At 42.7% G+C, this 57,671-nt stretch carries 50 protein-coding genes and 1 pseudogene; 6 read left to right on the top strand and 45 right to left on the bottom strand.

Features of this window, described 5'->3' with window-relative positions; translation table 11 throughout:
• The first annotated feature begins 162 nt into the window (after positions 1 to 162).
• From FAY33_RS12470 to FAY33_RS12460, 3 genes are read left to right on the top strand one after another with little or no spacing between them, the layout of a single operon-like run.
• Positions 163 to 963, top strand: coding sequence for an ATP-binding cassette domain-containing protein (locus tag FAY33_RS12470; protein ID WP_143321552.1), 801 nt, complete (start codon positions 163 to 165; stop codon positions 961 to 963).
• A 12-nt stretch (positions 964 to 975) separates the two neighbouring features.
• Positions 976 to 1,779, top strand: a complete 804-nt coding sequence (locus tag FAY33_RS12465; RefSeq protein WP_143321551.1) for an ABC transporter permease — start codon at positions 976 to 978, stop codon at positions 1,777 to 1,779.
• Between the two features lie 13 nt (positions 1,780 to 1,792).
• Positions 1,793 to 2,578: an ABC-2 family transporter protein gene (locus FAY33_RS12460; protein ID WP_143321550.1), complete on the top strand. Its 786-nt coding sequence runs from the start codon at positions 1,793 to 1,795 to the stop codon at positions 2,576 to 2,578.
• 37 nt (positions 2,579 to 2,615) lie between these two features.
• On the opposite strand, the gene FAY33_RS12455 is transcribed toward FAY33_RS12460, so the two are convergent.
• The 5 genes from FAY33_RS12455 to dapF all read right to left on the bottom strand — a co-directional run bounded on the left by FAY33_RS12455 (position 2,616) and on the right by dapF (position 8,101).
• Positions 2,616 to 3,560, bottom strand: coding sequence for a GH25 family lysozyme (locus FAY33_RS12455; protein WP_143321549.1), 945 nt, complete (start codon positions 3,558 to 3,560; stop codon positions 2,616 to 2,618).
• A 38-nt stretch (positions 3,561 to 3,598) separates the two neighbouring features.
• Positions 3,599 to 4,726, bottom strand: coding sequence for a sporulation integral membrane protein YtvI (ytvI, locus tag FAY33_RS12450; protein ID WP_143321548.1), 1,128 nt, complete (start codon positions 4,724 to 4,726; stop codon positions 3,599 to 3,601).
• 51 nt (positions 4,727 to 4,777) lie between these two features.
• Positions 4,778 to 5,836, bottom strand: coding sequence for a histidinol-phosphate transaminase (gene hisC, locus FAY33_RS12445; RefSeq protein WP_143321547.1), 1,059 nt, complete (start codon positions 5,834 to 5,836; stop codon positions 4,778 to 4,780).
• Positions 5,833 to 7,041: a pyridoxal phosphate-dependent aminotransferase gene (locus FAY33_RS12440; protein ID WP_143321636.1), complete on the bottom strand. Its 1,209-nt coding sequence runs from the start codon at positions 7,039 to 7,041 to the stop codon at positions 5,833 to 5,835. Before FAY33_RS12440 ends, hisC begins: the two co-directional genes overlap by 4 nt.
• 199 nt (positions 7,042 to 7,240) lie before the next feature.
• Positions 7,241 to 8,101 (bottom strand): diaminopimelate epimerase, encoded by an 861-nt coding sequence (gene dapF / locus FAY33_RS12435; RefSeq protein WP_143321635.1) that lies wholly within the window; start codon positions 8,099 to 8,101, stop codon positions 7,241 to 7,243.
• Between the two features lie 165 nt (positions 8,102 to 8,266).
• Between dapF and FAY33_RS12430 the strand changes: the two genes are divergently transcribed.
• Positions 8,267 to 9,112, top strand: a complete 846-nt coding sequence (locus FAY33_RS12430; RefSeq protein WP_143321546.1) for an AraC family transcriptional regulator — start codon at positions 8,267 to 8,269, stop codon at positions 9,110 to 9,112.
• On the opposite strand, the gene FAY33_RS12425 is transcribed toward FAY33_RS12430, so the two are convergent.
• The 27 genes from FAY33_RS12425 to FAY33_RS12295 all read right to left on the bottom strand — a co-directional run bounded on the left by FAY33_RS12425 (position 9,113) and on the right by FAY33_RS12295 (position 39,555).
• On the bottom strand, positions 9,113 to 10,405 hold the full coding sequence (locus FAY33_RS12425) for an O-antigen polymerase (protein ID WP_143321545.1): 1,293 nt from the start codon (positions 10,403 to 10,405) through the stop codon (positions 9,113 to 9,115).
• Positions 10,406 to 10,502: 97 nt separating this feature from the next.
• Positions 10,503 to 12,218 carry a phosphoenolpyruvate--protein phosphotransferase gene (gene ptsP / locus FAY33_RS12420; RefSeq protein WP_143321544.1) on the bottom strand — a complete coding sequence of 572 codons (1,716 nt, stop codon included), beginning with the start codon at positions 12,216 to 12,218 and terminating at the stop codon, positions 10,503 to 10,505.
• Between the two features lie 30 nt (positions 12,219 to 12,248).
• Positions 12,249 to 12,512 (bottom strand): HPr family phosphocarrier protein, encoded by a 264-nt coding sequence (locus tag FAY33_RS12415; RefSeq protein WP_143321543.1) that lies wholly within the window; start codon positions 12,510 to 12,512, stop codon positions 12,249 to 12,251.
• A 40-nt stretch (positions 12,513 to 12,552) separates the two neighbouring features.
• The gene (locus FAY33_RS12410; protein ID WP_143321542.1) at positions 12,553 to 13,857 is read right to left on the bottom strand and encodes a CdaR family protein; all 1,305 of its coding nucleotides are present in this window, start codon (positions 13,855 to 13,857) and stop codon (positions 12,553 to 12,555) included.
• The gene (gene cdaA / locus FAY33_RS12405; RefSeq protein ID WP_143321541.1) at positions 13,835 to 14,707 is read right to left on the bottom strand and encodes a diadenylate cyclase CdaA; all 873 of its coding nucleotides are present in this window, start codon (positions 14,705 to 14,707) and stop codon (positions 13,835 to 13,837) included. The genes FAY33_RS12410 and cdaA overlap by 23 nt, the downstream gene beginning before the upstream one ends.
• A gap of 27 nt (positions 14,708 to 14,734) precedes the next feature.
• Positions 14,735 to 15,682, bottom strand: coding sequence for an ABC transporter permease (locus FAY33_RS12400; RefSeq protein WP_143321540.1), 948 nt, complete (start codon positions 15,680 to 15,682; stop codon positions 14,735 to 14,737).
• Positions 15,679 to 16,107 (bottom strand): hypothetical protein, encoded by a 429-nt coding sequence (locus FAY33_RS12395; protein WP_143321539.1) that lies wholly within the window; start codon positions 16,105 to 16,107, stop codon positions 15,679 to 15,681. Before FAY33_RS12395 ends, FAY33_RS12400 begins: the two co-directional genes overlap by 4 nt.
• Positions 16,108 to 16,266: 159 nt before the next feature.
• Positions 16,267 to 17,676, bottom strand: a complete 1,410-nt coding sequence (locus FAY33_RS12390) for an alpha-glucosidase/alpha-galactosidase (RefSeq protein WP_143321538.1) — start codon at positions 17,674 to 17,676, stop codon at positions 16,267 to 16,269.
• On the bottom strand, positions 17,673 to 19,721 hold the full coding sequence (locus FAY33_RS12385) for a hypothetical protein (protein ID WP_143321537.1): 2,049 nt from the start codon (positions 19,719 to 19,721) through the stop codon (positions 17,673 to 17,675). Before FAY33_RS12385 ends, FAY33_RS12390 begins: the two co-directional genes overlap by 4 nt.
• A gap of 14 nt (positions 19,722 to 19,735) precedes the next feature.
• Complete coding sequence (locus tag FAY33_RS12380) at positions 19,736 to 20,584, bottom strand: carbohydrate ABC transporter permease (RefSeq protein WP_185967610.1); 849 nt, start codon at positions 20,582 to 20,584, stop codon at positions 19,736 to 19,738.
• A 1-nt stretch (position 20,585) separates the two neighbouring features.
• Complete coding sequence (locus FAY33_RS12375) at positions 20,586 to 21,536, bottom strand: sugar ABC transporter permease (protein ID WP_143321536.1); 951 nt, start codon at positions 21,534 to 21,536, stop codon at positions 20,586 to 20,588.
• A gap of 43 nt (positions 21,537 to 21,579) precedes the next feature.
• A complete protein-coding gene (locus FAY33_RS12370; protein WP_185967609.1) occupies positions 21,580 to 22,920 on the bottom strand; it encodes an extracellular solute-binding protein in 1,341 nt (446 codons plus the stop codon).
• A gap of 121 nt (positions 22,921 to 23,041) precedes the next feature.
• A complete protein-coding gene (locus tag FAY33_RS12365; RefSeq protein WP_143321534.1) occupies positions 23,042 to 23,782 on the bottom strand; it encodes a response regulator in 741 nt (246 codons plus the stop codon).
• On the bottom strand, positions 23,769 to 25,622 hold the full coding sequence (locus FAY33_RS12360; protein ID WP_143321533.1) for a sensor histidine kinase: 1,854 nt from the start codon (positions 25,620 to 25,622) through the stop codon (positions 23,769 to 23,771). Before FAY33_RS12360 ends, FAY33_RS12365 begins: the two co-directional genes overlap by 14 nt.
• A 131-nt stretch (positions 25,623 to 25,753) precedes the next feature.
• A complete protein-coding gene (locus FAY33_RS12355; protein WP_143321532.1) occupies positions 25,754 to 26,965 on the bottom strand; it encodes an ABC transporter permease in 1,212 nt (403 codons plus the stop codon).
• A gap of 11 nt (positions 26,966 to 26,976) precedes the next feature.
• Complete coding sequence (locus FAY33_RS12350; RefSeq protein ID WP_143321531.1) at positions 26,977 to 28,185, bottom strand: ABC transporter permease; 1,209 nt, start codon at positions 28,183 to 28,185, stop codon at positions 26,977 to 26,979.
• Positions 28,175 to 28,969: an ABC transporter ATP-binding protein gene (locus FAY33_RS12345; protein WP_143321530.1), complete on the bottom strand. Its 795-nt coding sequence runs from the start codon at positions 28,967 to 28,969 to the stop codon at positions 28,175 to 28,177. The genes FAY33_RS12350 and FAY33_RS12345 overlap by 11 nt, the downstream gene beginning before the upstream one ends.
• A gap of 13 nt (positions 28,970 to 28,982) precedes the next feature.
• Positions 28,983 to 30,371 carry an efflux RND transporter periplasmic adaptor subunit gene (locus tag FAY33_RS12340; protein WP_143321529.1) on the bottom strand — a complete coding sequence of 463 codons (1,389 nt, stop codon included), beginning with the start codon at positions 30,369 to 30,371 and terminating at the stop codon, positions 28,983 to 28,985.
• A 136-nt stretch (positions 30,372 to 30,507) separates the two neighbouring features.
• Positions 30,508 to 31,041 carry a CDP-alcohol phosphatidyltransferase family protein gene (locus FAY33_RS12335; protein ID WP_143321528.1) on the bottom strand — a complete coding sequence of 178 codons (534 nt, stop codon included), beginning with the start codon at positions 31,039 to 31,041 and terminating at the stop codon, positions 30,508 to 30,510.
• A 92-nt stretch (positions 31,042 to 31,133) separates the two neighbouring features.
• Complete coding sequence (locus FAY33_RS12330; protein ID WP_143321527.1) at positions 31,134 to 32,825, bottom strand: GTP-binding protein; 1,692 nt, start codon at positions 32,823 to 32,825, stop codon at positions 31,134 to 31,136.
• Complete coding sequence (gene cysD, locus FAY33_RS12325) at positions 32,825 to 33,727, bottom strand: sulfate adenylyltransferase subunit CysD (RefSeq protein ID WP_143321526.1); 903 nt, start codon at positions 33,725 to 33,727, stop codon at positions 32,825 to 32,827. Before cysD ends, FAY33_RS12330 begins: the two co-directional genes overlap by 1 nt.
• An 11-nt stretch (positions 33,728 to 33,738) precedes the next feature.
• Positions 33,739 to 34,050, bottom strand: coding sequence for a ferredoxin family protein (locus FAY33_RS12320; protein ID WP_143321525.1), 312 nt, complete (start codon positions 34,048 to 34,050; stop codon positions 33,739 to 33,741).
• The gene (locus tag FAY33_RS12315) at positions 34,034 to 35,719 is read right to left on the bottom strand and encodes an adenylyl-sulfate reductase subunit alpha (protein ID WP_143321524.1); all 1,686 of its coding nucleotides are present in this window, start codon (positions 35,717 to 35,719) and stop codon (positions 34,034 to 34,036) included. Before FAY33_RS12315 ends, FAY33_RS12320 begins: the two co-directional genes overlap by 17 nt.
• A gap of 31 nt (positions 35,720 to 35,750) precedes the next feature.
• A complete protein-coding gene (locus FAY33_RS12310) occupies positions 35,751 to 36,815 on the bottom strand; it encodes an ATP-binding cassette domain-containing protein (protein WP_143321523.1) in 1,065 nt (354 codons plus the stop codon).
• Between the two features lie 2 nt (positions 36,816 to 36,817).
• A complete protein-coding gene (locus tag FAY33_RS12305; protein ID WP_143321522.1) occupies positions 36,818 to 37,696 on the bottom strand; it encodes a sulfate ABC transporter permease subunit in 879 nt (292 codons plus the stop codon).
• Between the two features lie 10 nt (positions 37,697 to 37,706).
• Positions 37,707 to 38,543 (bottom strand): sulfate ABC transporter permease subunit CysT, encoded by an 837-nt coding sequence (cysT, locus tag FAY33_RS12300; protein WP_143321521.1) that lies wholly within the window; start codon positions 38,541 to 38,543, stop codon positions 37,707 to 37,709.
• Complete coding sequence (locus tag FAY33_RS12295; protein ID WP_143321633.1) at positions 38,524 to 39,555, bottom strand: sulfate ABC transporter substrate-binding protein; 1,032 nt, start codon at positions 39,553 to 39,555, stop codon at positions 38,524 to 38,526. Before FAY33_RS12295 ends, cysT begins: the two co-directional genes overlap by 20 nt.
• A gap of 228 nt (positions 39,556 to 39,783) precedes the next feature.
• Here FAY33_RS12295 and FAY33_RS12290 point away from each other — a divergent pair, with 228 nt between their 5' ends.
• Complete coding sequence (locus tag FAY33_RS12290; RefSeq protein WP_143321520.1) at positions 39,784 to 40,416, top strand: superoxide dismutase; 633 nt, start codon at positions 39,784 to 39,786, stop codon at positions 40,414 to 40,416.
• A gap of 121 nt (positions 40,417 to 40,537) precedes the next feature.
• Here the strand turns inward: FAY33_RS12290 and FAY33_RS19500 are convergent, their stop codons facing one another.
• Genes FAY33_RS19500 through FAY33_RS12225 form a run of 13 tightly spaced genes read right to left on the bottom strand, consistent with a single transcriptional unit; the run spans position 40,538 to position 56,230 of the window.
• The gene (locus tag FAY33_RS19500) at positions 40,538 to 41,068 is read right to left on the bottom strand and encodes an ankyrin repeat domain-containing protein (protein WP_243126723.1); all 531 of its coding nucleotides are present in this window, start codon (positions 41,066 to 41,068) and stop codon (positions 40,538 to 40,540) included.
• 28 nt (positions 41,069 to 41,096) lie between these two features.
• Entirely contained in the window at positions 41,097 to 42,353 is a 1,257-nt protein-coding gene (locus tag FAY33_RS12280; RefSeq protein ID WP_143321518.1) for a 4Fe-4S binding protein, read from the bottom strand.
• Positions 42,354 to 42,357: 4 nt separating this feature from the next.
• Positions 42,358 to 43,137 (bottom strand): sugar phosphate isomerase/epimerase, encoded by a 780-nt coding sequence (locus FAY33_RS12275; RefSeq protein WP_185967607.1) that lies wholly within the window; start codon positions 43,135 to 43,137, stop codon positions 42,358 to 42,360.
• A 10-nt stretch (positions 43,138 to 43,147) separates the two neighbouring features.
• The gene (gene yiaK / locus FAY33_RS12270) at positions 43,148 to 44,146 is read right to left on the bottom strand and encodes a 3-dehydro-L-gulonate 2-dehydrogenase (RefSeq protein WP_143321516.1); all 999 of its coding nucleotides are present in this window, start codon (positions 44,144 to 44,146) and stop codon (positions 43,148 to 43,150) included.
• Positions 44,147 to 44,165: 19 nt separating this feature from the next.
• Positions 44,166 to 45,062 carry a carbohydrate ABC transporter permease gene (locus tag FAY33_RS12265; protein ID WP_143321515.1) on the bottom strand — a complete coding sequence of 299 codons (897 nt, stop codon included), beginning with the start codon at positions 45,060 to 45,062 and terminating at the stop codon, positions 44,166 to 44,168.
• A 10-nt stretch (positions 45,063 to 45,072) separates the two neighbouring features.
• Complete coding sequence (locus tag FAY33_RS12260) at positions 45,073 to 46,002, bottom strand: ABC transporter permease subunit (RefSeq protein WP_143321514.1); 930 nt, start codon at positions 46,000 to 46,002, stop codon at positions 45,073 to 45,075.
• Positions 46,003 to 46,018: 16 nt separating this feature from the next.
• Complete coding sequence (locus FAY33_RS12255; RefSeq protein ID WP_143321513.1) at positions 46,019 to 47,035, bottom strand: Gfo/Idh/MocA family oxidoreductase; 1,017 nt, start codon at positions 47,033 to 47,035, stop codon at positions 46,019 to 46,021.
• On the bottom strand, positions 47,032 to 49,383 hold the full coding sequence (locus FAY33_RS12250; RefSeq protein WP_143321512.1) for a helix-turn-helix transcriptional regulator: 2,352 nt from the start codon (positions 49,381 to 49,383) through the stop codon (positions 47,032 to 47,034). The genes FAY33_RS12255 and FAY33_RS12250 overlap by 4 nt, the downstream gene beginning before the upstream one ends.
• A 36-nt stretch (positions 49,384 to 49,419) precedes the next feature.
• Entirely contained in the window at positions 49,420 to 50,541 is a 1,122-nt protein-coding gene (locus FAY33_RS12245; RefSeq protein WP_143321511.1) for a Gfo/Idh/MocA family oxidoreductase, read from the bottom strand.
• A complete protein-coding gene (locus FAY33_RS12240) occupies positions 50,529 to 51,308 on the bottom strand; it encodes a sugar phosphate isomerase/epimerase family protein (RefSeq protein WP_143321510.1) in 780 nt (259 codons plus the stop codon). Before FAY33_RS12240 ends, FAY33_RS12245 begins: the two co-directional genes overlap by 13 nt.
• Positions 51,309 to 51,322: 14 nt before the next feature.
• Complete coding sequence (locus tag FAY33_RS12235; protein ID WP_143321509.1) at positions 51,323 to 53,341, bottom strand: alginate lyase family protein; 2,019 nt, start codon at positions 53,339 to 53,341, stop codon at positions 51,323 to 51,325.
• 21 nt (positions 53,342 to 53,362) lie between these two features.
• Positions 53,363 to 55,015, bottom strand: a complete 1,653-nt coding sequence (locus FAY33_RS12230) for an extracellular solute-binding protein (protein WP_143321508.1) — start codon at positions 55,013 to 55,015, stop codon at positions 53,363 to 53,365.
• A gap of 36 nt (positions 55,016 to 55,051) precedes the next feature.
• On the bottom strand, positions 55,052 to 56,230 hold the full coding sequence (locus tag FAY33_RS12225; RefSeq protein WP_143321507.1) for a Gfo/Idh/MocA family oxidoreductase: 1,179 nt from the start codon (positions 56,228 to 56,230) through the stop codon (positions 55,052 to 55,054).
• Positions 56,231 to 56,827: 597 nt separating this feature from the next.
• On the opposite strand from FAY33_RS12225, the pseudogene FAY33_RS20090 reads away from it, so the two are divergent.
• Positions 56,828 to 57,671, top strand: a pseudogene (locus FAY33_RS20090) (hypothetical protein); the annotation flags it as partial.

Below are 57,671 nucleotides of genomic sequence, written 5' to 3'. Positions count from 1 at the left end.
CCCGGAATCCCTATGACTTCCGGAGAGCGGCATAGGAAATATAATTTCATCTATGCTGACCGCTTGGCAAGATATTAGAACGCTCCAACCAGTTATGACAGGTTTTACTGTCCGCTGCCGGAAGGACAACGTTCACAAATATTACTACCAGGAGGATTTAACATGATTCAAGTGGAACACATGAACAAGACTTTTAAAGTCACAAGAAGAAGTGCCGGTTTTTCAGAAGCTGTCAAAGCACTTTTTCACAAAGAGGTGGAACTAATCCACGCTCTTTCAGATATCTCCTTTTCGATTGGAGATGGAGAGATGGTAGGCTACATTGGTCCCAACGGAGCAGGGAAAAGCTCTACCATTAAAATTCTAAGCGGTATTCTTACCCCGGATGACGGTACCTGCACCATAAATGGCCGCATTCCATGGAAAGAACGGAAAGAACATGTAAAAGAGATCGGTGTTGTATTCGGACAGCGGACCCAGCTTTGGTGGGACGTGCCGATTATAGACTCTTATGAACTTCTCCGTGACATCTACGACATTCCCCATACAACTTACAAGAACACACTAAACGAACTGACTGAACTGCTCTCCCTGACAGACCTGCTGCGAACTCCCGCCAGACAATTATCTCTCGGACAGCGGATGCGCTGTGAAATCGCTGCTTCTCTCCTTCACAATCCAAAGATTCTGTTTCTTGACGAACCCACCATCGGATTAGATGCAGTTTCCAAACTGGCAGTCCGGGATTTTATCCGCAGACAGAACAAACGGCATAACACAACTGTACTATTAACAACCCATGATATGCAGGATATGGAAGCCCTGGCAGACCGGGTTCTTTTAATCGGAAAAGGGCGGCTTCTCCTTGACGGAACCCTGGATGATCTAAAAAAGCACTGTCCAAAAGCAGATGCCACTTTAGATGAGATCATTGCAGCTCTTTACCATGATTTCCAGATATAGGGGGCTAAGAATATGAAAAAATACTGGTCTTTTTTTCGAATCCGTTTTATTCATGGACTTCAATACCGGGCAGCCGCTCTTTCCGGTATGGTTACCCAGTTTTTTTGGGGAATCATGCAGATCCTTTTATTCCATGCCTTTTATGAAGCTTCCCCAGACAGTTTTCCCATGGACTTTCAGGCTTTTAGCACCTACATATGGCTGCAGCAGGCATTTCTGGCTCTTTTTATGACATGGTTCTGGGAATCCCAGTTATTTGAATTCATCACCAGCGGAAATGTCGCTTATGAGCTTTGCCGGCCTGTCCGCCTTTATCATATGTGGTTTGTAAGAGGACTTGCCGTCCGCTTGTCCAAAGCAGTCCTCCGGTGTATGCCCATTCTGATATTTGCCTGGTTTCTGCCCGAACCATACGGACTTTCCATGCCCGGCGATATGAAAATCTGGTTTCTCACTCTGATTTCCATGATTTTGGGACTGCTCTTTGTAGTCGCTTTTGGTATGATTGTTTATATGTCTGTCTTTTATACCATTTCTTCACAAGGGACGAAGATCATGATCACCTCTTTGTCAGAATTTTTAAGCGGCTCGGTAATCCCGCTGCCCTTTCTTCCTGGAGGAATTCGTGAGTTTGTAAGCCTGCTGCCTTTTGCATCTGCCCAGAATGTCCCTTTTCGGATCTTCGGAGGAGATTTGACAGGATCGGATTTATATATAAGTCTGGCTCTGCAGATCTTCTGGCTTATTACAGCCCTGCTTTTGGGACTTATGTTAGAAAAACGTGCCCTGAAACGAATCGTAATCCAGGGAGGCTGAAAGGAGATACAAGATGAATTCAATTCAATTATATCAGCGCTATTTTCTGATCCATTTAAAAAGCATGATGCAGCATAAGGTTTCCTTTTTGCTTACCACACTGGGGCAGTTTTTAATTTCCTTTAACATGTTTTTGGGAATATACTTCATGATGGACCGGTTTCATCAGGTCAAAGGCTTTTCTTATAAGGAGATCCTATTGTGTTTCTCCATTACCCTAATGGCATATACCATAGCAGAAACCGTCTTTCGCAGTCTGGACACTTTTGAGACCATTATTGGAAACGGGGAATTTGACCGGATGCTTCTGCGCCCCAGGAATTGTCTGTTCACCGTTATATGCAGCAAAATTGAGCTGACCAGGATCGGACGCCTTATTCAGGCTGTCGTTATGTTTATCTATGCAGTATCCGCATCTTCCATTAAATGGAATCTCTCCCGTGCAGGAACTGTGCTTTTTATGATTACAGGAGGGGTAGCTGTGTTTACTGCCATTTATCTGATCTTTGCCTCCATCTGTTTCTTCACTCTGGAGGGATTGGAATTTATGAATATAGTTACCGACGGCGCCAGAGAATACGGTAAATATCCCATAGGAATATATGGTAAGGCGGTGCTTACTATCTGTACTTACCTGATTCCCTTTGCCCTTTTTCAGTACTACCCTTTTCTTTATATAACCGGCAAAACGGACAATCCCTGGTACGGACTTTTTCCTATTGCCAGTTGTCTCTTTCTACTGCCCGCCGCCCTGTTCTGGCGATTTGGTCTTTCCAGATACCAGTCCACCGGTTCCTGACAGGACACAGAAAAAGCCGCTTTATAGGCGGCTTTTCTTATTGGAGCAATCCTCCATCTGTTCCAAAGTTATAGACAGTTCCATCTATAACTCTGGAAGTATCCTGTATCATAGCTCCATCCTGATCCAGATAATACCACTGGTCTCCTATCTGGAGCCAACCAGTCTGCTTTTCATAATTCTTTGTATAGTAACGTTTGCCTCCAATGGTCTTCCAGCCTTCTGAGGGGATAATGCTGCTGTAATCCTTAAAAGAAAATTCAATGGTTACATCTCCGTCAATTCCATCGACTCTTCCCTGATCCGTACATTGCCATATGGTCCTGTTTTTACAATCGTTGACACTTCCGTATCTGGCATACCAGATATCATAAGGAATCTGGCTCAGATCAATATGATAGGTCAGCCATTTATTATTGGCATATACAATTGGCTGATATCCGGCATCCGATATAACTTTACAAAAAGCATTAATATTATCCGTGATCTGCCGTTTAGAAAGACGATTATCCAGCAGATACCGGGACTCAACATCATAGGCAATCGGATAAGAGATCGGGTAATCTTTTACTGCCTGGAGCACATATTCCGCTTCTTTTACAGCAGTCTCTGTATCCAATGCCTGTGTATAGAAAAATACGCCGGTTTTTATTCCGCTCTTTGCGGCATTTTTCATATTCATGGAATAATACGGGTCCATGTCGTTCAAATAACCAACACGCACCATAGCAAAAGAGACACCTGACTCTTTCACTTTGTCCCAATCAATTCCACCCCCTGTTTCATTCTGACGGTTCTGATATTTTGAGACAGTGATTCCTTTTTCCAGTGCACCGGCTATCGGCTGACCAGAGGCATCTACATACTGCCCGTTTTCCAGGTGCCATGCTTCTCCGGAAAAACCACTCATAGGGGTTGAAACCATTGCGGAGGTCATAAGACCCGCTATGATACCTGCGGCGATTTTCAATCTTATGTTCATGTTATGATATCCTCCAAATCAAACTTTTGCAATATAACTTAATCCGGCTTCTTCCGAAAGACATTGATATCATGGACCAAAGTCCTTATACTGCCAAAAAACAGGTCAAAAGCGCCAAATTCATATAAATTAAGAATCAGCATGCCAACAGGCACTGCTAAAATCATTCCTGCAATTCCACTAATTTTAAATCCAAGGTATAAAAACAGCAACGTCATTAAAGGGTCAAGCCCCATGGTATCTCCTACAATCTTTGGCTGTATAATCTGCCTGAGGACCATAGTCAGTACATAAATTGCAATCAGTCCTAAACCAAAGGCATATTCACCAGAAAGCATCCGTATCACCGCCCAGGGAATTAAAAATGTTCCTGTTCCCAAAATTGGCAAAAAATCAAGAATAGCGATCAATACTGCCAGTAACAGGGCATAATCCACCCCCAGAATCAGAAATCCAACTGCAAGTACTGCTCCTATGACAAACATAATCTTGAACTGAGCAAGGAAATAACCACCCACCAGATGCTTAACATCCTTTCTCAAGTAACTGTAATATCTGGTTCCGCCTTCCGGAATATAGCGGTGAACCACCGACATAATCTTATCCCTGTCCACAATGAATAAATAGGAGGAAAAGATGGTGACAATGGTGTACACAAGTGCTGCCGGAATACTTTTTACCACACTGCCTGCAGCCATAACCGTGGGAGATGCAATCTTCTGCACTGCCACATTTAAATATTGCTCCATGTGTGTAAAAAACTGATTAATGGAATTCTGCACTCCCAAAGGTAAAAACTGTATAATTCCCTGCACCCTCAAAAGCATTTTCTGAATCTCCACCCATGCACTTTCATAATACTGAGGAACATCTCCTGCAAAACCGATCATCTCTGTTATCAGTTTGGAAATAAGAAAATAAAATGCTGCTATAATTAAAAAGAGAACCGTAACTACAATCAACACCGAACTGTGTTTTCTTACAATTTTTAAACGTTTCTCCAGAAAACGGACCAAAGGATTGGCAATCATCGCAATCATCCAGCCTATTACAAAAGGCAGAAAGAACCTTACCAGTCTTGGTCCCCATACACAAATGAGGTACAAGAACAGAATGGGAATTATAATATTAAGTATCAATCTTAAATATTTCTTCACATCTTCCATTTCCATCACCTGTATTCATTATACTATCCCTGATGCTCTCTGGCAAATGAATTAATTCGAAAGAAAAACCTCTAAAAAGTCAAATAACTGCTCCATCTCTTCGTCAGTGCCAATGGAAATCCGTAGATAATTGTCAAGTCCTGGCTGATTAAAATAACGGACAAAAATACGGTTTTCTTTTAACGCCTTATAGATATCTACTGCTCTTTTTTCCCTGTGTGCCGCAAATATAAAATTAGTCATGGAGTCCGGGAAAGTAAAGCCAAGTTCTGTAAGTCGTTTTTTGGCATTCTCTCTGGTTCTTATAATCTTTCTGATGCATTCCTTAAAATATCCGTCATCATTGACTGCTTCCACCCCCAGCTTCTGGGAAGGAAGATTTATGGTATAGGAATTATAGGAGTATTTTACATCATGAAGGGCATGAATTAAGTCAGGATGACCAATGGCATATCCAATTCTCATTCCTGCAAGAGAACGTGATTTGCTGAATGTTTGCACAACCAGAAGATTCTCATATTTCCGTGTAAGAGAGACAGCACTTTCCCCGCCAAAATCAATGTAGGCTTCATCAACAATAACTACAGAATTCTGATTATGGGAAATAATATCCTCCACTTCCGAAAGCGGCAGAAGCAATCCAGTGGGTGCATTAGGATTCGGGAATATAATACCCCCATTTGCCTTATAATAATCTTGCTTATGAATGCAAAAATTATCATCCAATGCAGGTGTTTCATAAGAAACCCTGAATAAATCAGCCCAGACCTTATAAAACGAATAGCTGATAGAAGGAAAAAGCACTGGCAGATCAGAATTAAAAAATGTAAGAAATGCCATGGCAATTACATCATCTGATCCTACACCAACAAATACTTCCTCTTCTGTCACATTATGATACCTGGAAATTGCATGAACAAGATCCGAAGACGCTGGATCGGGATATTTGCGAAACTCATCAAACCCCAGCTCCTCCAGTGCCTTTTTCACACCTGGCGCCGGTGGATATGGATTCTCATTGGTATTTAATTTAATCAGATTTTTCTCTTTTGGCTGTTCTCCCGGTACATAAGGAGCGACTTTCCGTATATTTCTTTCCCAGGATCTCAATTGCGTTCCTCCTTTTTTTCCCTTAACCCATAAGATTGTGCTATCTCCAAAAATGCAGGAAGGGAACGGACAATCTGATCATAAGATACACAATATGCAATTCTCACATAACCAGGACAGGCAAAAGAGCTTCCCGGAACCAGTAAAACCCGGTGTTCCTTACAAACTCTGCAGAACTCTTTGTCATCCACCGGAGACTTGACAAATAAGTAAAATGCACCTTGTGGCTTAATGCATTCAAACCCATACTCACTTAACCGGTTATACAGCAATTCCCTGTTTTTATCGTAAGCCTCCACATTCACTTTTTCATCCACACAACGCAGGATCACCCGCTGCATAAGAGACGGGGCATTCACACAGCCAAGTACACGGTTGGCAATAACTGCTGCTGCAATAGCCCGTTCAGAATCATCTAACTCATCAGGAATGACCAGATATCCAATTCTTTCTCCAGGAAGTGACAGGGACTTACTATAGGAATAGCAAATGACAGTATTATGATAAAAAGGCGTTACATAAGGAACTTCTGCTCCATCATAAGCAAGTTCCCGGTATGGCTCGTCCGAAATCAGAACTATGGATTTGCCGAATTCTTTTTCTTTCTTTTTTAATATATCTGCAATCTCCTGCAATGTCTCAGAAGAATAAATCACACCAGTCGGATTATTCGGAGTATTAATGATCACTGCCTTTGTTTTTTTTGTAATCCTCTCTTCAAATGCCTTAAGATCCGGATAAAAGGTCTCTGTATCAGGGGGGACAACCACCAGTACACCATCATAATTTCTCACATAGGAACCATATTCCATAAAGTAAGGAGCAAATACAATCACCTCATCCTGAGGATCCAGGATGGTTTTCAATATCACATTGATACCACTTGCGGCTCCTACTGTCATGAGGATGTTTTCCAGATGAAACCGGGTTCCAAACCGCCTGTTTAAAGATTCTGCAACAGCCTGACGCACATCTTCATATCCTGCATTGCTCATGTACCCATGGACTAAAGTCGTCTCTTCTCTTTTTACAATATCTATAATTGCCTGATTCACCGCTTCGGGAGCAGGTACGTTGGGATTGCCCAGGCTGAAATCGTATACATTCTCTCTGCCGTATCGTGCAGCCAGCTTCTTTCCTTCCTCAAACATGGCACGGATTGCGGAATTGTTTTCTACAAGTGGTCTCATCTTGTCTGCTATCATCTTCATATTCCTTCCTTTATCCCATAATAGTTTTGTGAGAATCATAATCATTGTAATATTATAGTATGAAACTGGTAATTCCGTCAATACAATCACGCTCTGTTTTGGAGGTTTAACGCATTTAAGCCTGCCGCCTGAAAAAGAAAAACATTTTCTTTACAGACGACCGGCTTATGAATGAATTACTTTATTTTTTGTTTTACTGGAGAGATTTTAACTGTTCTGCCATTTCATGGGAAAGAGTAAATCTTCCAACGTATCCCACTTCTCCAGTCATGAGCACATTCCCATCCTCTTCAATCTCAACTTCCAGAATTCCGCCGGGCATGTGTACATACATCTTGGAATCAGTCAGTCCCATCCGGTAAGCAGCTCCGGCGGCAGCACAGCCACTGGTTCCGGAAGCCAGCGTATATCCGGCTCCCCTCTCATATATCTCAATCTCAATGTTGGTACGGTCCAGTACTTTGAGAAGCTGGGTATTAATCTTCTCAGGAAAATATTCGGAAGCTTCTGAGTATTTTCCAATCCTGCACACCAGATCTTTGGATATATCATTTAACCAGATCACGCAGTGAGGATTCCCAATGTTAACACAGGTAACACGGTAAGGTATACTTCCAAACAGCATGGTTTCATTTAAAACTTCTCTCCTTGGTCCTGTTACAGGAATCTGATCACTGAAAAAGTTTAATTTCCCCATGGATACTTTGATTTTTGTTCCTTCTTCATTCAGGTACTGAAGAGTCTGCTGCCCGCTTAATGTATTAATAATAAAACGGTTTTTCTGAACATATCCCCCGTCTTTTAAGTATTTACCGAAAATGCGGACTCCGTTTCCACTGTTTTGCGCTTCACTTCCATCCGGATTATAGATTCTTAATTCCAGTTTATCTCTGCCAAGAATGGGACCAACTAAAAGTCCATCTGATCCAACTCCAAAGTTACGGTCGCAGATCAGACGTACATTTTCATCTGTCAGTTCCAGTTCATTTTTATTGGGATCAAAAATCAGATAATCATTCCCCAGCCCATGATATTTTTCCAAAGTAATATTCATCATAAAACTCCTTTCCAATGCACGACAAAACCTGTTCTCACCGGTTTCCATACGCTTCTATCTTCATTATATACCGCACTTTTTATCTTTTCTATTAATATAATGCTTTAAATATTGCAAAAAGTGTTGTATTCTAAACAAAAAGAAAGGAAGGAGCATTCACTTATGGATAACTATGAGAAACGGGGATATTTAAACAGTGACTTTAAGCTGTTTCATCTTCTCGATACAAAAAGGCAGGATTTTGAATACCATTATCATGATTTCGATAAAATCATTATCTTCATTCAGGGAAACGTCACCTACCGGATCGAAGGCTGTTCCTATAAACTGGAGCCTTATGATATCCTATTCGTAAGTCATAACGACATCCACAAACCGGACATTGATTCTTCTGTTCCTTATGAGAGAATTATCGTATATCTATCCCCTGGTTTTTTACAGACTTATCAGGCAGAGGATTATGATTTAAGTGACTGTTTCAAGAAATCCAAAACGCTTCATTCCCATGTGCTCCGGCTTCATTCCATGGAAAAAAGCAGTCTATACCACACCCTGACTGATCTGGAATATGCCTCTACACACGATGGGTATGCCAAGGATTTATACTGCCAGGTGGTATTTATAAAATTCATGATCCAGTTAAATCAGGCTTCCTTCACCAATCTGGTTACTTATTTACCTCCTGTAACCGGGGACAAGAGGATTCTTACCGTGATGGATTACATCAACACCCATCTACTAGATGATATGTCTGTGGATTCCATTGCAGAAGACTGTTATATAAGCAGATACCATCTGATGCACGTCTTTAAGGAGGAAACCGGATATACACTGTTTGATTATGTTACGGAAAAACGACTTCTTCTGGCAAGGGATCTTTTAAAAAAAGGAACGTCCATTACAGAAGTATGCTTTCAAAGCGGGTTTAAAAATTATTCCACATTCTCCAGAGCATATAAAAAGCAGTTTCATGTATCTCCTTCTGTAACCTTAAAGTCCATGTCCTGATTACCAGGATCTTCCGTTGCTTTTCCAGGAGCAGAACACATACAAAGCACCGGTGACTGCAAGGTAAAACCAGGTAGCCGGATTACTGAACCATGTGGTGAAGAAAGACAGAATCATGTACATGGCAAACTGGGCATAAAACAGATAACCAATGGGGTTACGGATTCTTTTAATCATGCTCATTAAAAAGAATGCAGCGGCACCAAGAATACAGCCAAGCAGCAGGACTCCCACAATCCCGAAGTCATAAAAAGAATCATAGAACAGCGTGACTGTTGTCAGTTCTTCTTTTGTGACATAAATTGGAAAATCCACCAGAGCCGGAACCAGGAATTTAAGCCCTGTCAGCGCCCATAGGGGAAACAGCATGCGAAGACCAAAGGTATGGGAAGGAAGCCACTCTACCATACAGTTAAAATTATCAAAATTATTGGCAATATACATATAAGGCTGTGTAATAAAAATTGGCATACTGCTGTTTTTCATCTGAAAGATTCCGTTTAAATAGGCTACATCATGTCCTCGCAAAACAGTCAGAATTACATAGATAGGAACCATTCCAACCGCAAGTCCAATGGCATAAGCAATCTTTAACCGATGTTCCATGGCAATATAAGTAAGAACCGCAAGTCCAACTGCAAAGATAAGCTGAAAACGGGATACACATAAAAGGGGAATGGCACATGCAATTATATTAAAAATCACAGCCAACACAAGACGGGCACTATTACGTCCCTGTTCGATGCTGAAATACAACACGGAAAGGGCAGGAACCAGAACACTGGAAACCGTAAAATAATGCAGCCCGCTAATGTGAAAAGAGGAATAAGCATGAGGCACTCCTCTTACAAAAAACGGAATAAATCCCAGTATGACCGCTTCTGCAACAAAGGCAGCAACAGAGAGAACTGTTACCAAAACGATTGAGAAAAACAGTGGTTTTTCATATCCTTTAAAACTGAACCAACTGGAACGGTGCCTTCCCACTTCTCCCTGCATCTTTGCAAAAAATTCAAATGATACATAAAATCCAAGAAAAGCTACAAAAAAGCAGAGCCATGTAATAATATTCCAATCACTGGAGAGCTTGGAAAGCTTAAAACAGGCAATTCCTTCTCCTCCTACCCAGAACAAAGAAAACAAGCCTCTTAAATGGATGATATTCTCTGTCCTTCTGTAATCCCGCCAGTATAAAAAAAGAGCGGTCAATATTAATACCACGCCTGACAGCCAGTAAACTCCTGCCCTTGCAAACAAAAAAGATGCTGCATAACTGATCAGATAAACACTCATTGTCACATTCCCCTTTGGTAAAAAATCACAGTACATTTCATCTATAGAAAAAGACAGCCACCACCAGGTGACGGCTGTCCATTGTTTCTTTCAATCATTAAGAACGGCTGGCGAACTCTCTCATATATTCTTCAACTTCCTTTGCCGTAACAAAAGACATTGCCTTATCAGCAGTTGCCTGCAATTCCTTTGTGCTATAACCAGTAATCAGCTTTCTGGCATTTAATATTGCGGATGCGCTCATGCTGAATTCATTTAAGCCAAAGGCAAGAAGCAGAGGAATCATCATAGGGTCACTTGCCGCTTCTCCGCACATTCCGACCATAATGCCTTCTTTACGTCCACATTCAATGATATGGCGGATGCTTCGTAATACAGCCGGATTGAGTGGGGAATAAAGGTATGAAACCTTATCATTACCACGATCCACAGACATGGTATACTGAGTTAAGTCATTGGTTCCTATGCTAAAGAAATCGACTTCTTTCGCAAAGACATCTGCCATCAGAGAAGCGGCGGCTGTCTCCACCATGATACCAACCTCAATATCCTTCTTATAAGCAATTCCCTTTTCATCCAGTTCCTTCTTCACTTCTTCCACAAGCGCTTTGGCTTCCCGAATCTCCTCCAGTGAAGTTACCATAGGAACCATAATGCGAATGTTTCCAAAAGCACTTGCTCTTAAAAGAGCACGAAGCTGGGGTTTATACACATCGTCCTTCCGGTCCAGACAGAAACGGATCGCCCGGTATCCTAAGAACGGATTCTCATCTTTGCTAAGTCCCATATAAGGAATCTCTTTATCACCGCCAATATCTAAGGTACGGATAATGACTGGTTTTCCATTCATCGCCGAAGCGGCTTTTTTATAAGCATCAAACTGCTCTTCTTCGGTTGGCATGGATGTACGATCCATAAATAAAAATTCAGTCCGGAAAAGACCAACACCTTCTCCATCATACTGAAGAACTTTTTCAACATCTTCTGGTTTTCCAATGTTGGCAACCAGTTCTACTTCCACTCCATCTTTTGTAATGGTTGGTTTTCCAATATACTGCTCCAGTTCTTTCTTTTCTTTTAAGAAAGCTTCCCTTTTTGCAGCATATTCAGCTCTTACAGACTCTTCTGGATTTACAAAAACGCTTCCATCAGAACCATCCAACACCAGCTCTGCCCCATCTGTTACCTTGTCTAAAAAGCCATCCAAAGCAACAACAGCCGGAATCTCCAAAGCTCTTGCCAGAATTGCGCTGTGAGAAGTCTTACCACCCAACTCTGTTACAATACCAGTTACATTGGCTGGATTAATTCCTGCCGTCATAGAAGGGGTTAAATCCTTTGCAACAATAACACTTCCTTCTGGAAGTGCGGCAATATCAACCGAACTCACGCCAAGAAGAATCTTTTGAATTCTTGTTTTTATATCACGCATATCAGTTGCCCGCTGCTGCATCAGTTCATCCCCCATGGAAGTAAACATATCTGCATAGGTATTGCACACGGTTTCTACTGCGTACTCTCCGCTGACTTTCTCCCCTGAAATTGTATTCTCAATTTCACCAATCAGCATCGGGTCGGAAAGGAGAAGAATATGGCCATTTAAAATCTCAGCTTCCTTCTCTCCTACTCTTTTCGCAAGATCTTTAGCGAGCGCATCCGTCTGTTCCATTGCCTGCTTTACCGCAGCCTGGAAACGGGCTTTTTCCGTCTCTGGATCTCCCATCGGTTCTTTGTTAATAACTAATTCTGTTTCTTCTACGAGGACGGCTTTCCCAATGCCGATTCCCGCAGATGCACTTGTACCTTTAAACATTGCATTTCCTCCTTATTAATTATAAATTATCTATTCGCCAAGGCCCTCCTCAACAGCTTTGACCATGGCCGCCAGAGCTTCCTCTTCATCTGCCCCCTCGCAGACAAAGGTAATCTCATCGCCGCTTTTTACACAGGCGCCCAACACGCTAAGCACGCTTTTGGCATTGGCAGTGGTATTCTTAAAACGAAAACTCACTGAAGATTTAAAGTTCATGGCTTCCTTACAAAGAATTCCTGCCGGTCTCAGATGAAGACCGGTAGGATTCTTTATAGCAACTTTAGCGCTAACCATACTGAATTTCCTCCCTTTATGATCTGACTGCAAAAACAGTCTACGATTGCGGCTCTGCCGCTTCTGTTGTGGATGCTGTCGTGCTCTCAACCGTACTGGATACAGGTTCTTTTCGAGCCAGCATGACATGAAACGGTGTGTAGCCAACCACTTCAAATCCGCCTGAAAGTTCAAATTTCAAGGCACCCGGGTTCTGTCCTGGATGGAGGTTTGTTACATTAAGAATGGCATTTAGCTTTTCTTTATCCAGAGCATCAAGATCCTCTTTGAGCCCCCGGACGGTAACATCTGTAGTTTCCTGATCAAATTCATAATCATAATCGGCCTGTGTGCCAATTTTATCTAAAGTGTTAAGTTCCAGTGTGAACACCCTGGTTGTTAAGGGTTCTACTTTGAGCTTAACCGTCACATTCTTATATTCATTCCCCACAACCGAAGTATTAGGCGGCAGGTACTGGCTTAAATCCAGCTCCACCACTTTATCCCCGGTGGCACCATCAATATTTAATTTATCTGAAACAATGGACAGGGTCGATAACGATGCAAGAACCGACTTGGTTCCAACAACGGGCACAGTCTTTACTTTGCTTTCCACTCCTGTATACCGATATCCGCCTGCCACCTGACCGGACACTTCAAAATTCAGTGCCAGATTCTTGGCTTTTAATATCATCACATGACATTCGACCTCGTGAGGATTCACCGTTACCTTATCCCCTAAATTAAGCTTATTGTCATTGGCATCATAAAAGAACGGAACTGCGGTTTCATTAAGATCTGCATTCTTATTATCCACATCAACTTCAATTCCCATTCGGCTGATCTGGCCAATTAGTGATTCCGGTCCTTCCACCGTCACACTGTCTGCGGAAAGACTGATGGGACCCAGCGCATATCCGTCCTCCACTTCACCCACAGTTTTTACCTGCAGATCAAATTTCTTCCGTTGAAGCGCTTCCGTATTAATCCGGATTACCATAGGCTTTGCCGTAATGGTATCATTCTTCACCAGGTTTTCTTTGTCTTTATTAATCTCTACATTTACCGGCAGCGCACCGGTTACATTATAATCCTTTAAGTCAATGTAGGCATGAAAGTCTGACGCTTTTACAAGGGAACGTTCCCTTGTTCTTACCTGATAGCTTACCGTTACCACATCTTTGCCTATGATCTCATACGTCAGATTACTGGCATCCAAAACCTTTGCATTGCGAACTTCTACCGAAACCGGCTGTGAATCTTCAATGATCGGATTAGAGATATTGACAATTGCCATCCATACAGCAAAGGCAAGTACCAGGGACGCAACCTTCAAACCAAGATTATTTAGTAGCTTTTCCTTCATTCTTACGCCTTCCCTTCAATATCCTGAATCTGCTTCCTTCCTCATCGGAATGCTTTACCTCAGAAAGAACAGACCGAAGCCCGTCAGCATCTGTAATTCTCTTTAAACCGCCCTCAGAAGCTACCGTAACACGCCCGGTCTCCTCTGACACAACAATGGTAATGCTGTCGCTGACTTCACTGACACCAAGAGCTGCCCTGTGTCTGGTTCCCAGCTCCTTACTGATGGTCATATTATCAGACAGAGGCAGATAACAGGTTGCCGCAGTCACACGGTTGCCCCGTATCACAATGGCACCATCGTGAAGCGGCGTATTATGCTCAAAAATATTAATCAGAAGCTGGCTGCTGACAATGGCTCCTACTTCAATTCCCGTTCTCTCAATCTCTTTTAAAGAATCTCCCCGCTCAATCACCATAAGCGCGCCCGTCTTGACTTTCGCCATCTCAAACGTAGCCTTTACCACCTCGTTGATCGTCTTATCCGTGAAATCAGAGCTGTCCCTTCCGTCATCAAATGAAAGGATTCCGGTAAAAGGATTCTTGCTTCCAAGCTGCTCCAGTGCTTTTCTAAGTTCTGGCTGAAAGATCACAATTGCCATGGTTACAGCAGGAGTTGCAATCTTATTCAAAATCCATAACAGATTATCCAGCCGGAACACATAGGCAAACACATAGAATAAAAGGATCACTACAATTCCTTTTAGAAGGGTCCAGGCTCTGGTATTCATAATCCAGGTCAGAAGTTCATACAGCAAAAATGCAATAATAATAATCTCGACCAGATTTGTCTTTGAAATCCTGGGAAGAAATGACACCCAGGAGTACATTCCGTTTAAAACATTCGCCATCCAATCCACCTCCTTTTTATTTCTTCCCTACCTTTGCGGTCTCTGGAGTTTTGTGGCATTGATTTTCTGTACTTTTACATCAGGGGTGCTCACCGTAAGCTTTGGAACCGCCTTGACGTAATAGTAATAATCATCATCTTCAAATTGTACATATTCCGTCCTGGAGTAATCCACGGCGAATACAAAAAACGTATAAATTCCCGCAGCCAGAATGGAAAAAAGCATTCCAGCAAGCAAGGCAATCACTGATACAGACACATCCAGCACAATATCTCCAATAAATATGGCTCCAAGCTGGGTAATGGTACCTGCAATAATGGCAATGACCCAGGAATAATCAATGGATAAATTCCGCACAATCATCACAACAATCATGGCAAGTGCAAATGCTGCAACCATAAGAAGCATCTGCTTATTCCCAAACAGACTGTTCATCAACTGCATAAATTTCTGTACCTGGTCCACAGACATATCGTTGGTCAGAACACCTGCATTCTGTTTCACATACAGGAGCGTATAGTAGATAAAAACTCCGCAGCTTACCGGAATCACAGACAGCATACTTCCGGAAAGTCCAACGATCAGCGGGATGGCATAAGGGATCTTTAACAGAAAACACATGGGTGTCAGAATCAGCAGATAACTGTCTCCAGGCTGGAAGCCATAATACAAAAGACCCACAACCACAATAAATACTGCCATAACCAGAGTAATCTCAATGGAAATCCCAGACAGGTGAATCAGCATAAAGCCTGCAGCCATAAATGAAATGGCTCCATACGGCAAAAAGGAACAGATCAAAGCCAGCACAAGCGGAACAAACGGTCCCGTAAGCTTTGATGAAAATCCAATACTGCCATTCATCATAAAAAATGTTATACAACTGAACAGAAATTTGATGACAGGAGTCACATAGATATCAAATCTGGCATAAAAGCCTTTTAATCGTTCTTTTAATACAAGAAGGCCCATCATGATGTCCGCCCTCCTTTTGTTCTTTTTACCGGTCTGGCATTGCCTTCGTAGCGCTTGTCCAGCCTCTTTAACCGGGATAAATAAACCTTTTCCCCTCTTGCTGCATATTCATACCTCTTCCGATATACAGAAAAACTGATCGAAAGATAAATCGCCAGCCCAATGATATAAAAAATACCAATCTTTATTCCAGCGGCAGTTAAAATCTTTACATCCATCGTATTCAGCCACCGTTCCATATAATACAGCCCCCATAACAATACACACAGAATAAAGCTGAACGTATAACTAAAAAAAGACTGAAACAGCTTATTCCAGATATAGTCGCTTTTAAAATACCGGTTGACAGGAAATATCCTTTTTCCTTCATGCTTCTCAAACATGGCAAGGCTGGTCATAATTTTTATTTTCTCTTCACTTAGCATATGGTTTCCTCACTATACCATAAGTTATCGCTTTATTATAGCACAGAAATTGGGACTTTGCGATACCAATACAGAATTTTTATTATTTTGTAATGATAATCCATACCAAAAAACAGGAACAGAATATCTGTTTCTCCCAGACGTTCTGTTCCTTCATTCTTATTCCATATACTTTTTCCAGCCCTCCGGCAGATAAGAAGCTGTATTTCTCAGCATTTCTTTTAACAGTGCTTCTCCGTCGCCATAGCTGATCCGTCCTTTTACCAGTGGATCTGACATAAATGCCTGATATACCAGGTCGAAATTCACATCTATTGCCCCATAAAGAATTCGTTTATGATTGATGATATGAGGCATGGTAAGGTCTTTGATCTGTTTGGGGCATTCCCCGGAAAAGACCGGGTTAATGCCGTCCTTGGAAAAGACCGCATTGGTTTCAACAATTGCATCCTCAGGCAGGTTTTTAATCTGCCTGCCGAAGTTTGGAATATTTACATTGCTGACAAACCTCCCAAGCCCGCATAAAGCCTTAATCAGACGTATTCCTTCTTCTCCCGTATCTTTTAATTCCAGATCTTCTTCCCCTTTTGCAAGCTTAAGTGCCTGTTTGTTTTTTTCTGCCTGTCTTTCTTTTCTCCATGAAACAGGGGTAAGAGCAAATTTCCACATCTCTACCGTTTCTTTATTTTTTAAATACTGATCTCCTGGAAGGAATTCAGCCAGATGCCTGTCACCTGCTGCTGCAATTGCACCATAACGCTGAAATAAATCAAATTTGACTCTGTGGGCACAATTAAAAGTTCCGTTCATCCAGTTCCTGTCCGGGTCGTGATATCCTTCTTCAAAATGTTCTTCTATAAATTTCCGGTACATGGGAAATAAGTCTGTGGCTTTGCAGGTCGCTTTGGTAAACCATGTAAAATGATTGATTCCAACTACATTTACATGGACCTCTTCTCTTCCGATTCCTGTTTCTCCGGTTTCCAGTCTGTAAATATCCCGCAGGACCTTCTGTGTTCCAAATACCTCATGACAGCAGCCAAATGCTTTAATCTGAGGGAATACATGGTACAGGGTCTGCACACACAAAGACATGGGATTGGTGTAATTAATAACCCATGCATCAGGACAGTACTCTTTGACTGCACTTCCAATCTCTACATACATTGGGATCGTCCTTAATGCCCTTACAAGACCTCCCGGACCAGTGGTGTCCCCTACAGACTGATAGATGCCGGCCCGCTCAGGAAGATGGACATCCGACTCCATTTCATCAAAAGTTCCGGGCAATATGGAGATTATTACAAAGTCTGCATCTGACAGGGCTTCTTTTAAGGAAGATTTTGTTTCAAACGTCCATTCGCCCCGTGTTTCTTCTCTTTGAAACAGCTTTGTGCCGATCTCCTGGTTTCGTTTTGCCGCTTCCTCATCAATATCGTAGAGACGTACCGTTCCGGAGAGTTCTGTCTCTTTTGCAAGATCGGTCATAAATACCCATGCCCAGGCATGACTTCCGCCTCCGATATAGGCAATATTTACATCTGAACAGCGGTTTTCTTGATAGATCATCTCTTATCCTCCTTTGGATCTTCACAAAATGTAAGATAGGACTGGTCTGGGAAGGAATATTCTCCCCTGTAGTTTGAAGCATTGTATCCAGGATATTTAACTGGATGGTAAGAGGTTTCCTTCTCTCCATCTGACTGGGTATAAATGTAAAGACTGTGATAATCCCATACAATCAGCTCCTCCCGGTCATCTCCGCACAAGTCCATTGCCTCGCAGCACAGCAGAGGGTGACCGTCATCGGGGAAAGAAACAGCAATATTTCCATGCCCATCCATAAGTCCTCCCCGCTTTGGATCTGGATTGGTAAGAAAGAAATCCACTCCATTTCCCAGCCAGTTGACTGGTGTTAAAATGTTCCCATTTCTCTCATTTTCCTTTTCCCATAATTGGTTTCCCTTGTCATCATAGAGATAAATCACGCCCTGATGTCCCCAGAAATTCGTTACTGCAATTTCAAATCCAGGTCTTTCCGGTATGTAATTACCCACACTGATTCTTTGTGCATGTCCGATATAATCCCTTGTCACGATATTTCCCTGAAAATCTCCGATAAAAAATCCCTGGGTTCCTGATACACATGCAAAATAACCTTTTTCGCTTCCGCTCATAAATTTTCCAGCAACAATTTCATCCGTATGATCTGTGTCAATAGGATAAGACCAGACAGGAACCCCATCTGCATCCAAAAGGGTATAACCCACTAAAACTTCATCTCTTCCATCACCATTTACATCCAGTGCCAATGGATAATGGCCTGTATTTTTCGGACTCTGGTACTTCCAGAGCAGATTCAAATCTGAATCAAAGGCATAGATCCGGCAGTAACGGTCTTTGATTAAAATATCTGACGGACGTTTCTTTCCGCTGAAATTGGCAATTCTGATTCCATCCGGATTAATCCGGTCAAAAGCATAGATTCCATAGGGAACTCCAATTAATGTCTCATCCGCCTCATCTGATAGGGGCGTTCTTATGGATTTTTTTATTTCCCCTGTTCTTCCATCTAAAATCTGTAATTCGAAATTATGGGCAGTAATTACCTCATCAATTCCATCGCCGTCTATGTCATATACCTGGCAGGGCAGATCTGCGCTGATCTTTCCTATCACATGGGAGAGTTCAGAAGGTTCGCCCTTTTGCCAGAGAATGTTGCCGTCTAAATCCACTGCAGTCAGACAGCTTATGTGGGAATAGGCATCCCGGTCCACCCGCTTTTGAGCCTGGGGAATAACCATGTACCACTCCTTTGTTCCAGTCAGATGTCCAAATCGAATCTGGCGGCTGGTTCCAAAGTTCTTAAGATCAATTTTCTTCCAGAGCTTCATGGCAGGATAACCGGCTTTTCGTACTTCTGACCGTTTTTTTTCTTTCATCTCTGCTTCTTTTATTTCCAGAATTGTATCCTTGTCCGCGGTTACCAGCACATGGGAAAACTGGGTCGGGCAGTCAGCCGTCAATGCCACTTTTCCTCCCCGCTGCAACAGTTCTCCGCTATATTGGAACAGAACCTGTCCATTAATCGTGCATTCTGCCATACCTCCATTCAAAGAAACCTTAAGTGTATAAAGAGTATCCGCATCAGAAGCATAAGAAACAGAACGAAGGACCTGGATTTCTTCCTTGTGCCGGTAAGCCAGTTGGACCTTGTCCCGGTTCTCCATGGACAGAACCAGAGTGTCTATGCTGTCATTCATACAAAATGCAATCCCTGCCATTCCTTTTGTGGAAAGTCTCCGTACGGTAACAGAATAATCATAATTCTTCCAGAAGAGACTTCCCGTCTGGAGGGTTGGAAAAATACGGTGCGGCAGACCTTTTTCAATCCGGCACTGCTCCATATAATGCTTCTTCTTATCTCCTGTAATAATCCAGGATGGTCCATGACCGTTATAACGGAAATTACAGACCTGATCCTTCCAGGCTCCGCGAATCCCTTCCGGTATGACATAATGATACTCGCCTGCCGCTGAATGGTCTTTGTCATAAGGAAATTCGCCGATAGGGAATCCCGTAAAATCGTCCTTAAACAGTATCTGATCTTTCATTTCTACCCCTTTCTTTAACCTTTAATTCCTGTGGAAGCTACCCCCTCCACAATGTACTTTTGCAATAATAAAAAAATAATAATGATTGGAAGTAATGATAGCACACACATCGCAAACATAGCACCGTAATCAGAAGAACTCATAGGATCCGTAAAATTCTTCAGTGCAATGGAAACCGTATATTTATCCGGTGAATTAAGATATAGGAGGGCCCCCATATAATCATCCCACTTCCAGTAGAACTCAAAAATTGCACAGGTTACCATAGCCGGCCTGACAAGGGGACAGATAATTCTTGAAAAAATGGTATAAGGACTGCACCCATCCATTTTTGCCGCCTCATCAAGATCCTTTGGAATTCCCTCAATAAACTGTATAATCATAAAGATAAAAAGAGGTTTTGCACACCATGCCGGTACAACAATGGGCAGAGGCGAGTTCACCCAGCCAAACAGATTAAAGATAATATACTGAGGAATCATAATAACCTGATGGGGCAGCATCATGGTTGTAAGCATACATAAAAACAGGATGTTTTTTCCTTTAAACTGTATTCTGGCAAATCCATAGGCAACCAATGTGGAAGAAATTACTGCACCAATGGTAGAAAGTATGGTAATGATTGCCGAGTTCTTAAAAAATGTAGCAAACGTAACCCCGCCAAATCCTTTCCAGCCGGTTATATAATTTAAGATGGTCCACTGTTTTGGAAACAGACTGGCAACGGTTGTCATAACCTGGTCGGAGGGTTTAAAAGAACTAAACAGCATCCAAATAATTGGATAAAACATGAAAACTGCAATACTTCCTACAATAACATGAAAAATAATTATATTCCGTCTTTTTTTTGCTTTCATTCCCATATCAGTTGGCTTTTCCTCCTTTCTGTTTCTTCATCCTTCCAGCAGCAGAATTATTTTCATAGAACACCCATTGCCTGGAAGAACGAAACACAATTGCAGTGAAAAATCCAACAATCATAAGTAAAACCCATGCCATGGCAGAACCATATCCCATCTCATAATATTTAAAACTGTTCTGGTACAGATACAGAATATAAACCAGTGTCTCATTAACCGGACCTCCGTTTGTAATGATCTGCGCCTGGGTAAATACCATAAATCCGTTGATAATCTGCATAATTAAGTTAAACAATATAATGGGGCTTAAAAGAGGCATGGTGATGGAGAAAAACTGCCTTATCCTTCCTGCACCATCCACCTCAGCCGCCTCATAGTAAGAAAGAGGAATCTGTTTTAAACCGGATAGGAAGATGAGCATGGAAGACCCAAACTGCCACACATATAACAGAATTAAAGTAAACAGGGCTGTCTTCGTGTTGGAAAGCCAGTTAATCTGGCAGTCTATTCCCATGGTCTGGAGAAGGCTGTTAATGACACCCGCCTTTGTAAAGAGATTTCTCCACATAACCGAAACAGCCACAGAACCTCCAATAATGGAGGGAAGATAATACACCACCCGGTAAACAGGAACTGCCTTGCTTTTCCGGTTTAAAACCAACGCCACGAAAAGAGCGAATATAAGTCTTAACGGAATTGATATGAATGCAAATTTAAAGGTAACCTGCAAAGATTTTATAAATAAATGATCCTGGGTAAATAACCTGATGTAATTGTCAATTCCCACAAATTTTGTACTTTTGGACAGTATATTAAAATCTGTAAAAGACAGCACAAATGACATGAGAAAGGGCACCAGGGTAAAGCATAAAAAGCCGATGAGCCATGGCATGATAAAAGCATATCCCACCACGTTCTGATTGTAAATAGAGATTCTCCGCCTGGTATGTTTCATACGTTCACTCCTAACTGTATTTTATCTTGGCGTCAAGATTATTTTACTTGGACAAAATATCAAGTGATTGTGCCATCCAGCTATCCACACACTCCTGCGCCGTCATCTGACCATACATGACTTCATTTACATTGTTATTGAGTACTTCAACACATTGCCTGGAAGCAGAAGGTTCTGCCGCATCAGAATCCCGGCAAAATTCCACGACCGAATCCATAAAATCATAAACCTTTTTATCCGTATCACTCGCTTTTTCTTTCAGTGCCTCTCTGACACGTTTGGAAGCCGGAATCCCTCTTTCTCCATTTAATTTTTCATTGGCTGACTTATCATTAATAAAATAACTGATTGCCTTTGCAGCCATCTCCGGATCAGGACAGTCGCTGGTGATGGAAAAGAACTGAGCCGGTCTTAAATACATTCCTTTTTCGGTCCCATCATCAAACATAGGAAGCGTTGTCATCTCAAGATTCTGATCATAATATCCGGAAAAATTGGAAAATTGTGAACTCCAGTTCATTCCCATTGCTGCATCTCCCGTACAAATTCCCCGTTCTGAATTATCCTTCCACAAAAGCTGATCTCCTGCCTCTACAAATACCCCTTCCTGAGCCAGATCATAACAGTCCTGAATTACAGCTACGATTTCCGCTTTTGTTTCATCATCAAAACCAAATTCTTTTCCGTCTTCTGAATAAAGAGACTGCCCTTTAGACCGGATCATTGGTTCAATTAAATATCTTGGCATTCCAAGGGCAACGTTTTCCGTTTTCATTCCTGTTTTCTGATGAATTGCTCTGGCTGTCTGTACAAAATCAGACCATTTCCAGTCCATAGACGGCTCTTCTACCCCTGCCGCCTGAAACAGATCTTTGTTATACATCATGGTCATTACATTGGTTCCAAGAGAAACTCCGTAAAAACCATCTTTATAATTGCCTCCTGATATATATACATCATCACAATCAGATAAATCCAGTGCTCCGCTTTCTACAAACGGCGTTAAGTCCATTAAAAGCCCATTGTTTATGTAACCAGCAAACTGATCTGTTACCTGCTGGATAATTCCTGGAAGATTTCTTCCTACGGACTGGGTTGCAAGTGTTTCCCAGTACGCATCGTAGCTATTATATTCATAATTAAATTTCGCCCCATGCTCCTGTGCAAAGGTCTCAAACGCATCAATGGTTGCGTCGGTCCGTTTCTGGTTTCCCCACCATGCCACACGGATCTCATTATCTTCCTGCTTTTTTTCTTTCCCTGCCATACTGCTTTCTGCTGCTTTTTCTGATGACTGTGGTAAGTCTGCTTCTTTTGTTTTGCCACAGCCTGCCAGTGAAGCTAAAATAGCTGCTCCTAATAAGATTCCCAGTTTCTTCTTCATGTTCCTTCTCCCTTTCTTCATGAGTTTTTTTGAGTACAATTTAATTATACAGGGAATCTTCTGGATTTTAATTCAAAAAAAAGGTCAGATTGTATAAAAAATAGTCATTAAATATGTGGATTTACCCCTTAAACTCAGTGGGAGATTTCCCATAAAACTTTTTAAACACCGTACTAAAATACTGGGGATTGTTTCCAAATCCTGTCTGATCAGCGATTTCATAAACAGTAATATCTCTGCTTGTATGAAGCAAAAGCCATGCCTTTTCCATTCTTTTTATTGTCAGGAAGGTGGAAAATTTATATCCGGTTTCCTTTAGAAAAAGCTTGGACAAATAGCTTCCGCTCATAAACAGCACATTATCTGCAATCATCTTTAAAGACAATTCAGGCTGATCCAGATTTATATCCACATAGGAAAGAACCTGCTTTATGGTATTGGAATACCGCTCCGGGTAAAGGAGAAGGCTGGTCTTAATCTCAGGAAAGAATTCCGATCTGATCCGAAACAGAGAATTTAGCAGTTCTTCTTCTTTTATGGGTTTCAAGATATAATCTGCGGCTCCATAACGAAGTGCCTTCTGTGCATAAGCAAAATCATCATAGCCGGAAAGAATAAGAAACTTCGCCCCACTGCCTCCCTGTCTGGCTCTTCTCATCAGCTCCAGCCCATCCATCTCCGGCATTTTTATATCCGTTACAATCAGATCTGTCTGATTATGTTCCATATAATTTAATGCACTGGTTCCATCCGCTTTTTCCGCCACAATCTCAAAACAATTGGAGGACCAGTCAATACAGCACTTTAATCCTCTTCTTACAATCATCTCATCATCAACAATCATCACCTTAATCAGTTTCATATTCGTCCTCCCCCTTTTTCTTAATACGGAAACTGATTACAGTTCCCCCATTCACCCCGTTTTTTACTGAAATTCCGTATTCTTTGCCATATAAATTCATCAAACGCTCATTGAGATTCGTCAGCCCAATCCCATTGCCTTCCGCTTTTATGGTTCCTAACTTTAACTTATCTAAAATATCCGGGTCCACTCCGGCTCCATTATCAGATACATGAAAAATAAGTTCTTCTTGGTTTTCTTCCACAGTTACCTGGATAAAACAGACCCCAGTCATTCTTTCCAGGGCATAAATCACAGAATTTTCAACAATTGGCTGTAAACTAAAAGCAGGAATTTTTCTCTTCATGCACCGTTCCTCCGCATGAATCTGTACATGAAGGCGTTCTCCAAATCTTGCCCTTTGTATGGTCAGATACCCTCTCATATATTCCAGTTCCTGTTCCAGAGGAATCAGATCTTCCCTGCTGTTTATGGAAATGCGTAAAATATCTCCCAACGCTTTTACAATAGATGGAATCTTCTTGTAAGTCTCCTCTCCCGCCAGCCAGCGTATGGTATCAAGGGTATTGTAAAGAAAATGCGGATTGAGTTTTGCGCGGAGTGCGGACAACTGGGCATTCTGCAAATAGATCTTCTGTTCATAATTTTCGTGAATCAGTTCACTGAGCTGACAGATCATTTCAGAAAACTCCACCTCCAACTGCCCGATCTCATCTTGCCGTTTCTTCTTTTTTATTTCAAGAGTTTCTAATGCCTTCACCGGATCTTCATTCATTCGTATGGAGGCAATCTTTTCAGAGAGAGTAACCACCGGCTTTACAATTGTTACAGAAACAACAGCCGCCAGACCTCCAATTACAAGCAGAATAAAAAGAAGGACACCGGAATAAAGGAGCGCCATATTTTCAATGCTTGAAAACATCTGGTCATAATCCGAAATGTTATAATACCGCCAGTCTAAATTTTCTGATTTAATGGAGGTAACAAAATACCGTTTTCCCTCCAGCCGGACAATCTCATACTTTTCGTTTCCATCATTTTTTATTTTTGTTCGAAATACTTCCTCTTCCTCTGGATTGACAGTAGAAAAAACAACGCCGGGATTATCCCCCTCGAGGATAAGAAGTCCATTGGTTTCTGTCAGATACGAAGAGGCGAGCATCTCCGGATTTACCAGAAAAATTACAGTACCGCAATAACGCATGGTCATATTCTGCTTTTCCAGAATGGACCTGGCAATTGCAACTTCTTTTCTCGATTCTCCGCCAGAACCATAACGGACATTAACAACCTGGTAAACCGCCCCCCCTTTTCTTTTCTTTGCCTCATCAGCAATCTTTAATAAATCTTCCTCTGATACAGAAATTCGGGAACTTCCATATCCGCTGTACTGATTGTTTTCCCTGTCAATGAAATAACCGGTATCCGCTTTATCAGTTCTGGAAAGACAGGTATCCAGTTCCCTTATGATCTTTATAATATTTACAGCCTTTATCCCTCTGGCACTTCTCCTCTCATTAATCCAGTTTAAACCGTCCTCCTCTTTTGCATTATCAAACTGGTCACATGCAGCAAGAAACCGGGAGACAAACTGCTGTGTCCTGCTTCCTGTGACAAACTGATAGGTCGCAGTCTCATATCCTGATAGCTTCTCCTCTATCCCGGACATGGAATGATTTAACATATCTGTCTTTGTCTCATATACATAATGAAAATATGATTCCTGCACCTTTCTCATAATCAGGATGCTTACCAGAAAGGAAATCCCCATGGAAAATACAATCAGCGCCAAGATCTTTCTGGTTATGGAACTGCTGACTACTCTCCTATAACACCTCATAAAAATCCCCCATTTTCCCCTTTTCCTCCTTTGTAATGATAATTTTATAGTACACAAAACTTCTTTCCGATACAATCAAAAAAGCGGAAGTTCCCACAGATTATTCATCTACGGGAACTTCCGCTCCTGCTCTATTCATATCTCAAGGCATCAATGGGATCTGCGCTGGCTGCTTTGGAGGCCGGATAAATTCCGAAAAACACTCCAACCAAAGCGGAAAATCCTACTGCTACCAAAATCACCTCTGCCTTAATGACAACCTGCAGACCAAGAAGAGTTCCTCCTAACATAACCAGACCCGCGCCTGCTGCGATTCCAAGGATTCCTCCAAAAGCAGAAAGAATGGCTGACTCCGTTAAAAACTGGACTAAAACATCTGCAGTCTTGGCTCCCAGTGCTTTACGGATTCCAATCTCTCTTGTCCTCTCCGTTACAGACACCAGCATAATATTCATAATGCCGATTCCTCCTACTAAAAGAGAAATTGCTGCAATTCCTCCCACAGCCAGAGAAAGTCCTCCCATCACGCCATCCAGGCTTTTCATCTCACTTGCTGCCGAACGGAAGGTGATTTCATTCTTGTTCCGGTTCTTTGCTTTTGCCACATAACTCTGAACCTTTATCTCTAACTGATCCATATCCGTTCCTTCTCTGGCATAGAGACGTATGTTGTAAACTGCATCGTTTGGCCAGGTCAGAAGCGTATAAGGAATAAATCCGCTCTTTGTCTTGCTTGTTCCCATCATCATCTCTTCAATGGGAGTCAGATCAAGCTTATAGATACCTACTACATTAAAATAACTGGTCTCTCCATAAACCGTAGTCCGGAAGGTTTTCCCTACTGCATTCTCCATTCCGAATAATTCTTTTGCTCCTTTTGCTTCCAGTACCACATTTTTCTTTCTGGCTTTGATATCGCTTTCATTTAGATTTCTTCCGTAAATAATGTTAATGTTCTTTACATCGGGGTAGTTATAATCAATGCCTTCGAAGTTATACTTTTCTTTCTTATGCCCATATATAGCATCGGAAGCAACACTCGCATTGCTGTCTACATAAACGATGTCATCGGGAAAGACTTCTTTAATCCGGTCAATTTCATCAAGATTAAAATAATCTCCCTGGCGCATCTCTTCTCCATCCTCTGGCCATATATAAACATATGCCAGGGTGGTTCCTACGTTCTTATATAGGTCGGACACCATAAAACGCATGGTATCACCGATGGAAACAATCGCAATAACAGCGCCGATACCGATAATAATTCCAAGCATGGTCAGAAAGGAGCGCATCTTGTTGGCTCTGATGGACTGAACAGCCATACTCATATTTTCAAATAACATGCTGCCTCCTTCTATTCGTATCGCAGTGCATCAATGGGATCTGACTTGGCAGCCTTTGATGCAGGATAAAGTCCAAAGAAAATACCAACCAGTGCGGAAAATCCTACCGCTAATATAACAACAGCCGGATTCACAACAACCGTCATATTCAAAAGGACTCCTCCCACTTTCACAAGGGAAATGCCGAGAATAATACCGATGATTCCGCCGCTTGCCGACATCAGTGCCGATTCTGTTAAAAACTGGATCAAAATGTCTCTGGTTCTTGCACCAAGAGCTTTTCTGATTCCAATCTCACGGGTTCTTTCTGTGACAGAAACCATCATAATATTCATGATTCCAATCCCGCCAACCAACAGGGAAATGGCGGCAATTCCACCAACCGCTGCCGACATGGCGCCTAACTGTGCATCAGCACTTCCCATCTGGTCAACAACGGAAACCGCCGTGATCTCTGATTCGGAACGGTTCTTTAACTTTGCCGCATATCGTTTCATATCTGCCACAAGCTGCTTCATATTCACTCCATCCTTTGCGTAGAAATGAAGCTGTTCAAAGGAATCATTGGATTTTATAAGAACCGTCTCCGGAATAAATCCAGCCTGTCTCTGTCCACTTCCAAGCAGTAAAGCCACCATGGGAGACAGGTCTTTGTGGTACACTCCTACCACCCGAAATTCCTGGGTTACCTTATTCACTGTCATCCGAAAGGTCTTTCCCACACAATCATCGGTTCCAAAAAGCTGAATCGCTCCTTTGTCTTCCAGAACCACATGATTGGCCGCTCCTTTTACGTCGGATTCATTTAAGAATCTCCCCCGGGTGATATTAACAGTCTGAACATCAGAATATCCTTCATTCACTCCCTGGAATCCAAACATCACTTTTCTTCTGCCATTGATGGCATCCACACCCAGCGATGTATCGCTGTCTACATATTGTATCCGGTCACTGTAAACCTCCTTCACCCGTTCCATCTCACTTCTGGTAAAATTATCCGACTCCCTTAGATCATCCAGATCCCAGGAAACCGAAACAGCAGCACGGTTAAATCCTACATCTTTATACGCATCGGTAAACAAATTCCGCATACTGTCTCCAACAGCGGCAATCGCAATGACAGCACCAATTCCTATAATAATACCAAGCATGGTTAAGAAGGATCTCATTTTATTGGCTTTGATTGCCTGGAGAGCCATACTCATGTTTTCAATCAGCATGGTACCCCTCTTTCTGCATCTTAACGGCTTCCGCCGCGGTTAAGATCTGGGGAACGTTCGGTGTATCACTTACCATATCCCCATCCCGAAACCGTATGATCCGTTCGGTAAATGCTGCAATATCTTCCTCATGGGTAACCAGAACTACCGTTGCACCTTCTTTGTGCAGCTTGGAAAACAGCTCCATGATCTCAATGGAAGAAGCTGTGTCCAGGTTACCGGTAGGCTCATCGGCAAGAATTAAAGGGGGCTCATTAGCAAGTGCCCTGGCAATCGCAACCCTTTGTCTCTGCCCTCCGGAAAGCTCATTTGGCATATGCTCATATCTGGTTCCAAGCCCTACCCTGTCAAGAAGTTCCAAAGCCCGCTCCTGTCTTGCCTTTTTGGAAACATGGGCATAAGTCATTGGAAGTTCCACATTCTTAAGAGCCGAGGTACGGGAAATCAGGTTAAAGGACTGGAATACGAATCCGATCTTTCTGTTCCGGATTGCGGACAGATCATCAGGAGGCAATGCCGCTGTATCAATTCCATCCAGATAATAATGTCCCATGGTAGGACGGTCCAGACAGCCAAGAATATTCATCAGCGTGGACTTTCCTGACCCGGATTGCCCCATAATGGCAACAAATTCCCCTCGTTTTATAGTTAAATTAATTCTTTTCAAACCTAAAACCTTGATAGAACCGGTGTCATAAACCTTCACCATATCCACAAGTTTAATCAGATCTTCCCTGACATTTTCCGTTATATAGGACGGAAGCTTTTCTTTCTTTTTCCACATGCTGCCTCCCCCTTTACTGAGCGGACGGAGCAATCACCACCGTCATTCCATCCTTTAACAGATCAGAAGGAGTATCAATCACCTGCAGCCCTTCTGTCAGGGCACCTTCTTCTAAAGGAATAATCTCTGTTTTGATATCACTTTCCACACCAGTCTTTACCGGAATCATCTTTACCTTATTCTGGTCTGCTACTGCAATTGACATGGTACCGTCAGGATTCTGGAGAACTGATGTAAATGGCACGACCCACACATCTTCCGCTTTATTTAACTCAATCTTTGCCTTTGCTGTAATCCCTGCAATGAGGCGGGTATTCTGGTCAATGATCCGAATGGTAGTCGGGATGATCCGCTCGGTGGAACCGCTTCCCTTTTCTTCTCCAGTAGGAGAAATGGTAGTCACTTCACCTTTTACAACTTCCCCATTTAAAATGTCTGCGCTGATCTCTACCGGCTGACCGATTGCTACCTTTCCAATGGAATATTCGCTGACATTGATCTTCATCTGCAGAACATCTAAGTTATTAATGATGAACATCGGTTTATCATCGTCTGTTTTATCGGCAAAACGTCCGACTTTACAGTTTACCCGGACAACAGTTCCTGAAATAGGGCTGGTAACTCTGGTGTTGTTCAGTGCCTCCTTTTTCTGTTCCACTTCAAAAGCTTCTTTTTCAATCTGAAGTGCATAGGATTCATTGGCAACGGGTTTTCCGTTTTTCAGAGTATATGTACCCATCTGTCTTTTGGCATCTTCCATGGTATTGGTCGCTGTCTCCAACTCCACCTGGGAAGCACTTCCTGCCTGGAACAGGGCAAGAGTCCTGTCATAGTTTGCTTTTGCAGTCTGATAATCCTGTCTTGCCTTTGAATACCCGTTTTCTGCTTCCAACTGTTTATCCTGGAATGCGCTGACTGCAGAATCATAAGCATTCTGTGCTATATCCAATTCTTTCTTTGCGTCTTTATCATCCAGAATTGCAAGGACCTGGTCTTTCTCTATCCGGTCACCTTCCTTTACTGGAATTTCCAATATCTCTGCGTGAAGACTTGACACCACTTCTACGCTGTCTGTTCCCTGAACCGGACCGCTGACAGATAATTCTTCCACCACTTCTCCCTTGTTAAGAGGAGAAACACTGACCATCATTGCCTGATTGCCTCCGCCCAGAATCCGACTGGCAAGAAAAAGAACCACAATGGCACCTGCACCAAAGGTAATGATCTTCCTTTTTTTGCTCCACTTTTTTCTGACCCGTTTCTTTTTCTTATCGTCACCGCTGTCTTCTGTCAACAGAGTCTGCAGTTCTTTATCAAATACTTCATCAGGCATAGGTTCCGCCAGCGTCTCTGCCTCTGCCAGTTCATCCACTCCATTGCCTTTTCGCTTAAATAAATCCATTCTTTTATCCCTCCTGTTTGATACAGCTACTTTTTTTAATTATAACGGGTTAACACAAGTATTTTAAGTATAAATTTCTTATAATTTTCTAAATTTTTATACTTTTTTGAATAAAGCGAAAAAATAACTTCCTTATTCACATTTTAAATATGGAAATCACATTTCGGTCCAGCGCTTTTGATTTTAATTGAATTGTCAGTTCTTCACATGCAGATATGGTGGCAGCCATACACAACAGATGGGATGCCACATCAATTCCGGTAAAAGGCAAAATAACCGGAAAACAGAAAAGAAGCAGCCCCGTAATCTTATTTGCATAAGTATGTAAAAATGCGAAAACCCGGAATCTGATATAACCGGTAACAAGTGCAAGAAACCGCAAAACCAGAATTATCAGAATCCATAGATAGACATGGAATTTCAAGTCCATATATGGACACACCCGGAACATGACAATCATAATCATAGCAAAATCCCCAACGCTGTCTAACGCTGCACCCAGTTCACTTTGAAGCTTAAATCGTCTTGCAATCAAACCATCCAGTACATCACTTAATCCACAGAACAGATAAATAAAATAAAAAGCGGCTGTAAATGGTTTTACCATTAAAAAAAGAAAAGACAGGAGTATCCGCAAAACTGACAACACATTTGGTATATTTTTGTGCATATGCTACCTCAAAATGAAAAAACAGGCTTCCAACATCTATTATACTGTTTCATAATAGATATAGGAAGCCATTTCTTCAAACATTTCTTAAGTTATATCATCCAAAAATTATCATTGCATACAATATTTCGATAAGTTTCAAATTTAGCCCACTTATTTACAAAAGAAACTTTACAATCCGGTTCCAGGTGATGGTACTCCTCTATGAACTGATCAAAGTCTGATTTTGATTTTACCTCCAGAGCGAATCCTCTCTCATCAAGAATGGGAAGACCTGCATATTCAAAGTCTTTCAGACGGATCATATCCTCAATCCGGGCATTGCGTATCTTAACTGCCACTTCATTTTCCACATCTACAATGTCAAAAAATTCAGGATAATTGAAACTGTCTCCCTTTGTCGGTACTGTATCTCCCACATGATACGTCTGAACATTTGTTTTTAAACGGGATAAAAAACCGTTATCCAGATTAAAATAAAACTCTTCAAAGATATAACCGCCAGCCTTTAGGGAATTGTTTTCAAAATATGGTTTTTCTCCCTTTGTCTCCACCTGTTCCACAACGCCGCAGGCAGAAGTCATGTGGCTGATCCGGTCAATCATAATAAGTTCCCCAAGGGTTTTATTCTTTTTAAACTCATCTGCCACGATTTTATCTGTCAATTCAATCTCACAAAGAACAATCTCATTTTTTATAACCTGGTCTGCCTGACAGTGCTCTCCTGAATTTACATCAATTTTATAAACAATGGAGGTAATAATGCCAGGAATCATCTTTGTTCCCAGTTTCACCAGATAATCCTTGCCAATGCTTAAAGGTTCGTCATCCATCCAGAGAATCGTTGCTTTTATATTCTTCGTAACCGGCAGGGATTCATTGTCCGTTAAAACGCAGCCACGGCTTACATCCACCTCTTTATCAAGCTGTATGGTTACCGCCTGACCCGGAAATGCCTGGGATACCTCTTTGTCACCAATAAGAATCCGCTCCACAGAAGCACTTTCTTTCCCCGGCATGGAAAAAATCTTCTGTCCTGTGTGAACAGTTCCGGATTCAATCTGTCCCTGAAATCCTCTGAAATCATGACTGGGCCGGCATACTCTCTGTACCGGCATATAAAAATCCGGGCTTTGTTCCTGTTCCGATACATCGACCTGTTCCAGATGAGTCATTAAAATCTCATCCGCATACCAGTTCATGTTCTCTGACCGCTTTGTCACATTGTCCCCTTCTGTGGCACTGACCGGAATGATCTTCACATTCTTTAAAGACAATTCTTCTGCCAGAGTTTTGATGTCCTGTTCTATTTCACGGAACCGCTCTTCGCTGTAATTGACCAGATCCATCTTATTGACGGCAAAAACAAAGTGATTGATTCCCATTAAGGAGCAGATTCTGGAGTGACGTCTGGTCTGCACCAGCACCCCCTGCCCTGCATCCACCAATATGATAGCCAGTTGTGCAAAAGAGGCACCAACCGCCATATTCCTTGTATATTCTTCATGTCCTGGTGTATCAGCAACAATAAAACTTCTCTTGTCTGTGGTGAAGTACCGGTATGCAACATCAATGGTAATTCCCTGTTCCCGTTCTGCCATCAGTCCATCTAAAAGAAGGGAATAATCAATCTCCCCTCCCCTTGAGCCTACCTTACTGTCAAGAAGCAATGCTTTTTCCTGATCGGCATATAACAATTTGGAATCATAAAGAATATGTCCGATCAGTGTTGATTTTCCATCGTCTACGCTTCCGCAGGTTATAAATTTAAGCAATCCATTCATTAGAAATACCCTTCTCTCTTTCTCTTTTCCATACTTGCTGCACCGCCGTCTTTATCAATGACACGGCTGGTTCTCTCTGACTCCACGGAACTTAAGGTTTCTTCTATAATTCCATCTAAGGTGTCCGCTTCTGACAACACACCTCCCGAAAGGGGGTAACAGCCAAGCGTACGGAACCGTACCTTTTTCATCTGGGGAACTTCTCCTGGCTCTAAGCGCATCCGCTCATCGTCCACCATGATGATATTTCCATCCCGGTATACCACTGGTCTTTCCGCTGCAAAGTACAGGGGAACAATGGGAATATTCTCCCGCTGTATGTACTGCCAGATGTCCTTTTCTGTCCAGTTTGAGATAGGAAATACCCGAATACTTTCCCCTTTGTTAATCACCGTATTATATAATTTCCACATCTCTGGTCTCTGGTTTTTCGGGTCCCATGCGTGAGACTCATTCCGGAACGAAAATATTCTCTCTTTGGCACGGCTTTTTTCTTCATCACGCCGTCCCCCGCCAAAGGCGGCTGTAAATCCATATTGATTCAGTGCCTGTTTTAAAGCCTGGGTTTTCATAATATCCGTATAGGAGGAACCGTGATCAAATGGATTGATTCCCCTTTTAACCCCATCTTCATTGATGTACTCAATCATTTCGATTCCAAGCTCTTTTGCCGTTTTGTCTCTGAATTCAATCATTTCCTTAAACTTCCATGTGGTATTGACATGAAGAAAGGGAAACGGCGGCTTCTCCGGGTAAAATGCCTTCATTGCAAGATGCAGCATCACGGAACTGTCTTTGCCAATGGAATAAAGCATGACCGGATGTTCACATTCTGCCGCCACCTCCCGTATAATATAAATTGCTTCTGCTTCCAACTCATCCAGATGTGATAATCCACTCATAGTCTTCTCTCCTAATATTTGTTCGAATCTTTGCTGTTTACCGCAATTGTTCTCACGGTTCCGTCACTTTTTTTTACGTTCCAGTTCAAAATATCTCCCTCATACGATACATTCATCGTGCTTCCATTGCCTCCGATATCTGCCCCCAGATAAAAGTCAATGGCGCCAAACCTGCACTCTTTGACACAGGAGACGCACCCCCAGCAGTCCTTTGGATATTTGATAAAAGCCTTATTCTCTCTCTCAGCAATCAGACTTCCAGGGCAGACTTTTGTACATTTCATACAGCCCACACATATATCCGGATCAATTCTTATGCTCATAGAAGTCCTCCTTTACAAGATCTCTGTATATGATCTGAATCGAACCTTCTGCCAGTCTGGAATTCACATACGTTTCATACTTCTTATCAAGACCGGGATAATCCAGATTTTCATTAAAGGAATGCCATCTGGTCTCTCTCCGGTTTCTTAAATGGGCAATCACCGACTTGCAGACAGTCAGCCTCTCCTTTAACTCATAGATAAACATCAGTTCGTGCATGTCTGAGGCTCCAAGCTTTTCCGACAGAGCTGCAATCTGAGATATCTTTTCCTCTGCCAGGGAAAGCTGTGTTTCATTAAACTGATAGTGGACAGAAATTCCGCCCGCATATTCATCCATGACTTTCTGCATGGCCTCTTCCAGTTCTTCTGTAGAAAACACAGGATTTTTTTCTTGCAGGCAGGTTTCATATTCCCTGATTTTTTCATGGACAAAGGCGAAATCATGTTCCACTTCATTGTCTTTTATTCCTTTGCTGATGATATCAAAGGCGGCAATCTCCCCTTCTGCCAAAGCTCCGGTAACATACTTCTGGGGGCAGCCTCCGGCAACATCTCCTGCTGCATACAGACCATGAATGGTAGTCTCTCTGTTTGTATTAACCCAATAACCACTGGCAGTATGACCTCCTACAATATAAGGCTCTGTTCCTGATATCTCCACATCCTGTTCACTGGGGTTTTTACCTGATTCCAGCCATTTAAGGGTCTGACTGGGCGCCATGTTTAAATAAGCTTTTAACAGTTCTTCATCCTTTTCTTCGCCCATGGTACTGGTTCTTAAGTAACAGGGACCATTGCCTGACTGGTTTTCTTTCACTGTGCCATAAACACGTTCGCTGGTGGTAATGCCATACTTTTCTTCATATATTTCGCCTTTGGAATTCACCTGTTTCGCACCTACGCCCTGGGCAATGGTTCCGGTTGGGGCAATGGTGTCTTTGCATCTCAGTGCAATAAAACGCATCTCAAAGGTGGTCATCTCCGCACCTGCCCGGATTCCCATAGCATATCCGGCACCTGTATTAAAGGGGGGATACCACATCTTATGGCGGGAAAAACCGGGATTATTGGGTTTATACAGCCCTGCCGCTCCTCCGGTTGCCACAAGTACTGCCTTTGCCCGCATCTCATATACAATCTCATCTGAAATATGAAAACCAATGGCTCCTTTTACTCTGTTTTCCTCCACCAGTAAGTCCGTTACATTGACCTGATTCAAAACCGTTACCCGATCAGCTTCCTCCACAGCCCTGGCAAGCAATGGCTTGAAATTCTCCCCGTTGATCTTAATATTTCTGTTTCCTCTTGTTACATAGTTACCTTCTTCATCTTTTAAAATAACAAGCCCCAGTTCCTCCATGGCTTTTGTAACGGAATTAAACCGCTGTGCCGCAGTTAGAAGCAAATCCTTCCGCACAATCCCGTTGGCGTCTTTTTGTGCATATGCCACATAATCTTCTGGTTTTCTGCCTTTTACAATGTATGCGTTAATCGCATTGACCCCTGCTGCAAGACAGCCGCTTCTTTTTATATTTGCCTTTTCTGCAATTACAACAGAGAGACTGGAATTCTGACTTAATGTAAGTGCTGCAAAGCAGCCAGCCGTTCCGCCTCCTATAATAAGAACGTCAGCAGCAATGATTTTATGCTCCAGTTTTTTGTTCATGTCCTCTCCTATGCGTCTGAATATTCTTTCATTAAAAAGTTACGATTTCTTTTCCCATTAATTGTTTGTTTTCCAGAAGATATGCACGTTTTTCATCGTACACATACATCCGGTACACAATGACGTGCATCGTTTCTCCGATCTCCACAGGCCTCCTTTCCAGAGAACGATGGGTCGTTAAAACCATATTTCCCACTCTCAGTTTCACTTCCAGATAATTGCCTCTGAATGAAATATCTTCGATGATTCCTTCTTCGGAATAGTCCATCACATCCTGAAACTTTAAATTGTCCCCTTTAAAACATTCTACAAATTCCGGTCTGATGATTGCGCCTTTGTAATTGCCTTTTTCAAAGCCTTTTAACTGATGATACTCCTGAATTTTCGACGACTGCCCAATAAATTCTGCCACAAAAGGTGTCTCAGGTTTCTTATAGATTTCAAGAGGAGAAGCGGTCTGCTCAATTCTTCCTTTATTGGTAATGATAATCTCATCCGCCACTTCCACCGCTTCGTCCTGATCGTGGGTCACAAAAATACTGGTAATCCCTACCTTATGGATCATATCACGCAGCCAGATGCGCAGTTCAGACCTTACTTTTGCATCAATGGCTGCAAAAGGTTCGTCAAGAAGCAGAAGGCTGGGACTTGGGGCTAATGCTCTGGCAAATGCCACACGCTGGCGCTGACCGCCGGAGAGCTGGTTTGGATATCTTTTTTCCAGACCTTTTAAGCTGGTCAGTTCCATCAATTCCCCAATCCGTTCCCGGATCTGCTTCTTTGGCATTTTCTGAATCTCCAGACCAAATGCAAGATTTTCATAGACTGTCATATAGCGGAACAGAGCATAATTTTGAAATACAAATCCGATTCCCCGCTGTGCCGGTGGAATATCATTTACCCGGACTCCATTGATCATGATATCTCCGGATTCAGGAGTTTCCAGCCCTGCAATCATGCGGAGAATGGTTGTTTTTCCGCTGCCGCTTGGTCCCAGAAGTGCCGCCAGTTTTCCTTTTTCAATTCCAACATTAATATTTTCCGATGCCTTATAGCTTCCATAGCTTTTTTCAATCTGTTTTAATTCAACGTACATACCTACCTCCCCGCCTCATCATATTCTGTCTTTCTTGATTTCATTTCCGCTTTGTATTCCACAATATTTCTTGCAATAATTACAAGAACAGCAATCATTACAAGAATGGAAGACACAGCAAATGCTGCTGTTATGGAATCACTGGAACCAGCCAGATAAAGCGCATCAATCTCAAGAGGCACTGTAAACGTCTTTCCTCGTGTTTTTGACAAGGCATTGACAGCGCCGAATTCCCCCAGCGCCCTTGCAGTACACAAAATAATACCGTATAAAAGTGCCCATTTCATATGGGGAAATGTGATCTTGCGAAAAATGGTAAATCCACTTGCTCCCATTAGAGCTGCCGCTTCCTCTTCATCGGTCCCCTGGGCATGAAGAACCGGAATGATCTCTCTGGAAACAAAGGGAAATGTAACAAATATGGTTGCCAGTATTACCCCTGGCAAGGCAAATACAATCTGGATATTGGTTCCAAAGGTTTCGTTGATCTTTTGAATCAACGGTCCTGCCCACCCTAACCTTCCAAATGTCATTAAATAAGCAAGGCCTGCAATAACTGGCGATATGGAAAATGGAATGTCGATTAACGTGGAAAGAATCTGCTTTCCTTTAAAGGAAAACTTGGTCACCAGCCAGGCCGCCATAATGCCAAAAAAGGTATTAACAATTACGGTAATCACCGTTGTAATTAAAGTTACCTTTAAGGCAGACAGGGCGTATTCCGTATGAAGGGAACGGAGATAAAATTCAATCCCTTCGCTTAAAGAATTGACCACAACCGATACCAAAGGAAGCAAAAGCATAAAACCGATAAACAGCACACTGACGGCAATCAGAAAAATCCGGATTCCTTTTTTTTCTTTTTTTCTATATTCCTGCATAACTTTCCTCCTAAACACAAGCCGTACGACGTGACTGTGCGATCTGGATCATATTAATCAAAAGTAAGATTACAAAGGAGATAATCAGCATAACCAATGCAATGGCTGTGGCACTGGCATAATCCACATAGTTCAGTTTCTGCATGATGACATAAGAAATCACCTGAGTCTTTTCCTTTGCACTGTTGCCGGATATATAGATGACACTTCCATATTCCCCGATTCCTCTGGCAAATGCCAGCCCAAATCCAGTCAGCAGTGCAGGTCTTAGTTCCGGCAGAATCACTTTAAAAAAGGTCTTTGTCTTACTTGCTCCAAGTATGTATGCAGCCTCTTCGTACTGGGCATCCAGCTTTTCCAAAACCGGCTGAATAGCTCTGACTACAAAGGGAATCCCAATAAAAATAAGGGCAATGACAAGACCGGTCTTTGTGTAGGAAACTTTAATGCCAAGGGCTGCCAGAGGCTTTCCTATTAAGCCTGTATCGGAATATAGTTTTGACAAAGTAATTCCTGCAACTGCTGTGGGAAGTGCGAAAGGCAGTTCAATCAGCCCGTCAAGAATCCGTTTGCCAGGAAATTCATACCGCACCAGCACCCATGCAAGAATTACACCAAACAGACAGTTAACACCGGCGGCAATCAAAGCACTTACCACACTGGTCTGAAAGGCATTTAACACGTTATCCCTGGTGATCAACTGGAAAAATTCCTGTGGTGACAGTTTCAGGGAGAAAAGCAGAACCGATAACAGGGGCAATAGAATAAGAAGGGAAAGCATCAGCATGGAGATTCCCATGGTCATCCCAAACCCTGGAATTACCCTCTTAGTTCTCATAGATTTCATCGAATATTCCTCCGTCAACAAAGAATCTTTCGTATACGGCATCCCAACCGCCAAAATCATCAATAGTACATAATTTCATATTCAAATCAAATTTATCAGAAAATTCCTTCAATATCCCCTGATCCGATGGTCTGTAACCATATTCCCCAATGAGATGCTGTGCCTCTGGGGTATATAAATGTTCCAGATATTCTTTGGACACTTCTCTTGTATGATTTTTATCCGCATTCTCATCCACAATGGCTACGCTTGGCTGTGCTAAAATACTGACACTGGGTGATACAATCTCGTATTGGTCAGGATATTCGCTGACTGCCATAATCGCTTCATTCTCCCAGGCAATCAGCACATCCCCCTGCCCATTCTCCACAAAAGTGGTGGTTGCTCCCCGTGCTCCTGAATCCATAACTGTTACATTGGAATAAAGTCTGGATAGGAAATCTTTCATCCTGGTTTCATCCCCGGAAAATTTCTCATCCGCATAATTCCATGCCGCAAGAAAATTCCAGCATGCTCCCCCGCTGCTTTTTGGATCCGGATTAATAATCTTAACCCCATCTGTAACCAGATCGTCCCAATCTTTGATTCCCTTTTCATTCCCCTTTCTAACCAGAAAAACAATGGTAGAAGTATAGGGCGAAGAATTCTCCTTAAACGCATTGATCCAGTCGGGTTTCATGAGACCTGCTTTTTGGATCAGGGTAATGTCATGGGCAAGTGCCAGAGTTACCACATCTGCACCGGCACCTTCAATCACAGATCTTGCCTGACCTCCTGAACCACCATGGGACTGGATCACATCCACCTGCTTTCCATACGTTTCGGAATAATAAGCCTCAAACAACTTATTATAGGCAAGATAAAACTCTCTGGTGGGATCATACGAAACATTGGTAATGGTAACAGACTGGGACTGAGACTGGTCTTTTCCCGTCTCTCTGGCACATGCTCCTAAAGAAAGTGCAAGAACTGGTAACAGAAACACCGTAGCTAGCTTTTTTAATCTCCTCATCATTGACCTCCTGTTTGCCTTTTCATACATCATGTAAATCCGGATAAAATATGTTTTCTCCATTTATATTTCCAATATTTAACATATATACATATTGATTATATATGTTAAACAGGTTTAATTCAAGTGAGAAATTATTTTTTTCCTAAGGGAAAATAAAATTATTTTTTTCAACACATACTTCTCTTCTCAGAATATGATATAGCAAAAATAAAAAGGAATTGCTCCATGAATGAACATTATCCTTTTGTAAATCCTCCTCTCCCCTATGACTATGACGGACTGGAACCTTATATTGATACAAAGACCATGTACATCCATCATGACCGTCTTTTGCAGGCTTATGTCAATAACCTAAACGGTATCTTAAAAGATTACTGTGAACTCCAGGACTGGTCTTTGCAAAAGCTGATCTGCTATGCGGACTGTCTGCCCAAAAATATCTGCCAACCCATTAAAAATAATGCAGGAGGGGTCTATAACCATATCTTTTACTTCAATGGAATGTCTGATCTGGATTCACGATGCAACGCTGGTATGCTCTACCCTGCAATTCTCGATACGTTCCATTCCATGGACCAGTTCTTTGAGGAATTTAAAGAAAAGGCACTGTCTGTATTTGGATCTGGCTACGCCTGGCTGGTACTGGATGAGAATTTTAAACTGATGTTTGTGACTTCCGCCAATCAGGATACACCCATCAGCAAAAATCTTTCCCCCATCCTTGCCATTGATGTGTGGGAGCACGCTTACTTTTTAAAACATTATAACCAGCGTGCTGCCTATATTGAAGACTGGTTTCAGGTGATTGACTGGTACCGGGCCAGCCAGCTTTACCAGTCCTGTATTTCCGGCTGCTAGAGCGCAGCTTGATGTCCCGGACAAAAAGAAAGCAGGCCGGAATTTCTTCCAGTCTGCTTTCTTTTTATCAGGTCATATCTGAAAACTGCTTATTTTAATTTTCACGTCCCGCTTTTATCTTTTACATGAAAGGAATCAAAGACTGCTTGTGATTCTCCAATGGAATACAGGGAAAATAGCAGAAGGAAGAATGCACCATATAGTAATCTTCTCCCACCCGCAGAATAGAAGGATCCGAAGAGAACCCCTTTATAACCGGATTATGGTATGTATCTTCATATGCAGCACCGGTTATACGGGAAAAATAATCCTCAATGGCAGTCTGGGCTGTCTCATGAGCCAGATCATAGGGAGTCCTGCTCTTTAAATCCCCTTCCAAAGGAGAAAGCCCCACCCGTTCCACCAGATACGCAACCACCTCCAGATTTCCGGAGAGAACACCGGAAAAAAGAGGGGAGCGTCCGGATTCATCTCTTTCTCCCATATTGACTGCTGAATATTCCACAAGATATTTTAATACGGCAAGATCTCCTTCTCTGGCTGCCAAAAAAACGGCTTCCTTTCCCTCCCGCTTAATTGCCTGCGGGTCTTCATAGATTACGGTTCTTACCTGTTCCTGATTCTTTGATTTTACCGCTTCAACCAGTGTCACCTGATCCCCTCCCCATTTTCCTGCAAAACTAATTATAGCTTTCGCTTCCTCTTTTGATGTTATTTTCCTCAAATACAGAGGCAAGTATTTCTTCCTTTTCCACATGTAAGGCACCAGTTGGACAAACCTGGAAGCAGTAACCGCATCCAATACACTGATCGGTCTTCATTGCCGGTCCTTCCTCCATCTTAATGCCTTCATGCCAGCACACATCCACACACCGTCCGCACCGGATGCATTGATCCGAAACCTGTGCCTCCTGGTATGCTCTGCCAAGCCGTTCCTGTCTCTCTTCCAAAACCCCTTTTGGCATGGAAAACAGCTTTAAGGCATCACCGCATAGATCATTCATATTTTTATAGCCATTCTGATCCATGAAATGATTCAGATCTTTGATGGCTTTCTTTCCTGCAGAAACGCCGCCGGAGCATGCCAGTGCCCCAAGCTGTACCGCCTGGCTTCCAGCCATGAGAATCCTCGCTGCCTGCTGATAATTGAAGACACCGCCTCCGCCGTACATAGGAATCTTTAATCCATTGGTTCTGGCTTCTGCAATGGCATAGCAGACAAGAGGAGTTGCCTGGGTTCCCCCATAACCGGACCCGGGTCTTGCCTGGGTGGTTCTCCAGTCCAGATCAAAGTAAAAACCTTTCCATCTTGCTGTTGGACCTGCAGCCGATGCGCCGGCTGCCTCTGCAACCCGGATGGAAGTAAGTACATCACAGGATTCCATGGCAAGCTTTGCCATAATGGGAAGATCGGGGATTTCTTTTTTTATGATAGAAATGCTGTGACGAAGAAGCTGATGGTAATCAAAGATCCGGTCCTTTGCAACCGCAACTCCAGGTGTATTAAAATGAAGCTCCACCGCATCCGCTCCTGCCCGTTTCAATTCTTTTGCCTGCTCCACCCAGCTCTTTTCCCAGTTTCCGCCTTTGACAATATCACTGTAATGACCTACCGATACCCACAGACGGATATCCTGATCCATGGACCGCTTAATGGTTTCCACTTCCTCACAGTACTGTTCCAGAGTGGATATCCGGTCCTTAATCTGTCTGCCTACTCCGTGACTGTGCATACACATCTCTCCGGAATACATGGCACGGCTGTCCGGTCCTATGTAACTGCCGCCTCCTGCTCCGTGGCCAAAATTACGGAGCACAATAGCTCCGGGCCGCATGGCGGAAGTTTTCAGTACATTTCTTGCTCCCTGGGTAGCAGGACTGGAAGCTACTACAAATGGATTGATCATATCAAACTCTTTTACATATAAATCTGCCATTGTCTTATTCCTTTCTCTTTTCCCTCTCTTGATTGTTTAACATGTCATGAAGAACCTTTGCATCTTCTAAAAATTGCTCTTTTTTCCCATCCTTTACAAATTCCAGCAGTCCATACCGGCATACGGTCTGATCCACATGGTCAAAATACTGCTGCCACAGGGCTTTTCCTTCTTCCAGCGGAAATTTTTTTCCATCTGCCCAGTAATAGATATGAAGGTTTAAAAGCCTGCTTCCCAACAGATCAATTCCACGGACCCTTTCTTCCATAGATAAAGCGGCGGTGGGCTGCCACAGACAGTACAGATTGTCATGATCCGCTTTCTTTAACAGCTCCATGGCAGAATCATTGGTGTCTGTAAGCGTGTCTTTATGCCATTCAAATGCCGTTTTTATCCCATGGGAAGCCGCAATTTCAGCCACTGCCTTCGCTTCTTTGCAGAGATTGGAAAATTCTTCTTTTCCCACCTGTGCCGAAGGCTTTGTTCCAGCCCATATCCGGATAATTGGTGCTCCAAGGGCAGCCGCTGCCTTTACAGACTTTAAAAATGCTTCTTCCGGTTCCTTTTCATTTCCCAGACGAAAGTAGGAGCCGTATGCCGCAACCATCAGTCCTTCTTTTCTGGTTTGTTCTCCCAGTTTCCTGGCTCCTTCTAAATCTTCGGGAAATACATGGGCATGTTCCGACCACTCTATTCCCTTTAAATCCGCCAGCCGGCACAGACGCAGAACCTCATCTGCGGACTGATCCCGAAACGTGGCTGATACCATACCCGGTATAATCATAATCTTCCTCCTACATCTCCAATACCTTCTGCCAGATTCCTTCATCAACCGGAATCCCCAGTTCCATATTTTCATTTCTCACATTCTTCATATTTTCACCTGGATAATAAACCGGGCGTGATTCTGATATGGGAGCTGATTGTTTCATATCTTCCAAAGTGGCATGAATCTCACGAACTAAGGTTTCCTGATCAGGAAGTGCATCCAGACTGACCGCTAAAAACACCTGGGAAAGGTTTGTTTCACAGGGAAGGGTTCCTACCATCCGTGACGTACTTCCTCCTGCCAAAACAGACGCAATTAAATCCAGGGCAAGGGAAAGACCGGAACCTTTCCAGTAGCCAATTGGCAGACACTGCCGGGTTTCAAGAATTTTTGCCGCATCCTTTGTAAGATTCTGATCCATGTCGTAACCGCCCTCAACAGGAAGGTCTTTTCCCGATCTTTTATAAGATTCCAGTTTCCCATAAGAGAACATGGACATCGCCACATCCACCAGTACAGGAGTCTCCCCGTTTGGAATGGCAAGTACCACCGGGTTGTTGCCAAGCTTTGCTTCTTTTCCTCCCCAGGGAGGCATATTGGGAATGGTATTGGTCCATAAAATTCCGATGCAGTTTTCCTCTACAGCCATTAAACCGTAATTGCCGGGGCGCATCCAGTGGTTGGTGTTGGAAAGCGCCACACAGCCAATGGTCTGTCTTTTGGCAAGTTCAATGGCACGCTTCATGCAGAAATGGGCATTTAAGTTGCCTGGTCCCTTTTTTCCGTCATATCGTTCCAGCACTCCAAGAGAATCCTTTAATACAGGTACTCCATGAATATCCACACAGCCCGTATCCAGGCTGGCAATAAATTTTACAAACCGGTTCAATCCATGAGTATATACCCCATCCCTGCTGGCATCTGCAAACAGCTTTGCAGACAGATCCGCCCGTTCCTTTAAAAAACCTTTTTTTACAAGTACCCGATAAAACTCCTGATACATGGTTTCATATAATACTCTCATATTTTTCACCGCAGACCGGCTATCCTTTTACAGCACCGATCATAACTCCTTTCACGAAATATTTCTGAATATAGGGATAAAATGCAAGAATCGGTAACGTTGCTACAACAATGGTGGCAAACTGAATGGTTTCACTGATCAGATAATCTTCTCCGCCCCCTGCTGTCATGGCTGTGGTATCATTCTGAATCAGAATCTCACGGAGAATAAGCTGTAAAGGATATCTCTCCCTGTCTCTGATAAACAACATGGAATCAAACCATGCATTCCAGTGGGTCACCGCATAATAAAGACAGATAACCGCAACCGTAGGTTTTACTAAGGGAAACATGATTCTCCACAAAATCGTCCAGTGATTGGCTCCGTCAAGCTTTGCAGACTCCTCCATACTCTCCGGAACTGATGCCATTGCGGTTCTCATAATAATCAGGTTATAAGTGCTTACCAGGGACGGAATAATCAGCGCCCAGATACTGTTATTTAAGCCCACCCCTTTTACCACCAGATAAAAAGGAATCATTCCGCCGCTGAAATACATGCTGAACACCAGTGCCATCATAATGGTATTATTCCAAAGTACATTTTTTCTGGAAAGAACATATGCCGCTATGATGGTTGTCAAGAGATTAAATGAGGTTCCCACCACCACCACGAAAATCGTATTCATATATCCGGTGAGAATATTTTTATTCTTGACTACTGCCTGATAGGCATCCAGACAAAAATCCACCGGATAGAGAAGCAGTCCCTGATGTCTCACATAAGAGGAGGGATTGCTAAAAGAAGCTGCCACCACATGAATCAGAGGAATTAAGACCATCACCATCAGCCCAAACATCAATAATACATTAAATATATCAAAAAACTTTTCGCCCCGGCTTCCCCGGACTTTTCTACCCTCTCTATATCGCTTCATACTGCCCTCCTTACCATAGTCCGTTTCCATTGACTTTTTTACTTACCCGGTTGGTAATTGTCACCAGCAGGAAGCTGACTACGCAGTTAAACAGTCCCACCGCTGCACTATAACTGTACTGGGCATCAATTAAGCCTTTTCTGTACACATATGTATTGATTACGTCTGCCTTCTCATAAATCATCGGGTTATACAAAAGCATGATTTTTTCATATCCCACGTTAAAGATTTTTCCCATTTTCAAAATCAGCATAATGGTAATGGTCGGCAACAGACATGGAATGGTGATATAAATAATCTGTTTAAAGCGTCCGGCTCCATCCACTCTTGCCGCATCATAGAGTTCCTGGTCAATACCGGATAGAGCAGACAGATAGATAATGGAATTCCAGCCCACACTCTGCCACAGTTCTGTTGTAATATAAACCGGAAGGAAATTATTCACATTGTTAAGCATTGCCTCCTGCTTTATTCCAAAGAGCCTGCTTAAAATCATGGTAATTCCGCCGCTTGAACTTGTAAGCTTTAATACCATACCGCAGATTACTACGGTGGAAATGAAATGGGGAATGTAGGTTACGGTCTGAACCACTTTGGAATACTGTTTATTCTTTAACTCGTTAATAAGCAACGCTAGAATAACTGGTATGGGAAATGTCATTAAATCAAATAGACTGATCCTTATGGTATTAATCAAAAGCCTGCCAAAATAATAATCTGAGAAAAATGCCTTAAAATGCTTAAGCCCTATGAATTTACTTGCTAAAAATCCTCTTGCCGGTTTGTAATCCATAAAAGCAATGGATAATCCAAACATGGGACCGAATTTAAATATGAGATAATACAAAATAATCGGCAGGATCATCAGATAAAGCATCCAGTTCCGCTTAAAGTCTTTCTTAACCCGCTCTTTCCATGTAACCCCTTTGCAACGAACCATATATTCTTCCTCTTTTCTATATCTTAATTACTTCTCCGCTTTTTCCTGACCGGTATACTGCATCCAGAAGACTTGTTGTAAAGAGCGCCTCTTCCCCACTGACAGGGAACCTATCTCCCGTTTTAATGCAGTGATAAAAATCCTGTATAAACAATCCGTGACCGCTTCCCCAGTAGTCTTTTCCATGAACCGTACCGGAAGTATAATCCTGTTTTGTAACGATTCCATCCCGGTTTGTCACAACTTCATTGCCCACAAGTTTCAGGCTTCCTCTGTCACAGATGATCTCCAGTTCAACCGGTGCATTGCTTACATAACAATTGCTTGCGTAGAACAGAAAACGTTCCCCCTGTTCTCCTGTCATAAACACATCTACCGTATCTTCCACTTCTATAGTCTGTTTCAGACGTTTTGTGGAAAGACTTGCCTCTACCGTACGGATATTTCCGGTGAGCCAGCAAAGAAGATCAAAGGTATGGATCGCCTGATTGATTAAAACTCCACCGCCCTCCTTTTCCCAACTGCCCCGCCATGGGGAATTCTCATAATACTCTGGTCTCCGGTTCCATGTAACCTGTGCCCTTGCCCCCATTAAGCGTCCAAGAACACCGGATTCCATTACCTGTTTCATATAGATAGAAGATTCGTTATATCTGTTCTGAAAACAGATAGCAAGCTGTTTTCCTGCTTCATCTCTTGCCCGGATCATCCGCTTCCCCTCTTCCACCGTAAAAGACATGGGCTTCTCGCACAAAACATGCTTTCCTGCCTCAAATGCTTCCACAGTCATCTGGGGGTGCAGATAATGCGGCGTGCAGATATGTACCACATCAACCCCATCATCAAGAAGCAGCTTTTTGTAATCATCAAAAATGTTTGACACTCCGTATCTCGCCGCCATGGCTTCTGCCTTTGACCGGTCAATGTCACAAAATGCGTAAATTTCTATTCCTTCTAAATTTTGTAATGCTTTTATGTGGTTTTGGGATATCATTCCGCAGCCAATCACAGCGACCCCCACGGGTTTCCTCATGATTTTATATCCTCCCTTTTCTTTTTTTCTTCCATATCCTTAAACTGAGTGGGCGTTACCCCTTCATACTGCTTAAATATTCTTAAAAATGTCCGCTGGCTTCCGTAACCGCATAACACCGCCACCTCTTCCAGCTTTCTGTTTTCCAAAATCAGCTCTCTGGCATGGAACAGCCTGATCCGGTTGATATACTGGGACAGATTTTCCCCCTCTGATTCTTTAAAAATCTTTGAAAGTGCCGCAGGCTGTATCTTGAATCTCCCTGCAATCTCATTGACGCTTAAGGAACTGTCCACATAATTAATCTCAACGTAATCCTTTACTTCCTGGTAAAGAGAACTTTTCCTCGCAGCCCTTTCTTCGCTGATCTGGGCTTTTACCTGGGAGCAGATCTCTGTCACTGCTTCTTTTAATTCTGTTAAAACTGCCTCAATATTTCTTCCTGCACATGCCTTTACCATCTGTTTTTGCAGCGGCAGCAACTGGTCCGGGCTGATAATCTGACTAACCGACCGGATAATGGTGCCCGCAATGCTGCTTGTTAAAAACTGCATGGCTTCCGGTGTCAGACAGTTGTACTGATTTTCCCGAATCAATTCATCCAATGCTTCAAATGCCAGCTTATCATTTCCCACCTGTATGGAATGGAACAACCGGTTTTCCACATCAAGGGGATATTTAAGCATGGTATCTTTTGGAAAAATATTAATGTCCCCATAACTGATAAAATCAGAATAAGCGGAATTTTTCTGATATTCCAACACTCTTTGTGCCTCACCAAATGCCGCAGACACCGATTCGGAACCTTTATGGATCTCACTGACTGCCGCACAATAGCGGATTCCATATCTGGCACCAATGAATTCCCTGGACATGGAAACCGCATTCTTTGCCCGCTCCATGAAATCCGTTTCTTCCTGTGCCGTAACCAGAAACACCATGAATTCCTTTTCCTGTATGGAAGAAACCCCAAGTGACTCAATCCTCATATTCTCTTCTGTAACATTTTGTAATATAAACCAGGTCAGTTCCAAAAGACCTGCCGGTATCTCTTTTGACCACTCTCCCCATTCTCCCTGTTCCATGGTTCCTTCCAGGTGATAGGCTAAAATCAAATAACTTCCTTCTCCCACAGAAAGATGATATTGCTTTAACATCTCATCTGCAGGAATATCAAAACTGTTCTCTGCCATTAAAAGCCGCCGGAACAGTTCATTGCGGATTGCCTGGTACTGTTTATGAATCTTGGTGCTGTTTTCCTTATTCTTAAGTACAAGCTGATTGACGGAATCATTTAAGCAGGCATAGGTATCTTTCCGGGATTGTGCAGCCGCTTCATATACACCAAGAGTATCCGCCATATTCCGAATTGGCTGGTAGTGTTTCCTTATACTGCTGTAAGCCAGGATAATACTTGCCGCCAGATAAAAGAAACCTGCTGCTGCCATCATGTGCTGAAGCTCTGAGATTGTTTTTAAATAATTCTGCTCCGATGAGACAACAACATATTTCCACTCCTCATAACGGGAAGGAATGTAGGAAACCACTGCCCTTTTTCCATTGATATCGGCTAAAAAACTTCCATACCTGCCTTCCATGTCTTTTTCTTTCAGCAAAGTCTCCAGCTCCCCTGGCACTTCCTTTTCTGATATTATTTTTTCATTGGCTTCATCATAAATACACATATAATCATGAGTCCGCCCGCTTTTTTCAAAAGACGACATTACCTTTTTAGTATTCATAATCATCACCGCATTGACAGGATAAGAATGGGTAATCCGGCTGTCAACCGGTCGAACCAATATGGTGAGAAGCGTTCCGTCACTGCATGGAAGTAAAAAAATCTGAGGAACGCGGTATGTTTTTGCAGTAATTTCATTCCAGTAAGCATAATCAAACCCATACCCGCTTAGTACAATCTGGAAAAAATCATAACTGTTATTGTAATAACTGCCGGAAATCATGAAATCCATCTGAGGAAAATAGAGAAACATTGGATTTTCTGTAGTATCCCCCGACGTCAGAATATCCTTTCCAAGATCCCGGACCAGTTCATAAAGTTCATATCTTGATACTTCATCAAACGAAGTACGCTGTCTGAGTTTTTTTACCCTGGAATTTAAACTTGCCTTACTTCCAAACACGCGCAGCTCTCCCACCGCTTTATCCAGATTCATCTGCATGCTTTCAATTAAAATGGAATTGGAATACTCCACTTCTGTACGGAGAGCACTGGAATACTTTTTTGTACAAAAAGCAAATGTAGCAATGGCGATCGCTGATATGAGTACATAAGACAGCCCCCACTTTAGTAACACATCTGACAGCGTTTTCTTCGTTTTCTTCATGACCCAGACTCCTCTTATTCGGTTTTTTAACCGGGATTACAAAGAGATTTCGTTCTTACACCGTTCCTTTAATTTTTCAAGGAACAGGTCTCCATCTACAGGCAGGTCTACCCATGCCCCTCCCAGCCATGAGGATAAATGAATTGCATTGGATATGGAAAGTCCAAGAATGCCCTCCTCTCCTGGTGCGATCCGCCTTTCCCCTTTGCGGATTGCATTACAGAAATTCGTCAAAATCCCTGGGTGAGACGTGTATTTCCCTTTGATCGGAATCTCACATTCCCACACTTCCGGTTTTCCAAGTCCCCCCTGATAACCGGCATTAAATTCCGGTTCCGCAACTCTCAGGCGGGAGAAAATCATCTTATCCCCTTCTAATACTATTTTACCTTGTTCCCCGTCAACTTCCAAGCGATTTGTCCCAGGTGCATCTCCAACCGTGGTAATATAACAGCCCGTTGCACCATTTTCATATTCTGTCAGTACTGTTACATCATCTTCTACCTCAATGTTACGGTGTTTCCCGTAATATACATTGGCTTTTACCCGTTTTGGCATGCCGCACATCCACTGCCACAGATCCAGGTTGTGGGGATTCTGATTGAGCAGAACACCACCTCCTTCGCCATCCCAGGTAGCTCTCCAGCCTCCCTGGTCATAATAGCTTTGGGAACGGTACCAGTCCGTAATAATCCAGATGACCCGTTTGATCTTGCCCAGTTCTCCGCTTTCAATCAATTCCTTTAACTTCTGATACATGGGGTTGGTTCTCTGATTAAAATCCACACAATAGACCAGCTCCGGATGAGCTTTCGCCACCTGATCCATGGCTTCTACCTGTCTGGTATAAACACCTGCCGGTTTTTCCACCAGAACATGAAGTCCTGCCTCCATCGCCTTTATTGCCATGGAGGGGTGATGGTAATGGGGAGTTGCAATAATCACAGCCTCACAGGTTTTCGACTCCAGGAGTGCTTCCATGGTATCATATACCGGAAAATCTTCTCCAAACATCTCCTTTGCCTTTTTTAACCGCTGAGGGTCAATGTCCGCAACCGCCGCCAGCTCTGCTTCCGGTACCTGCCCCTTTCTAATGCTTCCCCCATGCTGGCTTCCCATCTTACCAAACCCAATAATTCCGATTTTTACTTTCTCCATGCTTCTGCCTCCAGCTCCTTTAAAAGTTTCAGTGCCGCCGCACCATCCTCTTTTAAGTCTTCCGTCTTCCCCTCAATGCTGATTCTTCCATCATATCCCAATGCTTTTAAAGCCTCCATGAATTCGCCGTACTGCTCTCCTTCCTGATTAGTGGGAAATCTCCGCCCATTTCCTGACGCAATGTGAATATGGGAAAGTCCTCCGATAGACTCCATCTGGGCAATGCTGTCATGATTGGCTGCCACATGATAATAATCTGCCAGCAATTCTACATTTTTATGGTTCACATCTGCCTGCAGCATGGCGCCTTCCGCCAGAGTGCAGATTAAGTTGGTCTCTTTTCTGCTTAACGGTTCTATTACCACTTTCACGCCATATTTCTCAGCCACTTCTCCTGTTGTCCGGCACACCTCCACCAGTTCTTTGTAAGCCTGGCGGTAATCATATCCATTGGAACAGGTCCTGCACTTTCCGCTTCCAAAGACAACAACCTCTCCCCCAAGCTCTTTGATTACAGTAAATGCCTTGTGAAGATAATCCAGCAGCTGTCCCCGGTCTGCACATGGTCCGATCAGAGCCATTGTTTTGGGAAATAAAATATTAAATGCCTCACATTTAACCGGAGAGCGGTTCAGTTTATCCACATACATACTTCGTTCCTCCTGGGTTAATTGAAGTACGGCTGTTACAGAAGCTTCCAGATAATCGTATCCCAGTTCCTCTAACACCTCCAGGTTCTCAAGCCCGGTGCAAATTCCATATCTCATAAGTCATTCCACCTTTATTTTATAAGAATTTCTTCTCCTTTAAGGAGCAGTCCGTTTATGCTGCTTCCAGCTATTTTCAGCTCTGCCTGTTCCATGTCTGCCGTAATAACGACCCCAATCTTCTCCGGAGAAATGACGGTAACAGAGCGAAACGGTACCGGTCCTTCTGTATGTATGCTTAACTGCGGAATTGGTTTTTTCCAGGCATATCCATGGGAAATCCAGCCCCCGATGGGGTTTTCACTTCCGCAGAGTATTTGACAGGCAGCAGAGGTGGTGGTGGTATTTCTCACCCCGTAAGTTCTTCCCTTTTGGGATTGATAAAGAAACCAGTCTTCTTTTTCGGAAAGAGAACCAAAAGCAAAGTTAAAATACAGCCGGAGGTCATGTTTTTTCAATCCCAGTCCTGTCACCTGATCGTCAATTACATAAATATCATCTCGCAGATGAATCACTCTTCTTCTGTGATAGATGGGATCTTCCGTATAGACATAGCCATTATGGGATATGTCTATTACCTGGTAATCCTCTGTTTCCTCAAAGCGGTGACAATAGGTTCTCACTCCTCTGACTCTGCTCACTCCGGGAACCGTTCCCATCTCATGGTCATCCACATAAAGGGTATTGTGTGCCTTGGCGGATAAAAAATAATGACGCCAGTCTTTCAGACAGGAACTGTTATAGATATAACGGCCGCTGTCCGTTAAAATATCCTCCCCTTTGATGTGAAGCTCCAGATGGCCCGTGTCATTGTGGGAATGACTGCTTTTTTCTCCCCGTTCCAACTGCACGCCATGAACATGGAAGTAGCTGTCCTCAGCCTCCCACCCCGTACGCATCACATAAATTCCTGCATCCCGGAATGCAAAGTTCCGGTTATTCGGAGGACTGCCTTCCTTTCTTCCTGTTGCAAAATAAAGGAAATCCTGTCTTCCTGTAATCTCATACATTGTACGGAAATAAGCTCTGATTTCATTTAAATCAATGGGGTCAAAGGTCAGATTCATTCCCTCATAAAGAGAGGTATCGCTGGTTCTGGCAAGAAGATCATCCCGGTCCGCATCCCCGATCATAGGGGTTGAAAAATCCGGTTTTACAAGCTTCATTAAAAATTCTGCCGCTTTTTCCAGTGTAGGCAGTCCATATGGAGGAACAGGAATTTTATTTTTTACACACAGGCGCCATGCCTGTAAGTAAGCTCCTGCTGCAACCAGATGATAAATAGGGGTCCGTTCCATATGAATTCCATCGTTATCAAAGGAATATTTCAGTTCGTGCATAACCCGTTTATAACCTGTTGCAAGCCAGTCAGATTTAATTTCAGGAAACATCACTCCGCACTGGAACAGGGCACTGGATTCCATGGTCAGCCAGTTGCTGGACCGGTTGTGGTTGCTGTAACGATCCATCAGATAATCTCCGTGATCACAGATCAGGGAGAGAAACAGCACCCAGTCCTCCCGCTTCCACTCCAGAGAAGTCCGAAAGGCCTCCATGGCAGGAAGCCAGGATGTGTAGATCCGCATGGCTGTTTCAATGGTTCTCCACGCATGACCAGGAAATTGAAACTTCTTCTCAAAGGTGTCATCCTCCATAAAGGGTTTTACCGGCCAGGATTTTGCAAAACTTTTCATCTGATCCAGAAACTCTATGGTATATGCCTCATTTTTTGTCATCGCATACGCCCTGGCAAGAGGCTGCCAGTAAATATGCCGGAATAAAGACCAGCTCCATTCATTATCTCTGGAAGTGTCTTTTGTTGGATTAAAAAACCAGTCAATTTCTCCCTGGAATTCATGACCGTAAATCTTATGTTTCATGACTTCCCCGGCTTCCTTTAACACATCCAGGTCTTCTGATTTTTCCATCTCTTCTGCCTGAAACAAATAATGGGGAGAAGTCCGTTTTCGAAAATGATCCACAACTGCATCCATACAGCCGCAAAAATCTTTATCCTTATACAGCTTTTTTGCTGTCTTTAATTCCGGTATATCAAAATTTATTCGTTCCAGGAGTCTTTGCATTCGTTCCATTGTTGGATTCCTTTCCTTATACTAATTTTTCATATACTTGTCATAAGCTGCCTGTTTCATGGCAACGGCATCCTCGATACCAAAGGTTTTCAACTGTTTTACATAATTGTCCCATTCATCAAGAGAAGCGGTACCGGCAATGAATTTGGATTCCATTTCATCGGAAAAGGTCTTAACATTGCTCATAATATTAGAAAACTTATCGCTGTCTTCGTTGGAAATCGTTGCAGGAGGATAAACGTATTTTCCCATATCTGTTTTCATCCACAAATCAAGGGCTTCTTTTTGATTGTCCTGGGAATAATACTGCTCAATGTATAACTCATCCTGAACCAGAGGACCTGACTGACCGACACGGGTATACAAAGCAAGTGCCCGTTCCATGGTCAGACCTTCCGGATTCTTTGTAATCAGATCTGTATAAAGGGGATATCCATTTTCCATATTAAAAGATTCTCCTTCAATTCCAAAGCAGTTAACCATAGAGCCTTCTGGTCCGTACATCCAGTCTAAAAGCCATGCTGCTGCGTCCACGTTTTTACACTGTGTGGTAATTGTTGCACTGGCACCAGAACCATCAAAGATCTGATTCATCTTGGAAAACTTGGCATTTTTCCCTTTTTCTCCTGTCAGTGGAACCGTAGAAACAATATCCTTTTCCGTAATATTGGGATCTGCTTCGTGCATGACCTGGGTGTAGGTTCCAAGACCCTGACCTCCCGGAGCATAAGTTGCAGCACTTTTTCCTGTGGTGAAATAAGTCTGGCAGGAATTCTTATCCGCAACCAGATAATCCCGGTCAATCAGTCCCTCTTCATACCACTGATTCAGCTTTAAAAGAAATTCTTTTCTGCTGTCCTCTGTCAGACCATTTTTCACAACACCATTTTCTACATAGAAATCACCCCAGTTATCAAATCCAGGACTCCACACATCTCTCATCCATTCCTGTCTTGCCGTAAATGGAACTTCAATCCCTTCTGCCTTAAAAGCACGAAGCACAGTCTCCCACTCTTCAATGGTTTCTGGAATATCAAGTCCCAGTCTATTAAGAATATCCTTTCTCACCACCATTCCGCTGGAGAACTGGGTCTTATTGGGTGTTACCAGTCCCCTAAGGAATGGAAAACAGTAATAATCCCCTTCCTGGGTACGGATCATCTTATCCACATCCGGGTGTTTCTCTAATATCCCTTTTAAGTTTGGTGCTTTTGTTTCCATAATATCATTCAGATTCATAATAACCCCATCGGTAATGGCAGCAGAGGCACCCCCTGAATATTTGACCCATGTATGCTCAATAATATCCGGATACTCCCCGGAAGCCACCAGAACACTGAATTCTTCATCTTCTGATCCAGAAGTAGGGTGAATAAACTTCAATTTTATTCCTGTCTTTTCTTCTACTGTTTTCGCCCATTTTGTTTCCCCTAAATTGGCTACGGAAGCAGACACACTTCCATTTAACTTAACCCAGTAAGTCAGCGTAACTCCCTCATAAGGCTTTTCGGCATTTTTTTTATCATCGCTTCCTTGTTTTGCCCCTCCTGCACTGTCTGACGCTGCAGCCGATGTTCCTCCTGCATCGGTTGTTTTGGAAGAACCGTTACAGCCCGCTAATGCAGTTGCTGCCATAACCATTGCCATGATCCATGCCACATTCCTTTTTTTCATACTTTCTTCTCCTTTTTTTGTTTTCCCTCAATACATTTATTTAATCCAGTCAGCTCCTGCCTCAGAAGGCATTTGCTGATTGAAATAACAAGATTTTAAAACTTCTCCAGCCTGTTTTATACAGCAATAACGATCAGATTCTTCCCCTGACCACTGAATCTGGTCTTCTCTCACCGGAAGAATTGGTAATGTTTTTAAATGTTCCACCGCCTCTAAATGAGGAATTGCACATTGTATGGTGCATACTGGATGAGTATTATTTCTCACACTTTCGATTGCATCATACAGCTTCTTCAACCGATGTTCCTCTTTTGGTTTTTTATAAAGAATGGTTGTTCCATCATCCATCTCTGCAACATATTCGGTTACAGGTCCTTCTCCAAAATCTCTGCCATAATAAACAATTCCATGTTCGAAATGGTATTCACTGACCGGTCCCAAATGCTTCTCTGCCAGACTATGACCGGTATAATAATAGAGGGGAATCCCTTTTTCTGTCCTTGCATGAACCGCTGCCGTATCAAAATTTTCCACTTCCGGATTGGCTCTATAAAGTTCTGCTGATATGTCTGAAAGTTCTGACGCCTGATCTATCTTTCCTCCTAATAAAAACGTCATAACCTGAAATTGATGGGCACAGGCATTATTAAAAGGACTGTCATTGACCGCACAATCATTGACCTGAATCTTTCCTGCCCAGGAATTTCGCCTGTAATAAGCGCTGCCCCGACTCATTGCATGGAGGGCTTTCATAAAAAGAGGTTTTCCAAATTTCCCTTTTAATATATCTCTTTTGAGGGAAAGGACCGGTTCCGAATAATTAAGCTGATACCCCACCCCTACAAAATGTCCTGCCTTCTCTTCCAGTTCCATCAAAGCCCTGGCACCTTTTACGCTGGTACAGACCGGTTTTTCACAAAGCACATGACTGCCCGCTTTCAGACAAAATTCCGTCTGGCTGTAATGAAGGTGAATGGGAGAAGATATAATCGCCAGATCTGCTTTATGATTTTCATAAAATTCCTCTACAGACTGGTATACCGAAATTTTTCTCTCTTCCAATACAGGAAACTGCTTATAAACATCAGGCATTACTTCACATACGCCTTCTATGGATACCTGCGGAATAGAATTTTGTGTTAATTCATGGATGTAATTCACTCCATAACCGCCAATTCCTATTAGCAAAATCTTAACTGTATCACAATCTTTCATTGAACTACGACCTTTACTTTTTCTTCACCGCTGCGATACATTAAACCTATCATGAGACCTGCTTATTGTAAATTGACAGTATCTATTTTAAGTGTCAGAATCTGACTGGCAGGGGAAGATGCAGAAAATGGCATTCATAATAATTATGACACCTGAAAACAGGCATAAAATTCATAAAAAAGAGTTAACCGACCAGTCTTCGAGGTTGATGTAGGATCACTTTTGCGGCATTTTCTTTTAAGTGTCATATTCCTCCTGCACAGAGTACTTTTATCTTACAAGAGTGTTTACCGCCTCTAGTATAATAAAAAAAGTGCAGCAAAACAGCTATCTGTCTGCTATTCTGCCACACCTTCATATTGAAAACCATTTTTCATTTTCCTTCCTATTTTTCTGTACATTTTCCCTTGATCATAATATTCTACAAAATGTTCCACGTTTATTGTGTCAGAATTACATTCTGCGTTGATCATATTTGATGTTTTCCATATAGCCTTGCCTCATTATGTTCTTTCCGCCTTATTTTATAACCACTACCCAAAATTATCATATACTAACGTAGGTGTGATTCTACAAACGCACCATAAAGGAGGTATTATGAGTGACGTAGCTCTTCAAATAGAATTAAATTCTCCCCAACCAGTAGAATCGGGAGAAAACATTCTTTTTGATACGATTGTATATTTAAATGGAAATATTACTTACGATACAGCAAATGGAGAGATTACCTTCCTGGAGGCCGGAAGATATGTCATCAATTGGTGGCTTGCAGTTCAGTCTTCCACTTCCTTAAATGGGGCATCTTTTGCTTTATCTTCTTCTCAGGGAGATTTTTTGCAAGGAAATTCGCCGATAAAAACCAGTCAGGTTAATGGAATAGGAATCGTTGAAGTTTTAACAGCCCCTGTTACTCTCTCATTGGTTAACATCAGCACTTCAACCATATATTTTTCTACACAGGTTCCGTTGATGGGTAGCTTAATCATTATAGGAGATGATATCAACGATGTAGATGGACCGACTGGTCCTACGGGGGATACCGGACCTACAGGACCGACTGGCAATACAGGACCGACTGGCGATACTGGACCCACTGGGGACACTGGTCCGACTGGCGATGTTGGGCCGACTGGCGATACTGGTTCTACCGGCGACATCGGACCGACTGGCGATACTGGACCCACTGGCGATACTGGGCCTACCGGTGACATCGGGCCTACTGGCGATACTGGGCCTACTGGCAATGCTGGGCCTACCGGTGACACTGGGCCTACCGGTGACGTCGGACCTACTGGCGATACTGGGCCTACTGGCAATGCTGGGGTAACTGGTGACACCGGACCTACCGGTGACATTGGACCTACCGGTGACACTGGACCTACCGGTGACATTGGACCTACCGGTGACACTGGACCTACCGGTGACACTGGACCTACCGGTG

This window comes from Clostridium sp. HBUAS56010 (assembly GCF_007115105.1).
Lineage (GTDB): Bacteria > Bacillota > Clostridia > Lachnospirales > Lachnospiraceae > Lacrimispora.
Note: the sequence above shows the minus strand (reverse complement) of the source record. Positions and strands in the feature narration are given on the sequence as shown.

Excerpts from the sequence above, each read along its gene's own strand:
- FAY33_RS12250 (WP_143321512.1), bottom strand. The coding sequence starts at position 49,383 with ATGAAGAAAACGAAGAAAACGCTGTCAGATGTGTTACTAAAGTGGGGG.
- FAY33_RS12455 (WP_143321549.1), bottom strand. The coding sequence starts at position 3,560 with ATGAACATAAGATTGAAAATCGCCGCAGGTATCATAGCGGGTCTTATG.
- FAY33_RS12315 (WP_143321524.1), bottom strand. The coding sequence starts at position 35,719 with ATGAACAAAAAACTGGAGCATAAAATCATTGCTGCTGACGTTCTTATT.
- FAY33_RS12465 (WP_143321551.1), top strand. The coding sequence starts at position 976 with ATGAAAAAATACTGGTCTTTTTTTCGAATCCGTTTTATTCATGGACTT.
- FAY33_RS12255 (WP_143321513.1), bottom strand. The coding sequence starts at position 47,035 with ATGAGGAAACCCGTGGGGGTCGCTGTGATTGGCTGCGGAATGATATCC.
- FAY33_RS12230 (WP_143321508.1), bottom strand. The coding sequence starts at position 55,015 with ATGAAAAAAAGGAATGTGGCATGGATCATGGCAATGGTTATGGCAGCA.
- ytvI (WP_143321548.1), bottom strand. The coding sequence starts at position 4,726 with ATGGAAGATGTGAAGAAATATTTAAGATTGATACTTAATATTATAATT.
- FAY33_RS12275 (WP_185967607.1), bottom strand. The coding sequence starts at position 43,137 with ATGATTATACCGGGTATGGTATCAGCCACGTTTCGGGATCAGTCCGCA.
- FAY33_RS12385 (WP_143321537.1), bottom strand. The coding sequence starts at position 19,721 with ATGAAAGATCAGATACTGTTTAAGGACGATTTTACGGGATTCCCTATC.
- FAY33_RS12410 (WP_143321542.1), bottom strand. The coding sequence starts at position 13,857 with ATGAAGGAAAAGCTACTAAATAATCTTGGTTTGAAGGTTGCGTCCCTG.
- FAY33_RS12390 (WP_143321538.1), bottom strand. The coding sequence starts at position 17,676 with ATGATCTATCAAGAAAACCGCTGTTCAGATGTAAATATTGCCTATATC.
- FAY33_RS12305 (WP_143321522.1), bottom strand. The coding sequence starts at position 37,696 with ATGCAGGAATATAGAAAAAAAGAAAAAAAAGGAATCCGGATTTTTCTG.
- FAY33_RS12280 (WP_143321518.1), bottom strand. The coding sequence starts at position 42,353 with ATGGCAGATTTATATGTAAAAGAGTTTGATATGATCAATCCATTTGTA.
- FAY33_RS12235 (WP_143321509.1), bottom strand. The coding sequence starts at position 53,341 with ATGGAACGAATGCAAAGACTCCTGGAACGAATAAATTTTGATATACCG.
- FAY33_RS12395 (WP_143321539.1), bottom strand. The coding sequence starts at position 16,107 with ATGCTAAGTGAAGAGAAAATAAAAATTATGACCAGCCTTGCCATGTTT.
- FAY33_RS12225 (WP_143321507.1), bottom strand. The coding sequence starts at position 56,230 with ATGAAAGATTGTGATACAGTTAAGATTTTGCTAATAGGAATTGGCGGT.
- FAY33_RS12355 (WP_143321532.1), bottom strand. The coding sequence starts at position 26,965 with ATGTTATTTGAAAATATGAGTATGGCTGTTCAGTCCATCAGAGCCAAC.
- ptsP (WP_143321544.1), bottom strand. The coding sequence starts at position 12,218 with ATGTTTAAAGGTACAAGTGCATCTGCGGGAATCGGCATTGGGAAAGCC.
- FAY33_RS12350 (WP_143321531.1), bottom strand. The coding sequence starts at position 28,185 with ATGCTGATTGAAAACATGAGTATGGCTCTCCAGGCAATCAAAGCCAAT.
- FAY33_RS12470 (WP_143321552.1), top strand. The coding sequence starts at position 163 with ATGATTCAAGTGGAACACATGAACAAGACTTTTAAAGTCACAAGAAGA.
- FAY33_RS12320 (WP_143321525.1), bottom strand. The coding sequence starts at position 34,050 with ATGAGCATAAGAATTGATCCGGATATATGTGTGGGCTGTATGAAATGT.
- FAY33_RS12335 (WP_143321528.1), bottom strand. The coding sequence starts at position 31,041 with ATGCACAAAAATATACCAAATGTGTTGTCAGTTTTGCGGATACTCCTG.
- FAY33_RS12365 (WP_143321534.1), bottom strand. The coding sequence starts at position 23,782 with ATGAAACTGATTAAGGTGATGATTGTTGATGATGAGATGATTGTAAGA.
- FAY33_RS12260 (WP_143321514.1), bottom strand. The coding sequence starts at position 46,002 with ATGGTTCGTTGCAAAGGGGTTACATGGAAAGAGCGGGTTAAGAAAGAC.
- yiaK (WP_143321516.1), bottom strand. The coding sequence starts at position 44,146 with ATGAGAGTATTATATGAAACCATGTATCAGGAGTTTTATCGGGTACTT.
- FAY33_RS12310 (WP_143321523.1), bottom strand. The coding sequence starts at position 36,815 with ATGTACGTTGAATTAAAACAGATTGAAAAAAGCTATGGAAGCTATAAG.
- FAY33_RS12340 (WP_143321529.1), bottom strand. The coding sequence starts at position 30,371 with ATGGATTTATTTAAGCGAAAAGGCAATGGAGTGGATGAACTGGCAGAG.
- FAY33_RS12330 (WP_143321527.1), bottom strand. The coding sequence starts at position 32,825 with ATGAATGGATTGCTTAAATTTATAACCTGCGGAAGCGTAGACGATGGA.
- cdaA (WP_143321541.1), bottom strand. The coding sequence starts at position 14,707 with ATGGCGAATGTTTTAAACGGAATGTACTCCTGGGTGTCATTTCTTCCC.
- FAY33_RS12440 (WP_143321636.1), bottom strand. The coding sequence starts at position 7,041 with ATGATAGCAGACAAGATGAGACCACTTGTAGAAAACAATTCCGCAATC.
- cysT (WP_143321521.1), bottom strand. The coding sequence starts at position 38,543 with ATGAAATCTATGAGAACTAAGAGGGTAATTCCAGGGTTTGGGATGACC.
- dapF (WP_143321635.1), bottom strand. The coding sequence starts at position 8,101 with ATGAATATTACTTTGGAAAAATATCATGGGCTGGGGAATGATTATCTG.
- FAY33_RS12290 (WP_143321520.1), top strand. The coding sequence starts at position 39,784 with ATGAATGAACATTATCCTTTTGTAAATCCTCCTCTCCCCTATGACTAT.
- FAY33_RS12375 (WP_143321536.1), bottom strand. The coding sequence starts at position 21,536 with ATGAAACATACCAGGCGGAGAATCTCTATTTACAATCAGAACGTGGTG.
- FAY33_RS12295 (WP_143321633.1), bottom strand. The coding sequence starts at position 39,555 with ATGAGGAGATTAAAAAAGCTAGCTACGGTGTTTCTGTTACCAGTTCTT.
- FAY33_RS12265 (WP_143321515.1), bottom strand. The coding sequence starts at position 45,062 with ATGAAGCGATATAGAGAGGGTAGAAAAGTCCGGGGAAGCCGGGGCGAA.
- FAY33_RS12380 (WP_185967610.1), bottom strand. The coding sequence starts at position 20,584 with ATGGGAATGAAAGCAAAAAAAAGACGGAATATAATTATTTTTCATGTT.
- cysD (WP_143321526.1), bottom strand. The coding sequence starts at position 33,727 with ATGAGTGGATTATCACATCTGGATGAGTTGGAAGCAGAAGCAATTTAT.
- FAY33_RS12240 (WP_143321510.1), bottom strand. The coding sequence starts at position 51,308 with ATGAGATATGGAATTTGCACCGGGCTTGAGAACCTGGAGGTGTTAGAG.
- FAY33_RS12430 (WP_143321546.1), top strand. The coding sequence starts at position 8,267 with ATGGATAACTATGAGAAACGGGGATATTTAAACAGTGACTTTAAGCTG.
- FAY33_RS12370 (WP_185967609.1), bottom strand. The coding sequence starts at position 22,920 with ATGAAGAAGAAACTGGGAATCTTATTAGGAGCAGCTATTTTAGCTTCA.
- FAY33_RS12345 (WP_143321530.1), bottom strand. The coding sequence starts at position 28,969 with ATGTGGAAAAAGAAAGAAAAGCTTCCGTCCTATATAACGGAAAATGTC.
- FAY33_RS12400 (WP_143321540.1), bottom strand. The coding sequence starts at position 15,682 with ATGATGGGCCTTCTTGTATTAAAAGAACGATTAAAAGGCTTTTATGCC.
- FAY33_RS12425 (WP_143321545.1), bottom strand. The coding sequence starts at position 10,405 with ATGAGTGTTTATCTGATCAGTTATGCAGCATCTTTTTTGTTTGCAAGG.
- FAY33_RS12415 (WP_143321543.1), bottom strand. The coding sequence starts at position 12,512 with ATGGTTAGCGCTAAAGTTGCTATAAAGAATCCTACCGGTCTTCATCTG.
- FAY33_RS12245 (WP_143321511.1), bottom strand. The coding sequence starts at position 50,541 with ATGGAGAAAGTAAAAATCGGAATTATTGGGTTTGGTAAGATGGGAAGC.
- FAY33_RS12360 (WP_143321533.1), bottom strand. The coding sequence starts at position 25,622 with ATGAGGTGTTATAGGAGAGTAGTCAGCAGTTCCATAACCAGAAAGATC.
- FAY33_RS12460 (WP_143321550.1), top strand. The coding sequence starts at position 1,793 with ATGAATTCAATTCAATTATATCAGCGCTATTTTCTGATCCATTTAAAA.